Raw genomic sequence first — 56,230 nt, forward strand, 5'->3', positions numbered from 1 at the left:
CTTGGGATGTCTTCACAAACTCCGAATGATCACGTGGTGGCCGTCTTCATGCCACCTCAACGCCCAAGATCGCGAAGTGTCACTGGAGTACTAGGTGTACTCAGCCCGTGAAACCTTGACGAAGGCGGCCGGACCTGCACCGAGCGGATTCGGCCGCCTTCATGATGCCCGCAGACGCCGCGTCCCCGTGCGCCGGGCCCTTCGGCATTACAGAAGGTCAGGCCAGGGATCTTCGAGGTTTGGCGGCCTGTGACACGTTGGTCGACGGCACCCCAAGATCGCCGCGGCCTACGGTGATCTTCGCGGGGGCGGACCTGGCGGCGCTGCGGGCGCTGAACGAGGCGGGAGATGAGGTGAAGGCGGGTGGCCGGTGCTCGACGGCGTCGGGCGGGTGGGGGAGAATGTGAGCCCTGCAGGTGGCGTTCAGGAAGAAGTCCCCGGTGTGCCATGAGTCTGGATCCGGCCCGTTCGGCGGGTGAGCGCGCAGACAGCCTGCTGCGGGTCGCGGTCGGCGCGGCGCGCTGGATCAGGACCGCGGCCGCCGGTGACGGCCGCTGGCTGGCCAACCCCGACGCGAGCGGCAGGTCGGCGCTGGCGCCCGAGCCGGCCTCCCTGTACGCCGGCGCCCCCGGCATCGTGCTGTTCTTCCTGGAGCTGGCGGCCGCCACCGGCGAGGAGGAGTACCTCCGGGACGCCCGGGCGGGTTGCCGCTACCTGGCCTCGGCCTGGCGCGCGGTGGCGGACGTGACCTACCACCACGGCCTGAGCGGCATCGCGGTGGCGTTGTGCCAGGCCGGGTGGGTGCTGGGGGACGGGGTGGGGGAGGAGGCGGCCGCGGCGGCGATGGACCGGGTGGCGCGCTCGGCGCGGCGGCTGGACGGCGGCGCGGGCTGGTCGGGTGATCCGGAGCTGCGCGGCGACGGGGGTGTGGCGCTGGCGTTGCTGCGGGTGGCGGCGATGCTGGGCGTGAGCGGCTATGAGGAGCTGGCGGCGGAGGCGGGGTCGCGGGCGGCGCGGCTGGCGGTGCCGGGGCATCGGTTCGGCGACTGCCCGGGGCTGCCGCCCGACGCGGTCACGCCGGGGTTCCTGGCCGGCACGGCGGGGACGGCGTACCTGCTGGCGCGCCTGTACGGGGTGACGCGGGAGGAGCGGTTCCTGGCGGCGGCGCGCCGGGGCGCGGGGTTCGTGCGTGCGGTGAGCGTGGTGAACGGCGGGTCGGCGCTGGTGCCGCATCACCTGCCGCAGGGGCGGGGGCTGCACTATCTCGGGTTCTGCTCGGGTTCGGCCGGGGTGGCGCGGATGTTCTTCGAGCTGTACCGGGTGGCGGGCGATCCCGGTGATCTGGACTGGGCCGAGCTGCTGGCCGCGGGGGTGATGGCCAGCGGGGTGCCGCGGCGCAGGGTGGCGGGGTTGTGGGACACCGCCTGTCAGTGCTGCGGGCTGGCGGGGCTGGTGGAGCTGTTCGTGGGATTGTGGGCGGGCACGGGGCGGCGGGCGTATCTGGATTTCGCCGAGCTGCTGGGCGCGGATCTGGCGGGGCGGGCCGGCGGTGACGGTGGCGGGGGTTTGCGCTGGTACCAGGCCTACCGGCGGCTGCGTCCCGGGGAGGTGAGCGCCGACACCGGCTACATGGCGGGGGCGGCGGGGATCGGCGCGGCGTTGCTGCATCTGGAGGCGGCGTTGCGCGGTGGGCGGGCACGGCGGGTGGTGCTGCTGCCGGACAATCCGTTCCCGGAGATCCCGGCGCCGGCGGGCACGGCGGACGCGTAGGCCTGCGGCGGGGTTTGCGCGCGAGCGCGCGTGAGGAGTAAGCTCGAATGCTCCACAATTGACACGAGCTCCACAGCCCTCCCGATAGGAGTATACCACTCGATGGCTAATCGTCAAGATGGTCGCGCGGAAGCCCTTGACAGTGAGCAGAGGCATGTGTCGTGGCTGTACGGCCTGCTCGACCTCGCCAGGGAGCGGGCCCAGACGGCGCTGCGCGAGGTGTACGGCCGGCGCGGCGGCACCCGGCAGGCGATGGTCGAGCGCGAGACGCTGGCTTCGGAGCAGGCGCGGCGGCTGGCGCAGCTGAACGCGGTCGAGCGGGGCCTGTGTTTCGGCCGCGTCGACGACGGCTCGGGCCACAGCGTCTACATCGGCAGGACCGGTCTGCGTGACGAGCGGCACGAGGCGGTGCTGATCGACTGGCGGGCGCCGGCGGCGCGGCCGTTCTACGTGGCCACGGCCACCGATCCGCGTGGGCTGGTGCGCCGCAGGCACCTGCATCTGAGGGACCGCGTGGTGGTCGGCATCGACGACGAGGTGTTCGATCTCGATGGGATGAGCGAGGGTGACCGGCGCACGCTGGTGGGCGAGGCGGCGCTGCTGGCGGCGCTGCGACGGGGCCGTACGGGCCGGATGGGCGACGTGGTGGCCACCATCCAGACCGAGCAGGACCGGGTGATCCGCGCCGATCTGCAGGGGGCGCTGGTGGTGCAGGGCGGTCCGGGCACCGGCAAGACGGTGGCGGCGCTGCACCGGGCGGCGTACCTGCTCTACACCCACCGCGGCACGCTCGAGCGGCGCGGCGTGCTGGTGGTGGGCCCCAACGCGATGTTCCTGCGCTACATCGGGCAGGTGCTGCCGTCGCTGGGGGAGACGCAGGTGGTGATGACGACGGTCGGGGAGATGTTCCCGGGCGTGCGGGCGGTGGCGGCCGACGCGCCGGCGGCGGCGGTGGTCAAGGGCGACGTGCGGATGGCCGGGGTCGTGGCCCGAGCGCTGGAGCTGCGCCAGCGGGTGCCGGAGGGCGATCTGGTGGTGGAGCTGGACGGGCTGAACCTGCGGGTGCCGCACGACGTGTGCGCGCGGCTGCGTGACCGGGCGCGCGCGGTGCGGCTGCCGCACAACATGGCCCGCAAGCTGTACGTCACCGAGATGCTCAAGGAGCTGACCAGGGCGGAGGCGCGGGCGCTGGAGGAGTCGCTGCACGTGGAGGAGCTGGCGGACGTCGATCCCGAGCTGGCCGAGCCTCTCGGACTGCAGGACGACCTGGACGAGCTGGACCTGGAGCTGGGCTCGCAGCGGTTGTGGGGCGAGCCGGAGGTCCGGCGGGCGATCGACGATCTGTGGCCGGAGCTGACGCCGCGGCGGCTGGTCGGCGAGTTGCTGTCCTCGCCGGAGACGCTGTGGTCGGTGGCGCCGCCGGGCCTGCGGTGGCGCGAGCTGGTGCGTCCGGCGGGCGCCCCGTGGACGGTGGGGGACGTGCCGCTGCTGGACGAGGCGGCCGAGTTGCTGGGCGAGGACGACTCGGCGCGGCGGGCGACGGCCCGGCAGGCGCGCGAGGAGGAGGCCGGGCGGCTGCTGTACGCCGACGAGGTGCTGCGCACGACAGGCGTGCTGGAAGAGGGCATCTTCGATCGGGCCGACGTGCTGGCCGAGCGGCACGCCGACGACGGGATGGAGCTGACCACGGCTGATCGGGCGGCGGCCGACCGGACCTGGGCGTACGGTCACGTGATCGTGGACGAGGCGCAGGAGCTGTCGGCGATGGCCTGGCGGATGCTCATGCGGCGGGTGCCGGCCAAGTCGCTGACGGTGGTGGGCGACGTGGCGCAGACGGGGTCGGCGGCGGGGGCCCGTTCGTGGGGCGAGGTGCTGGACCCGCACCTGCGGGGCCGGTGGCGGGTGGAGCACCTGATGGTCAACTACCGGACGCCGGTGGAGATCATGGAGGTGGCGGCGGACGTGCTGCGGGCCTTCGATCCCGGGCAGGAGCCGCCGGAGTCGGTGCGGTCGGGCGAGTCGCGGCCGCGAGCGGTGCGAGTGCCGGTGGCGGGGCTGCCGGCGCTGGTGGCGGCGGAGCTGGCCGAGATCGGCGAGGGCCGGGTGGGCGTGGTGACCTCGGACGCGCGGCACGCGGAGGCGGCGCGGCTGTTCCCGGGCGGGGATCTGGACGCGCCGGTGGCGGTGCTGACGGTGGGGCAGGCCAAGGGGCTGGAGTTCGACGCGGTCGTGGTGGTGGATCCGGCGGGGATCCTGGCGCAGTCGCCCATGGGCGGGAGGGATCTGTACGTGGCGGTGACGCGGGCGACGCGGCGGCTGACGGTGGCTTACGAGGGTGAGCTGCCGGAGGTGCTGTCCCGCCTGGCTTAGAAATCTACAATGTAAAGGCGCCGGGTTGATGAAGTACAACCATTCGCTACAACAACACCTTCGACCAGACCATGTCCGGCGGCGGCGCCTTCGGTGAGGAGGCGGTCACTACTGGTCGAGTTTGTCGGCGACGGCGCGGATGGCGCGCATGACCTGCTCGAGGGTCCGCAGGGTCTCGGTGTCGAGGTGGTCCATGATGCGGCGCAGGTGTTCCAGACCGGCGTTGTTGAGGTCTTCGACGAGGGCGGCGCCGGCAGGGGTGAGGCGGACGCGGCGTACGCGGCGGTCGTGGGGGTCTTCGTGGCGGCTGACGAGGCCTTGAGCGATGAGCCGGTCGACGATGCCGGTGACGGTGCCGAGTCCGACGCCGAGTCCGGCGGCGAGTTCCTGGCCGGAGGCGGAGCCGGTGGCGGACAGCAGCATGACGACCTTGAGCTGGCGCATGGTGAGGTTGGAGGTGAAGAGGGGGGATTGGTGTTGGGCGAACAGTCGTCCCAGGCCACGCTGGGTTTCGGTGATTTGCCGGATCAGGTCTTCGCGTTCGTCGTTCACACTCACCTCTCGCTTCCTGAGAAGGTTATCAGGAATGCTTGAGCGGTCTAAATATTCGCGTGAGGCGAAGTGTTAGTCTGGGGCGAACTCTTGGAGGGGAGCCTATGACCGCTTTCGCTAGGTTGAGTCTGGCCAACCGCAGTCTTGTGATCTTGATATCGCTCCTTTTGAGCGGGTTCGGCGTGTTCGCGATTCCGCAGTTGAAGCAGCAGTTGCTGCCGTCACTGTCGTTCCCCGGCGCGTTCGTGGTCGCGTCGTATCCCGGCGCGTCGCCGGACATCGTCGAGGAACAGGTCACCAAGCCGATCGAGGATTCCTTCCAGGGGCTCGCCGGGATGGAGGAGATGACCTCCACCTCGGCGGAGGGGATGGCGCAGATCCAGGTGGCCTTCGCGTACGGCACCGATATCGACGAGTCGCTGAACAAGATGCAGCAGGCGGTCAGCCGGGTCACACTGCCCGACGGCGTGGAGCCGACGGTGTCGGCGGGCAACACCGACGACATCCCGGTCATGGTGCTGGCGGTGGGCGACGGCGGCGACGCGCGGGCGATGGCCGACAAGCTGAACCGGATCATGGTTCCGGAGCTGCAGGGCATCGAGGGCGTGCGCGAGGCGAACGTCACCGGCACCCGCGAGGAAGTCGTCACGATCGAGCCGGACGAGGACAAGATGGAGGACAAGGGGGTGTCGGCCTCGCAGATCTCCAGTGTGCTGCAGGCGAACGGCACCCCGATCCCGGCCGGCACGCTCGACACTGACGACAAGGTGCTGACGGTGCAGGTCGGCACGCGGGTCGACACCGTGGAGAAGCTGAAGAACCTCTATCTGACGCCGGCCCAGCCGCAGCAGAGCCAGGCCCAGGCGCAGCCGGGCCAGGGTCAGGCGCAGCCGGGTCAAGGTCAGGCGCAGCCGGCGCAGGGCCAGGCGCAGGCCCAGCCGGGGCAGGGCGGGTTGCCGCAGCAGGCGGCCGAGCCGAAGCCGCTCAAGCCGGTGAAGCTGGGCGACGTCGCCAAGATCACGCGAGGGCTGGCCGTGGCGACGACGATCACCCGTACGGATGGTGAGTCGAGCCTGGGCGTGTCGGTGACGATGGCGCCCGACGGGAACGCGGTGACGATCTCGCACGAGATCAGGCAGAAGCTGCCGGAGCTGACCAAGGCGCTGGGCGACTCGTCGGAGACGGCGGTGGCGGTGGTGTTCGACCAGGCGCCGTACGTGGAGCAGTCGATCGAGAGCCTGACCACGGAGGGCCTGCTGGGGCTGGCGTTCGCGGTGCTGGTGATCCTGGTGTTCCTGCTGTCGGTGCGCTCGACGCTGGTGACGGCGGTGTCGATCCCGCTGTCGGTGGTGATCGCGCTGATCGTGTTGTGGGTGGGCGACTATTCGCTGAACATGCTGACGCTGGGCGCGTTGACGATCGCGGTGGGCCGGGTCGTGGACGACTCGATCGTGGTGCTGGAGAACATCAAGCGGCATCTCGGCTACGGCGAGGCGAAACTTCAGGCGATCTTGACGGCGGTGCGTGAGGTGTCGGGGGCGGTGACGGCCTCGACGCTGACCACGGTGGCGGTGTTCGCGCCGATCGCGATCGTCGGCGGCATGGTGGGCGAGCTGTTCGGGCCGTTCTCGATCACGGTTGCGGTGGCGTTGATGGCGTCGCTGGTGGTGTCGCTGACGGTGGTGCCGGTGCTGGCGTTCTGGTTCCTGAAGGCGCCGTCGCTGACGCCGGAGCAGGCGCGCAAGCAGCGTGAGAAGGCCGAGGCCAAGGAACTGCGCTCGCCGTTGCAGCGGCTCTACCTGCCGGTGCTGCGGTTCGCGACGCGCTTCAAGCTGGTGACGGTGCTCATCGGGGTGGCCGTGATGGTCGGCACGTTCGGGCTGGCCGGCGGGTTGCGGACGAACTTCCTGGACTCCTCCGGGCAGAACACGATCTCCTTGAGCCAGCGGATGCCGGTCGGTACGGACCTGGAGACCACCGACAAGGCCGCCAAGCAGGTCGAGGGCGTGCTGGCGGGCATGGACCAGGTGAAGACGTACCAGGTGAACGTCGGCGGCGGCGGCAACGCCTTCGGTCCGCCCGGCGGGGGCGGTCGCGGCGCGGACCGGGCGTCGTACTCGATCGCGCTGAAGGACGGCGCCGACACCCCGAAGGTCGAGCAGGAGCTGCGGGACAAGATCGCGGGCCTGTCCGGTGCCGGTGAGGTCACCGTGGGCCAGAGTGGGGGCGGGTTCAACTCCGACACCATCGACGTGATCGTGCGCGCGCCCGACACCGAGACGCTGCGCGCCGCGGCCGATCAGGTGACGAAGGCGATGGGCGAGGTGTCCGGGCTGCGGGACGTGGCCTCGAACCTGGAGGACAGCGCGCCGCGGATCGAGGTGGTCGTCGACCGTGAGGAGGCGGCTGAGCGAGGGCTGTCGGAGGCGCAGATCGGGCAGGCGGTGGCGCAGGCGTTCCGGGGCGCGCCGCTGGGCCAGATGACGCTGGACGGCCGCACCAGTGATCTGGTGCTGCGCGAGGGCGAGGCGCCGGAGAGCGTCAAGAAGGTCGAGGACCTCAAGCTCGCCACCGCTACGGGCACGGTGAAGCTGAAGACCGTGGCCGACGTCAAGGAGGTGGCCGGGCCGACGCAGATCACCCGGATCGACGGCGAGCGGTCGGCGACGGTCTCGGTCAAGGCGGCCGACGCCGGTGACCTGGGGGCGGTGACGCAGGCGCTGACGGCCAAGCTGAACGGGCTGCAGCTGTCCTCGGGTGCCACGTACGAGGTCGGCGGTGCGTCGGCCGACCAGACCGAGGCGTTCTCCGACCTCGGGATCGCGATGCTGGCGGCGATCGCGATCGTGTTCCTGATCATGGTGGCGACGTTCCGCAGCTTCATGCAGCCGGTGATCTTGCTGGTGTCGATTCCGTTCGCGGCGACGGGTGCGATCGGGTTGCTGGTGGCGACGGACACGGCGCTGGGGGTGCCGGCGCTGATCGGCATGCTGATGTTGATCGGGATCGTGGTGACGAACGCGATCGTGCTGATCGACCTGATCAACCAGTACCGCGAGCAGGGCATGGGCGTGGTCGAGGCGGTGATCGAGGGCGGCCGGCGCAGGTTGCGGCCGATCCTGATGACGGCGGTGGCCACGATCTGCGCGCTGACGCCGATGGCGATGGGGGTGACCGGGTCGGGCGGGTTCATCTCGCAGCCGCTGGCGATCGTGGTGATCGGCGGGCTGATCTCCAGCACGCTGCTGACTCTGGTGCTGGTTCCGACGCTGTACACGGTGGTGGAACGGGCGAAGGAGCGGATGCGGCGCCGTCCCGCCGAGCCCAAGGTGGAGGCGAAGGTTCTGACGCCGACCCCGTGAACGGCTCCTGGCCATCGCCCCGCGAGGAGACTCCCCGCGGGGCGATGGCGGTGTGACCGGTGTGACCACGGCCTAGGAGCGGCCGTGACGGCTGTTACTCAGTGCCAGCCGTTGTCGTCGTCCCACCACTTGCACCACACTCTGCGCCACTCGCCGTGCTTCTTGCAGTACTTGCACCCGTGGCGCCAGCGGCAGCGCGCGCTCTGCGAGAGGACGCTCGGGCCGGCTGTGGTGACGCAGGGCGCGCCGGTGCCGGCGGTGGCCGGCTGTGTGATCGACCCGCTGACGACGAGCGTGGACGCCGCCAGGGCGGCGGCGATCAGGAGTCGCTTGAACATTCGAGATCACTCCATTGCCTGTGATCGGCCCCAGGCCGGGGGCCTGGGGTGACGGAGCGTCGCTCTTGGGTTCCCGGGAGACGCCACGACGGCGCTTGGAACACATCCACCGTAGGCACGGCGGTTCGGAGGGGTCGCCAGAAAGGAAGCAAAGCCTCATTTATGGCATATCGGTATACACAACGCAAATATGCACATTTCCGCAGAAATGCTGCTAAAAGGGGTGTTGGGTGATGGGGGTCGCCGTGCGTGAGCGGGCTGCGGCTTGGCACTCTTGACCGTTCTGTGAATGCGCGAGAGACATTGACCCGGTGGGCGTTCAATCGCGCGCCAGAGCTGCGGCAAATAGCAGGCAAGGCCCTATTACCAGGCTTTCTGTGGAGCCACGATTACCAGGCTCCCCATGGGGTAGCGGCCCGCGATCTCCTCACCCACCGCAAGCGAGCGGTCGCCCGCCGTCCTCATGCGTCGAGGGACCCTCGGCCCGGCCCAGAACGCCTATAGCTCCGGCGAGCCGCCACTCAGTTGATCAGTGGGTACGGCGGCGCGGTGCCACGACCTCGGTGACCTTGGCGATGGCCTCAGCGCCGGGCTTGACGTAACGCATGGCGGTGCGGGGATTCTTGTGCCGGGTCTTGCCCATGATGAGCTGCAGCGGCACCTCGACCTCGCCGAGGGGGCGGCGGCGCTGTGGCGCAACCCGCCGCTACCGCAGCTGACTGCTGGGACGACGGCACGGGGACGATCAGGCAGGGAGGGCCCTGTGAGGCGATCTTGAATCATCTGCCGGCGTTCCGCTGGAAGGCGGCGAGCATTCATCGCCGTAAGTGCCGTGTCCAACATGGTTGTGACGTCTGTCATCGGCAGTGGCAGGACCGAACGGTCACTGACCGCGGCCACGTGTCGGCGACGCCGCGGTCGACGACCATGCTGGTGCTGCCGGTTATGGTGGCGGCATGGGTTGCTTCGCCGCTATGAACATCCGCGCCGCCGTTTAGCGGCGGTATCGCGGTTGTCGTGAACTACCTGCCCATCGACAAGGGCGTCCAACGCTCCCGGATCGCACACCGCCAGGCAACCGCACCGCACACGACATTTCCGATGAGCGAGGAGGACATCGACACATGGCGGAAGCAGTTCCAGGAACCAGATGCCGCCGAACTCGGCGGCGGCGACATCCCCGGTCCGCCACCGGGGTGGCTGGGCTGGCCGGAGTGGGCCGCGGACCGATGGCCCTCGCTTGCACACGGCAATGTCTCCGAGGCGCGGAGGCGACATCGGCCAGCGGCCGAGTGACGGATCCGTCGGGCACCGGCAAGAGCGTGTAATTGGCCGAACCACCTGCGTCGTCGGATGGTCGGCGCCCAGCACCCGCTCACAATCGGCCAGCGTCTACTCGAACAGCGGGATGGCCCGGCCCAGATCCAGGTAGGTACTACTCGGCAGCCAGGCTCTGCGTGCCGACCACCGCCAGCAGCTCCAGCTTCTCGGCGTCCTCGGTGTCCGGCTCGGCCGAGTAGCCGAGGATGCGCAGGCCACTGCCGTCCATCCGGAGCACGTTGCAGTCCAGGGTCAGCAGGCCCACCTGCGGATGCTCGATCGTCTTGCGTGAGACCTCCAGACTGCCGACGACACCCGCCTCCCACAGCTCGGCGAACCGCTCGCTGCCCGCGCGCAACTCGGTGATCAGTCGCCGCAGTTGACGGTCGGCGGGATACCTTGCGGCGGCGGACCGCAGCTCGGACACCATGCCGATCTCCAAGGCGCGCTGTTCCTCGTGTGTGTGCCGGATCCGGATGGACGATCCCAGGAACACCCCCCACGCCCCGTTGCGTTCGAGGCCGCGTGCGCCGGACGTGTCGCCCATCAGCGCCTGGTACATCGGGTTGGCCATCAGCAGCGTCAAGGCGGCGTCGGTGACCGCGACCGGTGTGTCCACCAGCCGGTCCAGCAGCCGCAGGACGCTGGGCGGGATGTACGACGGCACCACCTCGGGGCCTGGGAGCACCAGCCCGGCCAGCCCGAACAGATACGCCCGCTCGTCTCCCGTGAGCCGCAGCGCCCGTGCCAGGGCCTCGACGACCTGATCGGAAGGGTTGGTCGCCCGGCCCTGTTCGAGGCGGGTGACGTAGTCGACCGAGATCCCGGCCAGCAGGGCCAGCTCCTCACGCCGCAGCCCGGCCGCCCGCCGCTGTCCGCCGAGGGGTAGCCCGGCCGTGGTGGGGGAGATGCGGTCGCGCCAGCGCCGCAAAGCATGTCCGAGTTCGGTCGCGGTCATACCGTCAGTGAACACCGTCGGCCGGGCGGGTGCCTGGTACTGGCAGTCCCAGGAAGAAGGGTCTCCTGGCTGTCCGCCGGGCCGGGCAGGAGTGTGGCGGCATGACGACAACACTGATCACCGGAGCAAACAAGGGGCTGGGCTTCGAGACCGCCCGCCGCCTCATCGCCGCAGGTCACATCGTCTACGTGGGCGCCCGCGACGCCGAGCGCGGCCGCCGTGCCGCCGACGAGCTCGGCGCCCGTTTCGTCCACCTCGACGTCACCGACGACGACTCCGTCCAAGCCGCCGCAAAGACCGTCGAGGCGGACGGCGGGCTCGACGTGCTGGTCAACAACGCCGGCATCGAGGTCCGGGGCGAGGACAACAGCGTGGCTGGCGCTGCGGATGTCACCGCTGACCAGATGCGGACCGTCTTCGACACGAACGTTCTGGGCATCGTCCGCGTCACCCACGCCTTCCTCCCGCTGCTGCGACGCTCGGCCGCGCCGGTCGTGGTCAACCTCAGCAGCGGCCTCGGCTCCATCGGCTACGCCTCCGACCCGGCCCACCCGGCCCACCGCTATCCGGGAATGACCTACGCGGCCTCGAAGGCCACGGTCAACATGATCACCGCGCACTACGCGAAGGCCTTCCCGGCCATGCGTATCAACGCCGTGGCGCCCGGTTTCACGAAGACGGATCTCAACGGCCACACGGGCATGCTCTCCGTCGAGGAAGGCGCCGAGATCATCGTGCGCATGGCGCGGGTGGGCCCCGACGGCCCGACCGGCGGCTACTTCGGCGCCCAGGGCACGCTGCCCTGGTGAGGCCACAGCGGCACGAGCCGGGGCGGCATGCGTCCCGGCCAATCCCTGGTCAGCTCGCGTGACCGGCCCAGCAGCCCATCGAAATCGGTGGCATCACTGCCTTGTCCACGTCGGCCCTTCCGAGACTATGGAGACGATCATGAGTCTGCCCCGCCGAAACCTGCTGACCGGGACGGCCGCCGCCGCGGCCGCAGCCACCCTGAGCGCATCACCGGCGACCGCGGCGCCCGGAGGAAGCCGACGCACCGGGTCGACGGGCCTGGCGAGAGAGACGGGCAGCGGCCGCATCCTGATCCGCAACGGTCACGTCATCGACACCGAGCCCCAGCCGGTCGCCCACGCCCGCACCGACGTCCTGATCGAGAGGGGCCGGATCGTCACTGTCGGGCGCAAGCTCCGCTCCAACGGCGCCATGGTCATCGACGCCACCGACCACATCGTGCTCCCGGGCTTCGTCGACACTCACCGGCACATGTGGCACTCGGCGCTGCGCAGCGCGGCCGTGGACGTCGACCTCGACGTCTACTTCCGCCTTCTGGGGCAGGTCGGCCCGAACTTCCGGCCGCAGGATGTGCACATCGCGACCCTGGCCGGCGCGCTGGAGTGCCTCGACTCGGGCATCACCACCCAGCTGGACTTCGCGCACATCGCGTATTCGCCCGAGCTCGCCGACGCTGCCGTCGACGCTTTGAAGGCGGCGGGGCTGCGCGCGGTCTTCGGCTACGGCACCCCGGTCAACGTCACCGGGGGCGGGAAGCTCGCCGATGTCCGCCGGATCCGCGAGCGCCTGGCCGACGACAACGCGCTCGTCACCATGGCGTACGCCCCGCTCGGCCCCTTGTCCACCCCGATGGAGACGGTGGCCAAGGACTGGCGCATAGCCGACGAGCTGGACCTGCCGCTGACGATCCACCTCGCCAGCACCCCCGTCAACGAACAGCCGATCTTCGCCCTGCGCGACGCCGGACTGCTCCGCAAGAAGACCCTCTACGTCCACGGCAATGGGATCGGCGACGACGAGCTGAAGCTGATCGCCGACTCGGGTGCCACCGCCTCGGCCACGCCCGGCGACGAGGCCGGCCGCCTGCGGCGCGCCGGTATCACCACAGGCATCGGCGTCGACACCGTCGCCTTCGCCCCCGGTGACATGTTCTCCACGATGCGGGCAGCGCACCTCGCCGGCCAGATCGCGGAGGACCCCCGGATGACCGCCAAGGACGTCCTGCGGATGGCCACCCTGGACGGTGCCGCCGCGATGGGGCTGGCCGACCGTACCGGCTCGCTGCGCCCTGGCAAGCAGGCCGACATCATCACGCTCCGCCTGGACGACCTCAACATGCTCACCGCCGAGCGTGACCCCATCGGCGCCGTGGTCACGGCGGCGCAGCCGCACAACGTGGACACAGTCCTCGTGGCAGGGAGGGTCGTGAAGCTCGCGGGCCGGCTGGTCCACGCCGATCTCCGCCGTACCGCCCGGACCCTGCGCGCCGCCGCGGCCCGCTTCGCGACCAGGTCCTGATCGCCACGAAGTTCGGGTGGCGCATCGAGGACGGCCGGTCGGTGGGGCTCGACATCCGCCCGGGGCAGATCAGGCGGGTCGCCGAGTCGTCACTGCGTCGGCTGGGGGTTGACGTGCCGCGCTTGCCCGTCCCGCCACGCCGCGACGATCTGATCGGAGATCTCGACGAACGCCGCCTCACCCAGCCCCAGGGAACGAGCGGTGTCCAGCCCCAGCGGCCCAGGGTCGGCCTTCAACTCGGCCAGCACGTGCGGCCGCCCCGGCAACTCCTCCAACCGAGCACACACGATCGGGCCGAGCCGCGCCCTCACCTGCTCGGCGAAGGCATCCTCGAAACGGCGGCACCCGGAATTGACGACCCGCTCCACCTGACCACTGGTCGGCGGTTCGATACTCGTGCTCCGGCACCGCTCCCGCACCGCTTCGGCCAGGCGATCACGGTTCGTCTCGACCGGGCACACCTCATCGGCCGGCCACTGGGCCAGCCGCTCCTCATCGTCCTCGGTCGCCGCGCGAGTGCCGAACCTCTTGCGGATCTGCGCCCGGTGACGCTCGATGGTCCGGCCCCGCCAGGAGTACTTCGCCAAAAGCCCCGGCTCGGCCTTCACCAGCGACGCCACGTACTCCACCGCAGCCGCCGGGATCTCCTCCGGATAGGCGGGAAACCGACCTTCGATCTCGTAGAACTTCAAGATCAAGGCGAAACCGAGTCTGCCGCCTCCGCCTTTTCCCCGACCAGGTCCCCATCGCCCTCCACCAGGATCCACGCACTGATCAGCTCATCGTGTTCCCAGTCGGTACGCACGTCGGAGTTCCTCCCAGGCCGATGCCATCAACGGGCCCGATCACCATCGAGAAGCCCGAGCGGGTTACCGGAAGGTATGCACCACCTGAGACAACTACCCACTGAAATCGATAGCTGACTGTTCGAATATCGCCCACATGGTCTCAGGGCCGGGGTGGCGGCTCGCCGTAGCCATAGGAGGTCCAGGCCGGCCCGTAGGAGTGCCAGGCGGGTGAATACACTTGTCGAACGTGACTTCCAAGCCGCGTATCCCCGATGTCCTGGCCGCCCGCTATGCCTCGCCCGAGCTGACCCGTCTGTGGTCGCCCGAGTACAAGATCGTCGCTGAGCGGCGGTTGTGGCTGGCGGTGCTGCGGGCGCAGGCCGAGCTGGGGGTCGCCGTCCCGCAAGAGGCGGTCGCCGACTACGACAAGGTGGTCGAGCAGGTCGATCTGGAGTCGATCGCGGCGCGCGAGCGCGTCACCCGGCACGACGTCAAGGCGCGCATCGAGGAGTTCAACGCGCTGGCCGGGCACGAGCAGGTGCACAAGGGCATGACCTCGCGCGACCTGACGGAGAACGTCGAGCAGCTGCAGATCCGCGACAGCCTGCTGCTGGTGCGCGACCGGGTGGTGGCGCTGCTGGCGCGGCTGGCGACGCTGGCCGAGGAGCACGAGGCCACGGTGGTGGCGGGGCGTTCGCACAACGTGGCGGCGCAGGCCACGACGCTGGGCAAGCGGTTCGCGTCGGCGGCCGACGAGCTGCTGGCGGCCTACCGGCGGCTGGAGGAGCTGATCGGCCGCTATCCGCTGCGCGGGATCAAGGGCCCGGTCGGGACCGCTCAGGACATGCTGGACCTGCTGGGCGGCGACCGGGGCAAGCTGGCCGAGCTGGAGGGCCGGGTGGCCGCCCATCTGGGGTTCGCCCGCCGCTTGACCAGCGTGGGGCAGGTCTATCCGCGGTCGCTGGACTTCGAGGTGGTCACGACGCTGGTGCAGCTGGCGGCGGCGCCGTCGTCGCTGGCCAAGACGATCCGGCTGATGGCCGGGCACGAGCTGGTGACCGAGGGGTTCCAGGAGGGCCAGGTCGGCTCGTCGGCGATGCCGCACAAGATGAACACCCGCTCCTGCGAGCGCGTCAATGGCCTGGCCGTGGTGTTGCGCGGCTACGCCTCGATGGTCGGGGAGCTGGCGGGCGATCAGTGGAACGAGGGGGATGTGTCGTGTTCGGTGGTGCGCCGGGTGGCGCTGCCGGATGCGTTCTTCGCCTTCGACGGGCTGGTGGAGACGATGCTGACGGTGCTGGACGAGTTCGGCGCCTACCCGGCGGTGATCGCCGCGGAGCTGGGCCGTTACCTGCCGTTCCTGGCCACGACGAAGATGCTGATGGCGGCGGTGCGGGCGGGGATGGGCCGCGAGCAGGCGCATGAGCTGATCAAGGAGCACGCGGTGGCGGCGGCGCTGGCGATGCGCTCGCGCGGCGTCGGCAACGAGCTGGTGGAGCTGCTGGCCGGCGATGAGCGCTTCCCGCTGGACCGGGCGGGGCTGGAGGCGTTGCTGGCCGACCGGGTGTCGTTCACGGGGGCGGCGGCCGATCAGGTGGAGGCGGTCTCGCAGCAGGTGGGCGAGGTCGTGGCGGCGCATCCGGAGGCGGCGGCGTACCGTCCTGGCGCGATCTTGTGATGCGCGAGCCGCGCATGTGACCACCACCTGATCGGCTGGTGGGCCGTCGCGGGAAATTGGGGTGAGGTTCCGGCGGCGCTGGTGCAGAGTTGACGGCGTGATGTCCAATTTTGTACCTGGTATTGAGTTGTCGCGAGCCTTCTACCACGAGGTCGTGGCCCCGTTGGTGCCGCGGGTTCCGCACAGTGCCGCGTTGATCGGGCCCGGGTCGGAGGTGCTGGCGTTCGACACCGCGCGCTCGGCCGATCATGACTGGGGGCCGCGGGTGCTGGTGTTCGTGGCGGCCGGCGAGGTGGCCGAGGTGGAGGCGAAGGTGACGGCGGGGTTGCCGGAGCGGTTCCAGGGGCTGCCGACGGTGTTCGGCTACCACGGCGAGGTGCGGCCCGGGGTGGCGGTGACCGAGCTGGGCGGCTGGCTGGTGGAGCGGCTGGGGTTCGACCCGCGGGCGGGGGTGTCGCTGCTGGACTGGCTGTCGGTGCCGTGGCAGCGCCTGGCCGAGGTGACGGGCGGTGAGGTGTTCCACGACGGCACGGGCGGGCTGGAGGCGGCCAGGGCGGCTCTCAAGTGGTATCCGCAGGACGTGTGGCGGTATGTGCTGGCCTGCCAGTGGCGGCGCATCGCTGAGGACGAGCCGTTCCCGGGCCGGTGCGCCGAGGTGGGCGACGAGCTGGGTTCGGCCGTGCTGGGGGCGCGGATGGCCCGGGAGGTGATGCGGCTGGCGCTGTTGCTGCGGCGCCGCTATCCGCCGTACGCCAAATGGCTGGGCAGCGCGCTGGCGCGCTTGCCGGGCTCGGCGGAGCTGGGGGAGTGCCTGGGGTCGGCGGTGGGGGCGCGGTCATGGCGGGCGCGGGAGGAGGGGTTGTCGGCGGCGTACGGGCGGCTGGCGGCGCTGCAGAACCGGGTGGCGCTGGCCGAGCGGCTGGATGAGGGGGTGCGGGGGTTTTTCGACCGGCCGTTCCAGGTGATCGGCGGGGACCGGTTCGCAGAGGCGCTGATGGCGTCGGTGGCCGATCCGGTGGTCAGGGGGTTGCCGGTGGCGGGGTGTGTGGATCAGCTGTCGGATTCGACGCATCTGCTGACGGTCCCGGGGCGGGCGCGGGCGGTGACGGCTGCCGCGCTGGGCCTCACCGCCTGAGTTGATCTACTTTGTAAAGGCCGTGAGTTCAGACGCGATTTCTTCGACCCTTATACGCCAGGCAGCGACGGCCGAGGCGCCGCCGGTGTGGGTGACGATGAGGCGTGCGCCCTGGCCGGTGCCTTCGGCGAGTTCCCAGCGGACCGTGCCGCCCGGGGTGGGGTATTCGAGGAGTTTGGCGGTCTCGGTGCGGGTGACGGGGCCGGCTTCGACGCCGGTGGTGGTGAAGGGGGCGGGCGGGGTGTGGCCGGGGGTGGCCTGGTCGCCGCCGAGGTGCTGCCAGACGTCGTCGGCGGGGCGGGTGAGCTGGCGTTCGAGGCGGAGGTCGTCGCCGTCGACGGTGGCGGGGTCGAGGCCGAGGATGTGGATGTAGTCGTCGTGGAGGCGGGCCATGGCGGCGGGGTCGTGGTGGAAGGTCCGGCCGTCGAGGTGGGCGAGCATGGCGAGGATGCAGGTGTGCCAGCCGCTGGTGAAGCTGGCGGCGCCGTGGCGGTCGGTGAAGGTGTGGGTGAAGGTGAGCAGTGTGCCGTGGGGGCCGTCGGGCTGGAGTTCCCAGAGGAGGTGGTCGTCGCCCCAGGTGTGGGCGAAGACGTGGGGTGGGTCGTTGTGGGTGATGTGGCCGTCGGGGCCGAAGCCGTAGGTGATGTGGTCGCCGTCGATGGTGACGTCGGCGGGGAACCAGGCGGCGAGGTGCTGGGGCTGGGTGATGGCGCGCCAGACTTTTGCGGGTGGGTGGGGGAGGCGGCGTTGCATGCGGACGGTGGTGCGGCCGTCGGGGTGGAGGGTGAGGGTTTCGTTCATTGGTCGTCGTCCATGGTGTCGAGGTGGGTGGCGAGTTTGTCGAGGCTGTGGTTCCAGAGTTTGCGGTAGGGGGTGAGCCAGGCGTCGATTTCGGCGAGGGGGGCGGGGCGGAGTTCGTAGAAGCGGCGTTGGGCGTCTTTGCGGACGGTGACGAGTCCGGCTTCGCGGAGGGCGCGCAGGTGTTTGGAGGTGCCGGGTTGGGTGAGGCCGAGGTGGGCGGTGAGTTCGGCGACGTGGCGGGGGCGTTCGAGGAGGAGGTCGAGGATGTGGCGTCGGGCGGGTTCTGTCAGCACGTCGAAGCGCATGCCGGTGAATATACCGGACTGCGTATATGCCTTCAAGGGCATGTATCGGGGGCCCGCGCAGTTGCACGAGTGCACCAGGACCCCGGGCACGTGTCCCGGTGTGCCCCATCAGGCGTCGCGCAACTCCGGGTCGGTGTCCGGGCCCAGGGTGGCGCCTTGTTCGAATCCGGCGTCGAAGCCCGCTTGTCCCAGTACCGCCTGCAGCGCCGCGGTGATCCGGTCCACGTCACCGCGCTCGGCCGCCGGCAGCGGCGCGCCCACCGAGGTGCGGGCCGCGGACGCCGCGCCGAGCAGGTGCGCGGCCCGCACGGGGTGACCGGCGAGGGCCCGCGCCCCGGCGAGCCCCTCCAAGGCCAGGGCGAGCGCCCGCGGATCGCCGGTGTCCTGGGCCGCGGCCAGCCCTTCCAGGTGCAGCGCCAGCGCCGTCTCCGCATCTCCGCGCAGCTCTGCGACGAAGCCGAGCTCGGCCAGGATCAGCGCCGATCCGTACTCCGCGTCGAACTGCCGATTCCACTCCAGCCAGCGGCGTAGGTACGACTCGGCTCGGTCGAGCCGTCCCTGCCGGCGCGCCCCCAGGGCGAGCCCGATCTCGGCGAACTCCTCGGCCGGCTTGTCTCCCTGCTCGACGGCAAGGCGTCGGGCCTGCTCGTGGAACTCCTCGGCCCTGGCGTGGTCGCCGGTCAACAGGGTGATCCTGCCGAGCTCGGACCAGCGCATCGAGGCGTCGGTCCACAGCCCCAGATCCTCGGCTATCGTCAGCCCCTCCTGGTGCAGGCGAGCGGCCTGCGGATAGTCGCCCTGGATCTCCGCGAGCCGCCCTAGCACGGCTGTCGCCTGCAGCTGTCCCCACCGGTCGCCGGCCTCGTGGAAGAGCTCGAGACTCTCCTCTCCCTCGCGCCGGGAGGCTTCCAGATCGCCGCGCACGTACGTCTGCATGCCCCGGGTGCTGAGTCCGGCGGCGAGTGCCCAGCGGTCGCCGCGCGCACGGGAGTCGGTCAGCACCCGGTTCAGCAACTCCTCGCCCACCGCGAAGTCACCGAACCGGGTGACCGCGAAAGCGAGCAGCCAGCCCGCTCTGGTCCGTTCGTGCGGGTCGCGGATGCCCTCGTAGACCTCGAGGACGGCCCGGCTGCGGCGTGCCGGTCCGTCCGGCGCGCCGGATAGCAGGCTCATCCCGGTTTGCCAGGCCACGGTCCCCGACCGGTGCGGCACCCGACGGGCCGCGGGGTCGGCCGTGCCCTCACCGCATCCGGGGGGATCCTCCGGCAGGGCGAGGGCCAGGGTGAGGTAGCGCTTGGCCTCGGTGAGGCGGCCGCGCAGGAACCAATACCAGGCCATCGCGTGGACAAGCCGGCGCATCAGGCGACCGTCGCCGTCCGCGGCGGCGCTGTCCAGTGTGCTGCGGATGTTGGCGGTCTCGGCGTCCAGGCGCCGCAGCCAGTGCTGCTGGTCGGCGCCGCGGAGAAACGAGTCGGCTTGCTCGGCGAAGTCCACGTAATAGTGTGTGTGGGCGCGCCGTACCCGCTCGTACTCGGTTTCCCGCAGCCGGTCCAGGAGGTATGCCGAGACCGTCTCGAGCAGCCGGTACCGGGTGCCGTCGGCCTCGTGGGCGACCAGCACGAGGGAGCGGTCGACCAGACGGGTCAGCAAGTCCAGGACCTCGGCGGGCTTCACACCGGCACCGGCGCAGACGGCCTCGGCGGCCTCCAGGGTGCAGCCATCGGAGTGGACGGCGAGTCGGCGCAGCACCGCCTGCTCGGCTGCGGTGAGCAGTTCCCAGCTCCAGTCGATCATCGCGCGCAAGGTCTGCTGCCGCGCCGGGGCCCCTCGACGGCCGCCGGTGAGCAGCCGGAACCGGTCGTCAAGACGCCTGGCCAGCTCACGCACGCCAAGGACGCGTACCCGGGTCGATGCCAGTTCCAGGGCCAGCGGAATCCCGTCGAGCCGGCGGCAGATGGAGGCGACCGCACGAGCGTTGTCGTCGGAGAGGGCGAAGCCGGGCGAGGCCGCCACAGCACGTTCGAGGAACAACTGCACCGCGCTCGATGTACGCAGCACCGCCTGGTCGGCCGAGTCCGCGGGCAGATCAAGCGGTGATACCGGCCACACGTGCTCGCCCAAGATGCCCAGTGGTTCCTGGCTGGTGGCGAGAATCCGTACGTCCGGGGCGTCCCGCAGCAGCGCCTGGGCCAGGCTCGCGGCGGCCTCGATGACGTGCTCGCAGTTGTCCAGGACCAGCAGCAGGCGCTGGGGGCGGAGCGCGTCGGACAGGCGGTCGAGCAGCGTGCGTGGCCGTCTGCCCGGCAGCGGGCCAGGACTGGCGTCGTCTCGGACTCCCAGCGTCGCGGCCACCACTTCGGCCAGTTCATCGCCCGTGAGCGCGGCACCGGTCTCGGTGAAGGCGTGCGCGGCCAGTTCCACCAGCCAGACACCGTCTGTGTAGGAACGGGTCAGGCCGGAGGCCACCTCTACCGCCAGGCGCGTCTTGCCGACCCCGCCGGGCCCCGTCAACGTCACCAGGCGGCCCGCTGTGATCAGGGCGCGAACCTCCTCCAAAGAGTCCGACCGCCCGATCAGGCCGGTGGCCGGGGTGGGCAGGTTGGTGTGGCGGCGTGGGGCGGGCGCGGGTGCCGGGATGGCCTGCAGGGCCGGGTCCTGCTGCAGGATCTCCCGTTGCAGGGCGGCCAGTTCAGTACCCGGCTCAAGGCCCAGTTCCTCCTCCAGGCGGCGGCGGAGATCCTGATAGCTGTCCAGGGCCTCGCTGGCCCGGCCCGCGCCGTACAGGGCCCGCATATGGGCCGCGCGCAGCCGCTCCCGGAGCGGGTGGCGGTTCGTCAAGTCGCCGAGCTCCCCGGCGAGAAGACCGTGGTCGCCCAGCTCGAGGCGGGCCTCGGCCTGTTCTTCGTGGGCCAGCAGGCGCTGCTCCTCCAAGCGCGTGATGGCCGCGCGCGCGAAGTCCTCGTCGATGAAGTCGGCGAAGGCGGGGCCGCGCCACAACGCGAGCGCCTCGGTGAGCAGTTCGGCACGCTGGCGGGGGTCGGCGGCGGCACGGGCGCGTGCGGTGAGCGCGGTGAACCGGCTCGCGTCCACGGCCTCGTCCGCCACTTCGAGGACGTAGCCGAGGGCCCGGTGCACCACGAGGCCTTGTTCCCCGGGCTGTCCCCCGGACTGGGCAAGCACCCGCCGCAGCCGCGACACCAGGGTCTGCAGGGCGCCCGTGGGGTTCGCCGGCGGTGCGTCGCCCCACAGTTGGTGTGCGAGCCGGTCGGCGGAGACCACCTGCCCCGGAGCCGTCAGCAGGGCGGCGAGCAGTGAGCGGACTTTCGACTCCGGTACCGCCACGAGTTCACCGTCCGCCGACCAGACGGCAAGTGGACCCAGCACCCCGAAACGCATGGAAACACCGTACGGCCACGTGGTCATTGCCTGGTGTGTCAGCGCATCGCAAGCAGACCGACAGAAGACCGCGAGTCCGGGCCCGCACTCTGTGTGTGCCGGTCGGAACCGGCGCATCACACGCATCTCGCACGCTGTTTGAGCAGGGAGTCAATGATGAGCAAGTTCGCAGGCAAGAAGGCCGTCGTCACGGGCGGTACCCACGGAATGGGCCTGGCCATTGTCAAGGCGCTCCTGGACGGCGGGGCCGAGGTCGTCCTCACGGGCCGCAACGAGATGAAGATCGAACAGGCGCGCACGGAGCTGAAGCCGGACGCCGCGCTCGTCGTACGCTCCGACGCGGCGAGCATGGCCGACATCCGCGCCCTCGCCGACACCGTGCAGGACGAGCTCGGCCGGATCGACTACCTGTTCGTCAATCACGGCATCGCCGAGGTGCAGACGCTCGAGGAGGTCACCGAGGACTCCTGGGACCGGCACTTCGCCGTCAATGCCAAAGGCGCCTTCTTCACGGTGCAGAGTCTGTCACCGCTGATCAACGACGGCGGGGCGATCGTCTTCACCACCGTCGCCAACGACCTGATCTTCCCCGGGCTGAGCGCCTACTCCGGCTCCAAGGAAGCGGTGCGCGCGATCTCCCACGTCCTGGCGGCCGAGTTCCTGCCTCGCAAGATCCGTGTCAACTCCGTCGCCCCGGGCTACATCAAGACCCCGACCATGGGCGTCGCCGGACTGACCGAGGAAGAACGTCGCGAGTTCGAGAGGCAGGGAAGCGAGACCACTCCGCTGAGGCGCAACGGCACCGTCGAGGAGGTCGCCGCGGCCGCGCTCTTCCTGGCCGCCGACGCGACCTTCACCACCAATGTCGAATTCCCGGTCGACGGCGGGTTCGCCCAGGGCCTCGGCAGCGCGCACTGAGGCGAGCACCGCTTGCCCGGCAGCCGTCCCGCCCGTGTGCGGGGCGGCTTGCCGAGGGGCGGACGCAGATCTTTCCATGCCTGTTCAACGGAAGAGTCGCACAGATGATCACACGACCCTCCACCGCTCAGCGGTACGCGGCTTCGCGCATCGGACGCCGCTTCGTACCCACGACGTCAGGTGCGACCGCCCAGGGCATCACCGCGGGAGGCCACTGATGTGGGACGACGCCGCCGACAGCCCCGATCCCTCGGTCGCCGAACATGTCCGCCGCTACCTGGCCACGGACGGCCGTGACGGTTACCTGGAAGGAGGGGTGACCAACCTCGTTCTCACCGTCAAGGGCAGGAAGTCGGGCCGGTGGCTGCGCACGGGGCTGTTCTTCGGCGAGGACGACGGCCGCTACGTTCTGATCGCGTCCGGCTCGGCCGTGACGCACACGCACCCCGCGTGGTACCTCAACGTGGTGGCCGACCCGGAGGTCGGCGTGCAGATCCTCGGCGAGCGGTTCACCGCCCGAGCGCGTACCGCCGAAGGGCCGGAGCGGGAGCGGCTCTGGCGCATGATGAGCGAGCTCGCGCCGGTCTACCGGACTTATGAGGCCAGGAGCCGCAGGCGGATTCCCGTGGTCGTTCTGGAGCGCATGTGACCGAGCCGGGCCGGCGGCACCCGCGCGGGCCGGCTCATCGGCGGCGGGCGTTGGCGTGGATGGCCTGGCGTAGGTAGCCGGCCAGGCCGGGGGCCAGGGCGTCGAAGGTGGCGGTGAAGCGGGGGTCGTCGACGTACAGGTCGCCGAGGCCGCGGTGGATGTCGTGGGTGCAGTCGTAGAACCAGCGGGTGATGTGGCCGCGGTGGCGTTCGGCGAGGTTCATGGCGTGCTCGCCGTCGGCGGGCAGGCCGGCTTTGTAGGCGGCGATGAGGTCGTCGCTGATGGTGGCGGCTTCGGCTTTGAGTTCGAGCCAGTCGGCTTTGGTGTAGGAGGCGACGCGGCGGCGGCTTTCGGCGTATTCGCGGGTGCCGCCCCAGCGGCGTGCGACTTCGGCGTCGTGGTCTTCGGGCCGGAAGTCGCCGAAGATCTCGAAGCGTTCTTCGGGGGTGAGGGTGAGGCCGGCGGTGCGGGCCTGCATGGCGCGTTCGACGGCGGCGATGACCTTGTCGAGGTGCTGGGCGCGGTGGGTGAGGAGTTCGTGCTGGCGGCGCAGGTGGGTGAGCTCGTCGGTGGCCGGTTCGTCGAGGATGACGGCGATCTCCTCAAGGGGGAAGCCGAGTTCGCGGTACAGGAGGATGTGCTGCAGGCGGACGAGGTCGGCGTCGGTGTAGCGGCGGTAGCCGGCGTGGGTGCGCTGGCCGGGGGTGAGCAGGCCGATCTCGTCGTAGTGGTGCAGGGTGCGTACGGTGATGCCGGCGAGCCTGGCGACCTGCCCTACGGAGAAGCTCATGGTCTCTACGATGCACTCTGACGTGGCGTGAGGGTCAAGCTGGACTCTCCCCTTGCGGGAGGGGCCATGCTGGGGGCGTGGAAGAGGATCTGCTGCCGATCGGGCAGTTCGCGCGGCTGGGCCGGTTGAGTGTCAAGCAGTTGCGGCACTACGACGAGCTGGGGTTGTTGCGGCCGGCCTATGTGGACGCGGAGACGGGTTACCGGTATTACCGGGCGTCGCAGGCTCGGGCGGCGTTGTCGATCGGGTTGCTGCGGTCGCTGGATGTGCCGTTGCCGGTGGTGGCCGAGGTGCTGTCGGGTGCTTCGGGGGCGCTGGAGGCGGTACGGGACGGGCTGGAGGCCGAGCTGGCGCGGCGGCGGCGGACGCTGGCGTCGCTGGAGCGGGTGATGGCCGGAGGGTTGCCGTCGGCTCAGGTCCGGGTGGTGGCCGAGCCGTCGTGCCGGGTGGCGGTGGTGCGGGAGCGGGCGGCGGGTCCGGAGGACATCGGGCGGGCCACGTCGGCGGCTGTGGGGCGGCTGGTGGGTGGTTGGCGCGGCGGCGTGGATGCGGGGGGCGTGGTTGCCGGCGGTCCGGTGGCGCCGGTGCGGCTGGTCGGGTTGTTCCCGGCGGATCTGGGCGAGGTGTTCGATGTGGCCGTCGCCTTGGTGCTGGGCGAGGGTGAGTGGGAGGTGGGCGGGGGAGCGGTGGTCGAGGTGCTGCCGGGTGGCCGGTTCGCGTGCGCCACCCATGTCGGCCCGTACGACCAGATTTCTCTGACCGCGCATGCCGTGCTGGCCTGGTGTGCCGAGCGGCGTCGTCCGGTGCGCGGCCCGATTCGCGAGGTGTATGTGTCGGATCCGGCCGTCACTTCGCCTGACCAGCTGGTTACTCACGTGATGATCTGTTTGGAGGAGGAGTCATGAGCGCGGTTGTGGCCACGTACGGTCCGGTGACCTGCCTGAGCGTCTCGGGGATGGGGGAGCCGGGTGGTGTGGAGCACTCTGCGGCGATCCGGGCCCTGTACGCCGTCGCCTCGGGCATGGGTGGTCCTGCGGGCCCGCTGGAGGGTTTGTGGTGGGTGGAGGACGAGCGGCACGGGCTGGAGGTGCCGAGGGAGTTGTGGCGGTGGCATCTGCTGCTGCCGGCGGCGCGGGTGGCGCAGGCGGGCGCGCTGGAGCGGGCGCGGGAGGCGGCGCGGTCGTCGGGGGCTGCGGTGGATCGGGTGCGGGTGGTGACGTTCACCGAGGGTGAGTGCGTGGAGGTGGTGCACGCGGGTCCGTTCAGTGAGGAGTATGTGTCGCTGAAGGTGATGGAGGAGTTCATGGCCGAGCGGGGGCTGGTGGCGAACGGGCCGCATCACGAGGTGTATCTGACGGCGCTGGATGATCCGGAGCCGCGGACGGTGTTGCGGCAGCCGGTGCGGCCGGCGGGCCGGTGAGGTGAGGGGCAGGGGCCGTCCCGGGGTGGGGCGGCCCCTGCCTACGTATCCCGACATAGGTACATATATGGGGATTTCTCACCTCTGTCGGGGGGTGGTGGTGGAGGCATGCTGATGGGGTGACCTCGCGAGGGGCGGGGGAGCGAAACGATCGAGAGGTCGCAGTCATGTGCCAGCATCTGCCTCCATGTCCGTCAGCGGACGCCGTCGGCCGCGAGGCCGCGCGCCTGGTGGCCTACCACCCCGAGCAGGGATGGGGCCTGCTGTGCAACGGGGTGGTCTTCTTCGATGACACCGGTGAGCTGCTGCCGGACGGGCGCAGTGTCGTCCCGTCGCCGGTCTTGATGGCCGCGGCGGCGGCGTGAGCCCCGCCGGGCTGCCGATCGGCGAGCCCGCGCACGTGCTCGCGTCCGGCCGGGGCATGGCGGTGTGGTTCGGGTTGCCGGTGCCGGCCGCCGTGGATGCGTGAGTTTCCCCTGCTCACGCGCTCAGGCGAGTCTGCCGGCCCGGTAGCCGGCCGCCCGGGCCCGGCGTGGACTCCCCCTCGAGGTCCGCGCCGGGCCGCTTCGTGCCGGGTCAAGGCCGGTTCGCGGCACGACCATGCGAGAGAAAAATCTTCCTGTGGGTTTTTGACGCGAACTGCCCTAGATAACGGGCTGGACATAACCTGGGGTCGAGGACGAGGTAGCGGCGCAATGGTGACCCGCCGGCCACGTCGCGCGAGGCCCAATGACCATGGTGACGACCAGTGCCTCCCGGGGGCAGCCGAGCGGCAGCCTGCCGGCCGAGGCGACGAGCTTCGTAGGGCGTCGGCACGAGGTGGCCGAGGTCAGGCAACTGCTGTCCGCCTCCAGGGCGGTCACGCTGACCGGCCCGGGCGGGGTGGGCAAGACCCGGCTGGCGCTGCGGGTCGGCCACGAGGTGCGGCGCGCCTTCCGCGACGGCGTCTGGCTGGTGGAGCTGGAGGCGCTGGAAAGTCCCGGCATGCTGGCCGAGGCGGTGGCCGAGGCCCTGCAGATCCGCGATCACAGCGCCGCGCCGCCGTTGAAGGTGGTGGCCGACCACTTGCGCGACAAGCAGGCGCTGGTGATCTTCGACAACTGCGAGCACCTGGTCGGCGAATGCGCGGTGCTGGCCGACATGCTTTTGCGTGCGGCCCCGGAGGTGCGCATTCTGGCCACCAGCCGCCATGTGCTCGGCATCGCCGGCGAGCACGCGGTCCCGGTGCCGACCCTGCCGCTGCCCGATGGTGCGGCGGGGCGGCCGCCGCTGGAGACGTTCGCGCAGTGGGACGCGGTGCGGCTGTTCACCGAGCGGGCTCGCGCGGTGTTGCCGTCGTTCGCCGTCACCGAGGACAACCGCGAGGTCGTCGACGGCATCATCCGCCGGTTGGACGGCCTGCCGCTGGGCATCGAGCTGGCCGCGGTGCGGCTGCGCGCCTTGTCGCCCCAGCAGCTCCTGGAGCGGCTGGACGACCGTTTCCGCCTGCTGACCGGTGGGTCGCGGGCGGTGCTGCCGCGCCATCAGACGCTGCGCGACCTGATCGACTGGAGTCACGCCCTATGTTCGGAGGAGGAACGGCTGCTATGGCATCGCGCCTCGGTGTTCGCCGGGAGTCTGGACCTGGAGGCGGCCGAGACGGTCTGCTCCGGGACCGGCATCGAGGTCGAGGACGTCCTCGACCTGGTGATCGGCCTGGTGGACAAGTCCGTGCTGATTCGAGAAGACCATCCGGACGGCGTCCGCTACCGGATGCTGGATACGCTGCGCCACTACGGCCGCGAGCGGCTGTCGGCCGGCGGGGAGGAGTCGGAGCTGCGGCGGCGGCATCGCGGTTATTACCGCGACCTGGCCGCCCGAGCCCGTGCGGAGATGTTCGGGCCCGCACAGGTGGCATGGTTCAACCGGCTGGAGCTGGAGCACGCCAATCTGCGCACCGCGCTGGAGGGGTGCTTTGCGACGCCGGACGGCGTCCGGGCCGGGCTGAGCATGGCCACCGATCTGCTGTATCACTGGATCACCAGTTATTACCTGGGTGAGGGCCGGGGCTGGCTGGAGCGGGGGCTGGCCGCCGGCACCTCACCGGACGACGTACGCGGCCGCGCGTTGTGGGCCGACGCCTGGCTGGCGATCATCCAGGCGGACGTCCCGGCGGCGGCCGCCCGGCTGGCCGACTGCCGGCGCATCGGTGACAGGCTCGCCGATGAGTCGATGCTCGGTTACGCGGATGTGTTCTCCGGCATGATCGCCATGGGGGAGGGGCGCGGTGAGGATGCGCTCGCCTGTCACGAGCAGGCTCTGGCCCGGCACCGCCGTTCGGGGGATCCGGCGGGGCTGGCGCTGTCGCTCATCCGGCTCTCGCTCGCCCGCTCCTTCCTGGGCCGGTCGGGGCCGGCCATCGCCGCGGCCGAGGAGTGCCTGGCGGTGTGCGACGCCCACGGGGAGGGCTGGCACAGGGCGTACTCGATGATGGCGCTGGGAGTGGAGGTGTGGCGGCAGGGGGACCTGCCGCGGGCCACGGAGCTGGAGCGGCACAGCCTCGCCTTCAACCGCTCGCTCGGCGACTGCATCGGGGTGGGGATCACGATCGAGGTGCTGGCCTGCATCGCCGCCGAGCAGGGCCAGTGGGAGCGGGCCGCGCTGCTGCTGGGCGTGCTGCGGACGGTGTGGGCGTGTGCGGGGGAGCCGCTGTCGGGGTACGGGCACCTGGCCGGCGCGCTGCATCGGGGCCTGCAGGACCGCCGTGACGAGTGGGAGGCGCGTACCCGGGAGGCGCTGGGGGAGGCGGCCTTCGCCGCGGCCGTCAGGCGTGGTGCCCGCCTGCCGTATGAGGAGGCGCTGGCCTACGCGCTGCAGGAGGAGCAGCCCGGCCAGGAGGTCGAGGAGGAGGAGCCCGCGCCGCTGACCCGGCGTGAGCGGGAGATCGCCCGGCTGGTCGCTCAGGGGTTGACGAACAAGGAGATCGCGGCGTCGCTGGTGATCGCTCAGCGGACGGCGGAGGGCCACATCGAGCACATCATGACCAAGCTGGGTTTCCACTCCCGGACCCAGATCGCGGCCTGGGTGCGTGAGCAGGCCCGCGGTGACGACGAGCCGCCCTTGTCCTGAGGGCTGTGGTGCGGTGTCAGTACGGCAGCCGCCGCCCGGACGGGGTCCGCAGGTCGAGGTCGTGGTGGCCGGTGCGGGGTTTCTTGGCGGGGCGGATCTGTATCCTGCGCACGGTGGGTGTCTCCCTTCGGTCGGCGTTCATGCCTGGGGCTCGATGCGGAGCTCGAACCACACGGCGTCGCCCGCGGTGCCCCAGCAGCACGCCAGGTGCTCCAGCTGGGCGTGGTCGCGGCCGCCCGGACCCTCGTGGGGGTGGGGGCGCTGCTCTTCGACCTCGCAGCGCAGCAGGCCGTCCTCGGCCGTCAGCGTGAGCTTGATCTTCGCGGCGCCGTGGCGTACGGCGTCGTCGATGAGCTGTCCGGCCAGGTGCCGGGCCGTGCCGGCTTGCGCGTCGAGCTGCCAGGCCGTCAGCCGGGCGGCGGTGAGCCGGCGTGCGGTGGGCACGGCGGAGGGCCGCGCCGACAGCGTCCACGTCACCGTGCGTTCCTCGCCTGTCCATCCGGTGCGGACGGCCAGGTCATGTCCCATGGCCAAGAGCCCGTTCCAGGACGGGAAGCGCCACGCGGACGGCAGGTCGCCTTGCGTTGGTTGGGTCTGACACATGGCTCCCACGTCGATCCTTTCCCCCGGTTGCGTGAGCATGTGTCCAGCATGTGTGACGCCCCTCACCGAGGTAACCGGGACAAACCCCCATTTCGGTACCTAGGTGGGATACGTACGTAGTGTCCGCCGCCCAGAAAAGGGAAAGGGCACACCCGGACATGCGCACGCTCATCGCGGGCAACATCGTCTCGCTCGACGGCTTCTTCACCGGGCCCGGTGGCGAGCTGGTCGCCCGCCGGGCTGACGGATCGGGCACCTGCGTCCTCGCACCCCCATCGCGGAGTGTTCGCCGCCCGTCAGGACGCCGGGAGGGCGGTCTTGAGGTGGGCGCCGGTCAGCGACCCGGGCGCCGACAGCAGACCTGCAGGAGGCCCCTCGTACAGCACCCGCCCTCCGTGCTTGCCGCCCCCGGGCCCAAGGTCGATCACCCAGTCGGCGCGTTTGATCACCTCCGGGTCGTGCTCGATGACGATGACGGTGTTGCCGGCGTCCACGATGCGGTCCAGCAGGCCGGCCAGGGTATCGACGTCGGACATGTGCAGCCCGGTGGTCGGCTCGTCCAGGATGTAGACGGCGCCGGTCCTGGACAGCTCGCCGGCCAGTTTCATGCGCTGGCGTTCGCCGCCGGACAGCGAGCTGGTGGGCTGGCCGAGGGTGAGGTAGCCGAGCCCGACGTCCACGAGGGTGCGCACGCGCCCGGCCACCGCGGGCTCGGTGAAGAAGGCGGCGGCCTCCTCGGCGGTCAGCGCGAGCACGTCGACGATGGTGCGGCCGCGCAGCCGGTGGCGCAGGGCCTCGGGGTTGTAGCGGCTGCCGCCGCACATCTCGCACACCGAGGTGACCGGGTCCATGAACGCCAGGTCGGTGTGGATGATGCCGCGTCCCTCGCACTGGGGGCAGGCGCCGGTGGAGTTGAAGCTGAACAGGCCGGCGTCCACGCCGGCCGCGCGGGCGAACAAGCGGCGGATCGGGTCGAGGACGCCGAGGTAGGAGGCGGGGTTGGAGCGGGCCGACACGCCGGCCGCGGCCTGGTCGACGACGACGGCGCCGGGGTGCTGCGCGGTGAACACCTCCCCGATGAGGGTGGATTTGCCTGATCCGGCGACGCCGGTGACGCAGGTGAGGACACCGGTCGGCACGTCCACGGTGAGGTCGCGCAGGTTGTGCAGGCGGGCGCCGGTGATCGTGAGCCGGCCCGCGGGGCGGCGGACGGCGGTCTTGAGGGGGCTGCGGCGCCGCAGGTGGCGGCCGGTGAGGGTGCCCGAGCGGGTCAGTTCCGCGACCGTGCCCTGGAAGACGACGTGCCCGCCGTGCGTGCCGGCGCCGGGCCCGAGGTCGACGACGTGGTCGGCGACGGCGATGACGTCGGGGTCGTGCTCGACCACGAGCACCGTGTTGCCCTTGTCGCGCAGGGCCAGCAGCAGCTGGTTGAGGCGGCCGACGTCGCCGGGGTGCAGGCCGGCGCTGGGCTCGTCGAAGATGTAGGTCATGCCGGTCAGGCTCGAGCCCAGGTGGCGCACGGTCTTGAGCCGCTGCGCCTCGCCGCCGGAGACGGTGGAGGTCTCCCGGTCCAGGCTGAGGTAGCCGAGCCCGATCTGCTCCACCCGCCGCAGGGCCCGCACGGCGGCGTCGGCGACCGGGTTGCCCAGCCGCGACAGCACGGCGATGAGGTCGGTGATCTCCATGGCGGCGTGGTCGGCGATGGTGTGCGGGCCGATCCTGGTGGCCAGCGCGGCCTGGTTGAGCCGGGCGCCGTGGCACAGCGGGCACACGCCCTCGGCGACGAACTCCAGCACGGCGCGGCGGGTCTTGTCGGCCAGGCCGGACAGGTCGCGTTTGAGGTAGAGGCGGGTGAACCGGTCGGCGACGCCTTCGTAGGCGACGTTGTTGAGGGTGCCGTTCTTGCCGCGCACGCCGACGGTGAAGCCGCCGCCGTGCAGGAGCAGCTCGCGTTCGGCCGGGCTGTAGTCGCGTACGGGCTTGGCGGGGTCGAACGTGCCGGAGCGGGCGTAGATCTGCCACTGCCAGGTGCCGACGCCGAACAGCGGGAAGCGGATCGCGCCGTCGTCGAGGGACCTGTCCTCGTCGAGGAAGGCATCGAGGTCGAGGCGGACGGCGCGGCCGAGCCCGTCGCACTCGGGGCACATGCCGTGGGGGTCGTTGAAGGAGTAGGCGAAGGAATAGCCGGCGCTGGGGGTGCCGTAGCGGGAGAACAGGACCCGGATGATCGGCAGGATGTCGGTCATGGTGCCGACGGTGGAACGGGCGTTGCCGCCGACCGGCTTCTGGTCGACGACGATGGCGGCGCCGAGATTGTCGATGGCGTCGGCCTCGGGCTTTTCGTGTTTGGGCAGCCGGTTGCGGATGAACCAGGAGTAGGTCTCGTTCAGCTGGCGCTGGGATTCGGCCGCGACGGTGTCGAACACGACGGACGACTTGCCCGACCCGGACACGCCGGTGAAGACCACGAGTTTGTTCTTGGGGATGCGCAGGGACAGGTTCTTGAGGTTGTTCACCCGCGCCCCGCTGATCACGATGCTGTCGTCCATGCCGCCACGGTAGGGGAGCGGACCGACATTTTCCGTATGGTGTACGGCACGCTGTACGGCAGACCTCGGGGAGGGATTACAATACCGGTATTCCCATCCCCGGGGTATAGAGTGGGAGCCATGGTGCGACCTCCGCTGACCCCCCAGGAGCGGCTCCGCGGCGAGCAGCTCGGCCTCGTGCTGCGGCAGGCCCGCGGCGAACGCAGCATCGTCGAGGTCGCCGCCGCGGCCGGCATGTCCGCCGAGACCCTCCGCAAGATCGAGACCGGCCGGATCGCCACGCCCGCGTTCTTCACCATCGCGGCCCTGGCCGACGTGCTCGGCATCTCCCTCGACCACCTGGCCGCCCCACCTGACCGGGCCGCGGTCCCGCCGTCGTTCCGGGCGGCAGGGTGAGACGCGCGGCCGCTTCCGCCTGATCCCGCACGCCCGGCCCGGCCGGCAGCGAACCCCACCGAGGGCCGCCCGCCCTGACGCACCCGGGATTTCCGCTGCACGCGTCCACGCAGTGACATCGGCGCACGTGAATGTGCCGAATCCGGCCTACAGGCCATCCGGCTCACCGCCTCGCGGGGCGCTGCCTCAGCAGACCCGGGACGGCGCTCCCGCCCACCGGCTCAGACGAGAGTCAGCTGCGCCGCCTGCGGCTCGCCCCGCCGCGGCTCACCCGGGCCGCAGCCCATCCCGTACACCTGGCACAGCTGAGCGATCTGCCCGGTGATGCGACCCTCATAATCGGGCGACGGCAGCCCCGGACGGTCATACAGCTCCTCATAGCGGGCCACCAGCTGCGGATGCGCCTCCTGCAGCCACTCCACGTACCACCCGCGCGTGCCCGGAGGCAGCCGCAGCACCACCGGCTCCACCGCCCGCGCCCCCGCACCCGCGATCCGCCGCACCGTCGCCGCCAGCTGATCGGCCGCGTCACTCAGCAACGGCAGCACCGGCGCCATCAGCACCCGGCAGTCCACCCCCGCCTCCACCAGCGCCGAGACCAGCTCCAGCCGGGCCTGCGCCGTCGGCGCGCCCGGCTCGACCGCCCGCCGGATCCGCTCGTCGACGAACGCGATCGACACCGCCACCCGCGCCCCCGCCTGCGCCAGCAGCGCCGCGTCCCGCAACACCAGCGCGCCCTTGGTGTAGACGGTGAACGGCGCCCCCGCCTCCGCCAGCGCCCCGATCACCCCCGGCATCAGCCGGTAGGTCTCCTCCGCCGCCTGATAGCAGTCACCGCTGACCCCCACCGCCAGCTCCTCGCCGCCCCAGCGCGCCAGATCCGCCCGCAACCGCGTCACCGCGTTCGGCTTGACCACGATCCGCGTGTCGAAATCACGCCCGGCGTCCAACCCGAGCCGGCGATGCCCCGCGCGGGCGCCGCAGCCGCGGCAGGCATGGGCGCAGCCTCGGTAGGGGGAGACGGCCCACCGCTGGGCGATGCCCGCGGCCTGCGGCACCCGCTCGATCATCGTGCGGGCCTGCGTCTCGTAGAAGGCGCCGCGCACCACCGCCCGCCGCTCGATCAGCGGGCGCTCATCGGCGGCGTCAACAAGCGAAAGCGCGTCCCAACCCACACCCTCCAGTGGAACACGTATTCGACTCTGTTTTCAAGCAGTTCCGCCGACCCGGGGATCACGAACTCACATACCGATGCACCAACGCCGGCTCGCCCGCCGCGTTCAGCCACGCCGCCCGGCCGCTGCCCACCCTGCGCCAGCCCGACCGCTCATAGAACGCGATCGCCGCCGCACCCTCCGACGACACCTCCAGCTCCAGCGGCCCGCCCACCGCCGCACGCACCGCCGCCAGCAACCGCCCCGCCAGAGCGCCGCCACGCGCCGCCGGAACGACGAACAACCGGACCACCTCCACGCCCCGGGCCAGCCCCACATGCCCGGCCACGACGCCCCCCTCCACCGCGACCCACGCCCCCGTCAGACCCTGCGGGGTCAGCCACCCGCCGGGATCGCCCGGCCAGTCCACCGGGTAGCGGTCAGCGGCATGCACCAGGGCCAGCGCTTCCACACAGGCGTCCAGATCCTCACACACTCTCGGCCGGATGAGCATCCGGCCACCCTAACGCCCACGCCGCACCCGCAACGCCCGGGGGAGAGGCACCCCTCGATAAACTGGCACACTCGTACCACTTTCACTCCTGGGGGACCCCATGGCCTGGCTCCTGCTCACCCTCGCCATCACCTCAGAGGTCCTGGCCACCACCGCACTCAAACTCAGCAACGGCCTCACCCACCTCGGCTGGACCCTCGCCGTCGCCGCCGGCTACATCACCTCCTTCGCCCTCCTGGCCCAAGCACTCAAACTCCAGCTCGACATGGGCACCGCCTACGCCATCTGGGCCGGCGCCGGCACCGCCGCCATCGCCCTCATCGGCGCCGCCTTCATGGGGGAGACCCTCACCCCCCTCAAGATCGGCGGTATCCTGCTCATCATCGGTGGCGTCGTCGTCCTCAACCTCGCAGGTGGCCAGTGAACCCGCACCACGACCTCCCGGACCCGCCCCACCACACCGCCACCCAATCCCGCGGCCGCCGCCGCCGCGCCACCCTCCTGGCCGCCGCCGTCGCCCTGCTCACCGAAGGCGGATTCGCCTGCGTCACCCACCGCGCCGTCGCCCACCGAGCCCGCCTGCCGCTGGCCGCCACCACCTACTACTTCGCCTCCCGCGACCAGCTGCTCGCCGAAGCCTTCGCCCAGCTCGTCGAAACCGAACTGGCCACCACCCGCACCTGGCTCACCGGCCACGACCTCACCGCCCTGCCCGACCGCATCGCCACCGCCGACCGCGCCCGCCAGCTCGGCCTGTGGGAGCTGTACGTCCACGCCGGCCGCGACCCCGTCCTGCAGCAGATCGCCCGCCGCTGGACCGACGGCTGCATCGGCATCCTCGCCGACACCCTCCACCTGCCCGCCACCGACCTGCGCGTCCGCCTCGTCTACACCACCCTCTCCACCCTCTGGCTCGAACACGTCGTCGAACAACGCCCCCTCGACGAAGCCCGCCCCCTCCTCACCCTCGCCGTCGAAAACGCGTTGCGGGCCCCATAAGCCGTCCCTACACTTCCTGCGTGCTCCAGCCTCATCGGTGGCGTCGTCGTCCTCAACCTCGCAGGTGGCCAGTGAACCCGCACCACGACCTCCCGGACCCGCCCCACCACACCGCCACCCAATCCCGCGGCCGCCGCCGCCGCGCCACCCTCCTGGCCGCCGCCGTCGCCCTGCTCACCGAAGGCGGATTCGCCTGCGTCACCCACCGCGCCGTCGCCCACCGAGCCCGCCTGCCGCTGGCCGCCACCACCTACTACTTCGCCTCCCGCGACCAGCTGCTCGCCGAAGCCTTCGCCCAGCTCGTCGAAACCGAACTGGCCACCACCCGCACCTGGCTCACCGGCCACGACCTCACCGCCCTGCCCGACCGCATCGCCACCGCCGACCGCGCCCGCCAGCTCGGCCTGTGGGAGCTGTACGTCCACGCCGGCCGCGACCCCGTCCTGCAGCAGATCGCCCGCCGCTGGACCGACGGCTGCATCGGCATCCTCGCCGACACCCTCCACCTGCCCGCCACCGACCTGCGCGTCCGCCTCGTCTACACCACCCTCTCCACCCTCTGGCTCGAACACGTCGTCGAACAACGCCCCCTCGACGAAGCCCGCCCCCTCCTCACCCTCGCCGTCGAAAACGCGTTGCGGGCCCCATAAGCCGTCCCTACACTTCCTGCGTGCTCCAGCCTCGCTACCCGATCACCACAGAACGCCTCGTCCTGCGCCCCTTCACCGCCGGCGACCTCGACGCCGTCAACGCCTACGAATCGCGCCCCGACGTCGCCCGCTACCTCTACTGGGAACCCCGCGACCGCGACACCTCCCGCACCTTCCTCGACACGAAGATCACGCGCACCGCGCTCCGCGACGAAGGCGACGCCCTCGACCTGGCCATCACCCTCCGCCACACCGGCAACCTCATCGGCTCGGCCCTGCTCATCTGGACCAGCCAGCAACACCGCCAAGGCGAAATCGGCTACATCCTCCACCCCGACCACCACGGCCACGGCTACGCCCCCGAAGCCGCCCGCGAAATGCTCCGCCTCGGCTTCGCCGGCCTCGGCCTGCACCGCATCACCGGCCGCCTCGACGCCCGCAACACCGCCTCAGCCCGCGTCCTGGAAAAACTCCGCATGCGCACGAAGCCACCCTGATCGACAACGAATACGTCAAAGGCGAATGGGCCAGCGAAGCCGTCTACGCCATCCTCGACCGCGAATGGGCCCCATGACCATCCACCACCTCGCCCTGGCCGCCGACTGGCACGCCGCCCAGCACGCGGGGGAGTACCGCATCTCCACCCTCGGCCGCACCCTCGAGCAAGAAGGCTTCATCCACTGCAGCCGCGACCCCGCCCAGCTCCGCGACGTCCACACCCGCTACTACCGTGACGTGACCGAGGCGCTGCTCGTCCTCGACATCGACCCCACCGGCCTCGACGTCCGCACCGAGAACGGCTACCCCCACCTGTACGGGCCCCTGCCCGTCACCGCGGTCACCGCCGCCCGGCCCTACACCCGCTGACCCCGGCACGCCGGCAGGGGACAGCCCTCACAATGGTCGGCATGGACACCCGAACAGCCGCCCGGCGCTTCGCCGACACCTGGCAACACGGCTGGACCCGCCACGACGCCGACGCCATCACCGCCCTCTACCGCGACGACGCCGTCCACACCAGCATGCCGTTCCGCCCTCCGCACCACGGCAAACAGGCCATCGCCGACTACATCACCTGGTCGTTCACCGGCGAGACGCAGCCCGATGTCACCTTCGCCACCCCGATCGTCGACGCCGACCAGGCCGCCATCGAGTTCCGCGTCCACGCCCTCGACAACGGCCGCCCCATCACCCTGGCCGGCTGCGTCTTCGCCCGCTTCGACACCAATGGACTCGCCGTGGAGACCCGCGACTACTGGCACACCATCGACGGCCACCAATAACCCCGGGCAAACCGGGGGAGAAGGGTCAGCGCACCACCCGCAGCGGCAGCCCACCAGGCCGTCCACCGGCCACGGCCGCCTGCCTGGCCACCGGAGCAGGCTCCGGACGCGACCCCGCAGGCTCAGGACCAACCGCCGGCTGCGGACGCGCCATCTGCTGCGTCTGCTCCGCCGCCTCAGCACGCCGCTCGGCGCAACCGCCCGAGCAGTACCCGTTGGTCACGATCAGCCGCCCCCGCAGGGCCGTGTAGGCCTCCTTGCCAGAAGCAGGCAGAACACCCTGACACACCGGGCATAACACCGACTGGGTCCCCATGTGCTGTTCCTCTCGCGGCGCGAATAGCAGGGAGCTCCACCCTAAAACCACAAACCCGACAAAAGACAGCGAATCAACACAACGTCAAGCCTGCCGTCAACCCGCGACAGGCCTGCCGTTGCCGCGAACCGGCCGCCCCGGAAGGTGTGAAAGCGCCGGTCAACACGCGAATCCCGGCTCCGGGACACCCTTCAGGAAGGCTGCGGATCGGCCGGAAGCGCCGAGAAAAAATTTCCCACCAGACCCGCCGGCCTCAGCCGTCCAGGGGAGCCGCCCCCTGTCCGAACATGCACTACTTGACATAATGTTCATTATCAAGCAATCAGGCACGGTCCGCATGAACCCCGAACTCCAGGGAAGACGCACCACCATGCCCGCCCTGGAGATCGCGACCCCGAGCCTCATCGCGCTCACGGCCGTCATCACCGCAGCCATCATCTGGCTCATCATCCTCGCCGCGCGCCTCACCGAACGGCCGCGCAACCGCCCGAACCCCAGCATCGACCTCGTCGACCAAGCCCGCGAACTCAAGGCCCTCGGCCAGATCCAGGAAGCCGTCTTCCTCGTCCGCGGTGAAACCGGCATGAGCCAGCGCGCCGCGGCGCGCTTCGTCAACCGGCTGTGACCGGCCGGCGACGCGCCCGCGGGCCGGCCCTTCCCTCTGCCGGACGGGTGTGGTGCCGGGCACCAGGCAACCTGACAGAAGTGTGCAATACCGGCATTTAACGCCATACCGGACAGAAGCTGGATTATCTAGGGGGCGCTCACGGCTCTCATCAACGTATGTAACAACTGTGTCACTTGCCCCTCATGCCTCGTTACGTCAGGCTTATCTTCGGTTCCTCAGCGACATGAGGGAACGATGGCATGGCGTACAGGCTCATGGTGCGGCCGCCGGGTGGATCGCGGACCTGGACGGTGGTGGATGCCGCCTACCGCACCGTGTCGCCGGTGGAAGAGTGGCTCGAGGCACACCGGCTGCTGTGGTCGCCCAACACCGTGCGCGGCTATGCCACCGCGTTGGCGCAGTGGTGGACGTTTCTCGAACAGCGTGATGAAGCTGAGCGCTGGAACCACCTGGGCGTGCCGGCCGTGTCTGCTTTCGTATCCTGGCTGCATGAGGGCCGCCCGCAAGCCACGGTGCTGAGCCGGGAGCACATTGAGCCCCCCGCCATGAGCACGCTCGAGGCGCGGTTGACTGCGCTGCTCTCCTTTTACCGCTGGCAGCACTTGGTACACGACGTCGTGGTGGCTGAACGGTTGCTGAAGGGTCCACCGCGGCGGGTCCCGGCGTACGGGATGCTGGCGCATCTGGCTCAGCACCGTCCCACGCAGCCATCCTCGCTGGTCCGCATCCGGCGTAGCAGGGCTAAGGATCGGCCGCCGGTCCTTTTGCCGCAGGAGGTGCAGGCGATCCTTGATGGCTGTGCCGTCTTCGATGCCGGGGCCGGGGAATGGCGGGGCAATCTGCGTGACCGCATGTTGTTCGCGCTGCTGGCCGAGACCGGGATGAGGCTCGGTGAAGCGCTCGGCATGCGGATCAGTGACTTCGTCATGGGCCGCGGCGGGACCCCGTATATCGATGTCGTGCCGCGACCAGACAATCCCAACGAGGCACGGGTCAAGTTGCTCAAGCCGCGGCGTGTCTACGTCGGCGCGGACCTGGAGCGGCTGTTCGCCGACTATCTCACTCACCTGGCCTGCCGGGCCGCTCAGCTCGGTATCGCGATCAGCGCCGGTGACATGTTGTTCGTCAACCTTGATCGGCCGCCGTTCCTGGCGCCACTGCAGCAAGGCACCGTCTATGACAAGGTGGACGCGCTCAAGACGAAGGGCTACGGACCGCCAGAGTGGACGCCTCATTGGTTGCGGCACACGCATGCGACGGCGCTCCTGCTGGCCGGTGTCGCAGAATGGGTGGTCTCGCGGCGCCTGGGGCATGCTCACGTGCAGACCACGCTGGATCTGTACGGGTGGGTGACCGAAGACGAGGCGTTGCGGGCGGCAGCCAATTGGAAGACCTACACCACTGCCTGGCAGGTTTCTGATGACTGATGACTTCCTGGCCTTGGTCCCTGCTGATGGGACTGAGTCGATGTCCGATCCGTACCGGCGGTTGGAGAGTGACCTGCCCGTTGAGTGGCGAGGTCCGCTGATCGGGCCGGGGATCGAGAACTGGGTCGCACGCAGCAACGGTGGCCGCAAGATCGATCTAGCCGGGGTCCCGGAGCGGCTGGGTCTGGAGCTGGCGTGGATGGCGTACTGGCAATACCGCGACGGCGCGGAGGTGATGAGCTACCACATCAATCAGCTGGCCCGCATGCTCGCCTGGGTAGCCCAGTACGGCCCGACGCAGCTCCCATCGTCCTGGGTCGACTGGCCGGAAGAGGAGTTTCGGCGCTTTTTCTGCCGGTTTCGCGAGGCGACAACGGGACGGCCGGCGCCGGCCTCGGCTCTGAGGCTTATACCGTCCTGCCTGCGTTACGCGCAGCTGGCCCTGGCCGCCCGGCTGCACGAGGGCCCGTGGTGGATGCTGGATCGCTGGCATCCGCGCTGCGACCCGCGCATTCCGTTGCGCGAGCGAGAACCGCTGCGCGGTGATGGTTGTATTCCGGGTGATGCGCAGATCCCTTGGGTCCGGCAGGCGGTCAAGTGGGTGCTGGGGACGCTGCTGGAGTCCGGCGCAATGACATGGTCTACTCTGCTGACCGCCCGTATGCCTGCTCTGTTGCGGCTGGACTGCTGGCTGCGCACTCTGCCCGATCCGGCGGTGGTGGCCACCGACCTCGGTCAGGCGTCGAGCCTGACGGCGGAGTTTCGCCGATGGGACAGTGTTCCCGCCAACCGGGTGCGTTCTGGCCGGGCACCCCGGACTGACCGCGTCGCGCCCGTCAAGGTCAACACGGATCTGTTCGCTATCGCCGAGCTCATGTCATTCCTCGTGGATCACCGCCAGGAGGCCCTGTCGGTGCTCGGGCCGACACCCTGGGAGCGGCTCGATCCTGCCCAACCAGCGGCCTGGAGGGATCAGGCGCACCGTCACATGGCCCGGCCGCCTGTTCTGGATGATGGCAAATACGTCGATGATCATGCGCTGGCGCAGATCACGGCGTACCTGCCGGTGCTGAGCGCTTCTCGCGAGGAGCTGGTCCCCGTTTCCTGTCAGGGACGTCACGACACGCTGCGGGGGCGTGATGAGCCTCAGGTCATGCGGATGCTGCTGCTGCAAATCCTTACCGGCCGGCGGGCCAGCGAGATCCTGCGCTGTGATTTCGACTGCCTGTCACCCGCCACCGATCGGGCTGTGCAGGCTGCCGAAGGAGAACAGATCGCTCGGTTTTGTTACGCCCAGAGTAAGATCGGTAAAGCGCCGGACACCATCTTGGTGGATGCTGAGGTGGTCGCGGTGATTCATGAGCAGCAGCAGTGGGTTCGCGAGCGTTTCGGTGGGCCTACGCGCTATCTGTTTCCCAAGCGCAAGGCCAATGCCGACGGCCATAAAGCTTTCCCGCGGGGCTCCTATGCCGAGGCGCTGCTTGTCTTCAGCGACCTGGCGCAGATCACCGATAGTGCCGGGCGGCCGGTCCAGCTCAGCCACACGCACCGTTTCCGGCATACGCGCCTGACCCGGCTGGCCGAGCTTGGGCTGCCCGTACACGTTTTGCAGCGTTACGCCGGGCACTCGAGCCCGGAGATGTCGATGCATTACATAGCTCGCCGCGACGAACATGCCGAGCAGGCGTTCGTCGCGACTCGTAAGTTCAAGGCCGACGGTAGCCTGATCGCGTTCACCCGGGAAGATCATGACGGCTTGCAGCTGTTCAATCGCGCCGACCGGTTTTTGCCCAATGGATTTTGCCTGCTGCCGCCGCTGCAGCTGTGCGACAAGGGCAACGCCTGTCTGACATGCGGGGTGTTCGTCACCGACGACAGCCACACCGCGGCGCTGGAGCGGCAATTGGCCGAGACGAGCGCGCTCATCGAGCGGACCACGTCCGCGTTCGAAGCCCGGCATGGTGTGCCGATGCCGGCCGACAACGTGTGGCTGGCTCAGCGTACCGCCGAACGTGATGCCCTGCTCAAGCTGCTGGCCGCGATGGCAGCCGCTCCCGGGCGTGCTGTTCAGGGCGCCGGTGCGCCGACCGCGGCCGGGCCGGTGCCGGTCGAGATCGATACCACCCGCTACCGCAGGGAGCCGCGATGACGTTCCCGGCGCAGCCGAACCCGGATCAGACAACGGATCAGACAACGGATCGGGCGGCTGAGCGGCGGCAGCAGCGTATCGATGCGCTCACCGCCGCCGCCCGGCGCAAGTCGGCGGCCAAGGCCGCGGCTGCAGAGGCTGCGATCAAATACCTGGTGAAGAAGGGTGAACCGGTGACGTTCCAGGCGGTGCAGCGCCGGGCGGGGGTATCGCATTCGTTCCTGTACAGCCATCCGGAGCTGCGGCGGCGGATCGAGCACTTGCGCCAGCAGCAGGTGCCGCGTGGTGGCGGGGTTGTCGAGCCAGGGTCGGCTGAAGGTCGGGCCGGTGATGATCGTGACAGTGTGGTGTTCGCACTGACGGCGGAGATTGCCCGGCTTAAGCGTTTGCACCGGCAGGAGATGGCTGAGTTGCGTGCGGCGCTGGAGGCGGCGCACGGGGAGAATCTGGTGCTGCGGCGGGAGCTAGGGTTTCGTGGCGGAACGGGCTTGGATTCCCGGTAAGTAATGTTTGTGACGACATGAGCCAAACAGAACAGAATCCACCTTCTGTTCTGTTTGGCTTGTTTGTTGACCTTTCGCCTCCTTTTCATGTCGCACCAGATGCCCTGTCTCATCAGTTGAACTGGCGTAATCGCAACAATCTCGGCGTCGATCCGGCCGATTCTCGATCGACCTGAGAGTTGCTGAACGGCATGGTCTGGTTTGGGGCTGATTCTTGTCTCACTAGGGTTGGCGGTTCTCAGCTGATCAGCGACGTTGTCGACCGGCGCGGCGGAGATGCTCGGCACCGCTGACCTGAGGGAAAGGACGAGGCGGTGGCGGGCATAAGCCGGAAACGGCACCGGTGAGGAGATTCCGGTTCGCTTCGTCTCACCACACCTGCTGCACCCCAACTCACGACATGATCCACTGACGTGATTTCTGAGACCGGGCATGTGTGTGGCAAGGCGGGCAGGATCGGATGCGCGATGGAGGGTTACTCGCGCGCGACCCTTCGCAGCCCGTGCGTGGGCGTCCACCACTCGACGACGAGCATTGTGGCCTCGTCGTTGAGGTGGGTGTGCACGACTTCGGTGATGTCGGCGTGGAAGCGGTCGCCGTCCGGTCCCCCGGTGTTTGGTCCGGCGGCGATCGCCCTTCCGGAGATCTTCGCCTCGCCCGGCCATTGCGCCTCGGAGCCGAACGCGCGCGCAAGGGCGCGGATCTCCGCCGGGATCCACGTCTCGCCCTGCACAGCTGCCTGTTCGACCTTCTGCCACGCCGTCATAGGTCCAGGATCGCACCGAGGACCGCGGGCGGGATACGCACACGGGGCGCTCCCCCGGCCTCCCGCCGCCGACATCCACGGAACCCTGCGCAATCGTCCCGCACATTCCAATGAGCGGGCGTTTCGCGTCCCGGCCGGGCCCATCTGGGCCGGCCCCGGCCAAAGGTCACTCCGGGTCGAACATGCCGGGTTCGCCGGCCGCTGCGGCCGTCTCCAGTCGCGCCGCGGTCCTGTCGTAGCGAAGACTGAAAGAAGAGGGCGGACCGGACTTCAGCGGGTTCTGCCCCTCCCCCGCCCTTGCACCGTCGGCCGGGAGCGGATCAGTCCCCTGCGCGTTCCCCCGCTCCCCCGGACTGGCCGCCCACCGGCGTCAGGTCCTTCTGCAGCAGCCGTGTCTGCCGCTGGACGCATCGATACGGGTCCAGCGCCTCGGCCAACTTCTCGGTATACCAGGTCCCCCTGGGGGCGGCATTTACTCATTCGATCACGCTGCCGAGCAGCTGCCGCTGCGCGACCTGCAGCATGGGCTCGGCTGGCGATGTACAGGCTAGCCATCTCCTACGGCAGGCGCTACGTATGCTGCTCCCGGTCGTCTGTTGCCTCGCGCGGCCAACCGCATGTTATCCACTCCGACGCTGGTCAGGCTGGCAGCGGCCGGCTGAGACGTGGAGACCTTCCGTAAGCTGCTGAGATGACGACCACACACCGCCCCGACGAGTCGGGCGGGTTGTCCCTTGAGACGGAAAAGCGAGCACTTCTCGATCACCTCGCCGCCGTTCTTGACGGCATGACCGGTGAGGAGGCCCGCGCAGCTGTTGATCGTTTCGCCGGAGCAGGCACCGCGCACGCGGTCGTCGCGGAACGACGCCGCCAGGCCGACGAAGCACGGCGCATGCTCCAGCGCATCATTGACGAGCGATACCGCGACGATCCGGAAGCCGCCGCGGCCGCTGCCGCCCTCGTCGGCCGACTTATCGCGCGGGTCAAAGCCGAAGATGCGGCTGCCGCCCCGGTACAGGCCGCCGAAGCCTCCCCTTCCGCTCACGACCAGCGTCCACGACCCTGACTGGGGCGTGGTCATCTGGTCAAAGCTGATGGACCTCGATCCTGGCCCGATGGCCGAGGAGCGATGTCGCCGAACTCCCCACGAAGTTCTGCACCGGGCCATCAGCGTGACCGAAGCGGCACGCTCACCGCGCCACGAGAAGCGGCCCAACCCCGCGTAACCGGTCGCGGCCGGGACGCCGATCCCCGGCGCCCTGTGCGCACACGGCAAGTTCCGTGCTCGGTAGGAGCATGAATTTTGGCGGTTTGCGGGAATTGGGCGGCAAGGCGGCGAAGCCCCTGCGTTCGACGGAGCTGGCTCACGGCGCTGCAGAGGCGCCGCTGGTCACGATGTTGGCAGCAGAGCCGTGGTGAGCGCTCGATGTCATGAGCAGAGTGAAGACCTCACGTGGCGGGAGTTCAGCGTCCACGGGCACGTCTTCATCGAGCAGCCAGTCCAGCGCGGCGGCCAGGATGTGTGGCGGGACGGCAGGGCCTCTGCTATGCACCACACGCCACGGTGAGGGGGGCGAGGCGTCAAGGGTCCAGAGGGGATGGCCGCCCTCACCGCCGCGTGAGATCAAGATGCCGATGTCCTGCCAGAAGGCCACCAGGTCGGCCATGGTGTCCACGGGCGGGTCGTCGCAGGCCTCGACCAGGGTGGCGAATCCGGCCTGCCAGCGCTCCCAACCTGTCTGGTCATCGTCCAGGTGGCGGCGCAGCATCTGGACGGGTGGGTACTCATCCAGTGCAGGGTCCTGACCGGCAGCGGGCAGGGCAACGCCGGGAGGCCGGACGCCGTCCCAGATGCTGGACTCCAGCCACTGCTCGGGGCTGGACCAGCGGTGCGGCGTCTGGGCGGCGGCAAGCTCGGCCAGGCGCGTTGTGGTGGCGCGAGGGCAGTCCATCAGGGTGCTGATGATCTCCGCGGCACGCGGGCACAGTGCTGGCCAGCCGGTGTCGTACAGGGCGAGCATGGCCTGCTCTTCCTCTCCGGGTTTCAGCCCGGTGTCGCCATCCAGGGCAAGGACGCGGCGTGCGCGGCTCGGTGGGGCAGGAAGTTCCAGTCTGTGGGGCAGGCAGCCGTAGCGTTGGGTCCAGGTGTCGGCCAACGCCTGGCGTTGGTCGTCGAGCGCGTCCTGGATGGCGTGCATGCGTCGATCTTGTGCTGCGCGCAGTTCGTCGCGCTGCTGGCGTTCCATGGGCGTTAGGTGGACGGCGCAGTGCGCCGAGCCGATGCCTCGGACGATGGTCTTGGCGCACCGCTCCTTCTTGGTCGTGGTGCCGGCGCACTGGGCGTCGGGGTCGGGGTCGGCGCGGAAGGCGGCCTGCACGTCGTGGGTGATCTGCGGATCGATGTGCGGCCGGGGCGGGATCACCTCGGCGCACACCTCGGCGGGGTCACTGCCGGCCTCGCGGGCCTGGGCGAAGATGGAGCGGGCGCGGGGTGGGCCGCTCCCCCAGGCTGGAGCCAGCGGCAGCCGGGCCTCCATGACGGCGGTGGCGTGCGCGGCGTTGAGCAGCATGTCGCTGGCCTCGCATTGGATCTGGAGCTCTTCGCTCAGGTTGAGCCGCATGCCGTTGATCAGCTGCAAGATCTTGCGGATCTCCCAGGACAGTCGGGCGGCCTGGATGAGCAGCCAGGCAGGTGAGATGCCACCATGGCGATCGCGGCGTGGCGGGGTGATGAGGCGGACCGGGTAGGGGCGGGCCTGCGTCGAACGGATCATGCGGCCTTCTCCAGGGGCGGTGACAATGACGGCGTATCCGGTGGTGCGGCTGCATGCTTGCACGTTACGGCGGCGCACCGAGGGGCGCCTACTGCTATTTGTACCAACGTTGGTACAGATCTTTGGTGATCATGCACGTCACCGTGGGTGAGTGCCTGATCCGATCACGCCACGCCTCGCTGAGCTGCGCCGACAGTTCGGCCTGCGCCTGCGTGAACTCCGCGAAAGGCATGGCCTCACCCAAGAGCGACTGGGCGAACTGGCCGACGTCGACCGCAAGACGATCAACCGCATCGAAAACGGCATGTACAGCCCGCACCTGGACAAGGTGTTCCAGATCGCCGACGCGTTGAGCGTGCCGACCAGAGATCTCTTCGAATGGGATGCCGTCGGCCGCAGCTGAGAGCGCGGCGCATCTCATCTACATCGCGCCGTGCATCGGCGCGCCAGGCAGGCGCCCGTACTCAGCCGAACCGCCGCCGTCCGGTCGCACTCCTCAAAACCTAGGTCATCCTGCCGTTCGTCCTGTAGGGCCTGGCTGATGGGCGCGAGCCGGTGCAGCAGATCGGTGAGCGCGGTGGCAAGCGGCCTTGTCCCCATGCACGCCGCATATCTGCCATCCGGCCTTGCCTGCCAGGACCTTCGTCCCTGGGCCGGGAGTTCATTTCCTGCGAAAACAGGTAGGCGAGACGATGCGGCGCTCCGGCCGATCGGGAGGACCTGGGATCAGGGAGGAAGACGTGGTGATACCCACACGCTCCGGACTGTCGTCTGTGGAGGCGGCGGTGCGCCTGGAGCGGGATGGGCCCAACCTGCTCCCGCAGAAGCCGCCCGTTCCGCTGTGGCGCCGGGTCGCCGCCCAGCTTCGCGATCCGCTGATCATCGTCCTGCTCGTCGCGGCGGCGTTGACCGTTGCCACGGGCGACTGGACCGACACGGCCGTGATCATGCTCGTGATCATCGTCAACACCTCTGTCGGGGTCGTGCAGGAGGTGCGCGCCGACCGGGCCATCACGGCGTTGTCACAGCTCACGGCCCCGACGGCGCGCGTGATCCGCGACGGCTCCCAGACAGAGATTCCGGCGGCCGACGTCGTCGTGAGCGACCTGCTGGTCCTGGCCGAAGGCGACATCGTCGTAGCCGACGCCACGATGGTGGAATCGGCGGCATTGCTCGTCGACGAGTCGTCTTTGACGGGAGAATCGGTGCCGGTGGACAAAACCGTCGGCGATCCGGTCTCCGCGGGCACCGTCGTGGTACGGGGGCGTGGCCGGGCGCTGGTCACTGCCGTGGGGGTGGCGAGCGCGAGCGGGCGGATCGCGTCCATGATGGTCAAGGGAGCCGGGCTAACGCCGTTGCAGCGCCGCCTGGTGGGTCTCGGGCGGTTGCTGGCGGGCGTCGCGGTGGCGCTGTCCGCGCTGGTGCTGGCGCTCGGACTGGTTCGCGGGCAACCGGTCGAGTTGATGGTGGTGACCGCGATCAGCCTGGTGGTCGCGGCCGTGCCCGAGTCCCTGCCCGCGGTCGTGACTCTGAGCCTGGCCTTGGGAGCTCGCCGGATGGCAGCCCGCAACGCTCTCGTACGCAGGCTGCCCGCCGTGGAGACGCTGGGCGCGGTGACCGTGCTCGCCACCGACAAGACCGGGACTCTCACCGAGGGCCGAATGGTCACCCGGCATGTCTGGACTCCCACCGGGGAGGCCGCGATCACCGGCTCCGGATACGCACCCGACGGCGAAATCGTGCGCGGCGACTCCCTCGACAGCACGAGCCTCACCGACCTGCTGCTGGCGACCGTGCTGTGCAACGACGCCAGACTGTCACCGCCCCAGGACCTCGACGGGGAGTGGACGGCGCTGGGAGATCCCACCGAGGCGGCCCTGCTCGCCGCCGCGGCCAAGCTCGGCCTGGATCGCAAACAGCTCCAAGAGCGCTTTCCACGGGTGGCCGAACGTCCTTTCGACAGTGAACGCAAGAGGATGAGCACCGTGCATCGCCTGCCCGGCGGACATGCGCGGGTGATCTGTAAAGGCGCGCCCGAAGTGCTGCTCCACCCACCTGCCCTGGCCGACGATCCGGCGCTGCTGACTCGCGCCGCCGAGCGCGCCGAGCAACTCGCCCAGGCGGGATACCGCGTCCTCGCCGTCGCGAGCCTCGATCTGGACACCGTTCCGGAAACAGCGCCGGAGAGCGGGTTGTCGTTGCTCGGACTGGTCGCGATCCTGGACCCGCCGCGTGCCGCGGCGGTCGCCTCGATCGCCGCCTGCAAACAAGCCGGCATCAGGCCGCTCCTCATCACCGGCGATCATCCCGGGACCGCTCGTGCCATCGCCACCGATCTGGGCATCATCGCCACCGGTGCTCCGGTCGTGGACCTCCGGGATCCCGGGACGCCCGACCGTGCCGAGATCAGCGTGTACGCCCGGGCCGCCCCCGGGCAGAAGCTCGAGATCATCCAGGATCTGCGAACTCGTGGCGAGACCCTCGCGATGATCGGTGACGGCGTCAATGACGGCCCGGCACTACGCCGCGCCGACATCGGCGTCGCCATGGGCAAACGCGGCACCGAAGTCGCCCGCCAGGCGGCCGACCTTGTGCTCGCCGATGACAACCTGGACACCGTCGTCGCGGCCGTTGAGGAGGGCCGCCGGGTTTACGCCAACATCCGCCGGTTCCTCATCTACGGCCTGTCCGGCGGAGCAGCCGAGATCGCGGTGATGTTGCTGGGGCCGTTCGCCGGCCTCGCGCTCCCCCTGCTTCCCGCCCAGATCCTCTGGATCAACCTGCTCACGCATGGGCTGCCCGGTGTGGCCCTCGGCGGCGAGCCGGCCCGGCCTGGAGCCATGGCGAGCCCACCGCGGCCGCCCAGCCAGAGCATCCTGGGCGCGGGGCTGTGGCAGCGCATAATCCGGATCGCCGTCGTCCTCACCGCTGTCACCCTCGGCGTGGCCATCTGGGCCCACCAGACCGGACGACCATGGCAGAGCATGGCCTTCTTCGCCCTCGGCGCCACCCAGCTCGGCGTCGCGCTCGGCTCTCGTACGCGGCCCGGCTCGCTGGCCAATCCCCTTCTGCTGTTCGCCGTCGCCGGTGCGCTCGTCCTGCAGCTGGCCGGACTGTACCTGCCGCCGCTCCAGGAGCTGCTCGGCACCGAACCGCTGGCCCTGGGCGACCTGCTGATCGTCACCGCGCTGTCGGTCCTCGGTTACGCCGCCGTCCGCCTCGACCGGATCCTGCACCCGTCCGCTCGCGGTGGCCCATCCAACCCCCGGACAACGCCGCCCATGCACACTGATCCTCCACCACGGTGATCGACAGCGAGCGCGATCGTCGGCGTTGTCCTTGCCCTCATACCTTTGCCCTGGTCAACAACAGTCCCAGAGGACTTTGGGAAGTCAACGGGCGGGACCTTCGGCCCTACTGCGACCATCGGGGACCCCGCCAGCATGGAGCGACCAGATAAGACGGTCTGCGCCCCTACGGCAGGACCCGACTGGAGGCGGAGATGAACAGGAAGCTTGGCCATCCGGGCCTGTGCACAAGGCCCGTCGAGCTTTTCGAGCAGGCGGGAAACGACACGGCGAAGGTCACGGTCTGTGGAGAGGTCGACGTCGCGACGGCGCCGCCGCTGGAGGAACTGCTCATCGATACGATGAACCGCCCGAGTCCGATCATCGAGGTCGACCTGGGCAACGTGTCGTTCATGGACGCGTCAGGACTTACAGCGCTCATCCGGGCCGACGACAAGGCCCGACACGTCGGCGGACGGCTGTACCTGTCCCATGTCCCCGAACGCGTCGCCCGCCTCCTCAAGATCTTCGATCTGGATCGCCGATTCTCCATCCTCGCTTGATCACGTGTGAGCGCACCCCCGAATGTCGCGATCAAGAACAAGGATGCGCCGACGAGAGGGGGCCGCGGGTCAGGAGGCGGGCTTTAGCTCTTCCAAAGCCTCACGAAGGTAACCCGGGAAGGCCCACACATCGGGGACCCGCTCTCTGCAGGCGATGATTCCGACGTCGAGGCGGCCGTTGTAGGAGAAGGCCGTGATGTTCAGGGCGCCGCTCACGTCGGTGATCACGGACACCGGGTAGTGCGCGAGCAGCTCAACTCCTGCGATCCTCAGCGGAAACTGCGGGCCGGGAATGTTGGAGATGATCACGTTGATGGGCGGCGCGGTCCTGCCTACCAGCTCGAACACAGCGCGGTCAGCCACGCCGTTCAGCGCGGCGGGCAGGCTTTCGCTCAGCTCCCGCAACCAGCCCGCCGGTGCCAGCGCGAAGCGTTCCTTGATCTGCCGCATCGCCTCGCTCACGAGTTCCAGCCTGCGGCGAGCGTCGGCCACCTGGGTGGCCAGCTGTGTGATCATTATGGTGACCTGATTGCCGTCATTGGCTCCTGTCCGCCCACGCAGGGAGAACGGCACGCCCGCGACCAGGGGAACGTCCGGCAACGCCCCGTGCGCCATCAGCCAGCGGCGCAACGCGGAGGCTGCCAGCGTCATCACGACATCGTTCACCGTCACGCCAAAGGCGTTCTTGACCCGTTTGATCTCATACAACGGCAGGTCGGCGAACGCATAGCGGCGATGTGACGAGACTGGACCGCTCAGCGGGGTGTAGGGAGCGGCGAAATCCGGCAGTTCAGGCGAGGGTCCGCGCTGCAGCAGCCGCGACAAGGGACCCGCGCCGGGCAGCCGGGAAACGCCGGGGAGCTGGTCCAGCACCGGCAGGACCTCGCCCGCGAACCTCAGCAGATGCGCGGGGTTCGCGGCGAGGTGCCAGGCGCTCCTGGCCAGCATGTGCCACAGCTCCGGAGGGGGTTCCGGCTCGCATGCGACCGCTCCAGGGCCGGGGTCCATGAGCGCGGCAAGCACCTCGGCCCCGGTCAGCCCGTCGACGGCGGCGTGGTGGAGCTTGGTGTAGATGCCGCACCGGCCTCCGGCAAGGCCGTGAATCAGGTACATCTCCCACAGCGGACGGGAGCGGTCCAACAGCCGCTCGTGCAGGCGGGCCACCTGCTCGCCCAACTGCGCATTATCGCCGGGAGCCGGCAGGGCGAGCTCCCGGACGTGATACTCCAGGTCGACCTCACCGTCGTCGGCCCAGTACGGGTGGTCGAGGCCGAGGGGCACGTGGACCAGGCGTTGCCGTAGCTGCGGCACCCCGGCCATGCGCTCGGACAGCCTGAGCAGGATGCTCTCTTTGGACAGGTCCGTTTCGAGGACTGCCAGTCCGCCGATGTTCGCGACGTTGGTGGCGGTCTCGAAGTTGAGAAACTGCGCGTCCAGCGCGCTGAGCTGCCGCATGTTTCGATGGTCGCTGTCACACGGGCGAGGAGATCAGAGCAGATCTTCCCTTTCACCGAGGACTTTCGTCTCTTTCTCCATTATCCGACGCTCCACCAGTGGCTGAGGAGGCCGGGTCGGCTGGTGCGCGCCACGTGCCGACGCCCGATGAGGCGGGCCCACACGCTCGGAGTCGTCGATCGCGAGCTCCCGTGCACTACGCGACGATACGGCCGGCCTCGTCAGTTCCGTACCACTGCCACGGTGCAGCGGGCGTGGTGCAGCACACCGTGCCCGACCGAGCCGAGCAGCGCCGAGCGGATGCCTCCCCGCCCGTGCGAGCCGACGACTACCAGCGCGGCCTGCGCCGAAGCGGCCACCAGGGCATCGACCGGATGTGCGCGCCGCACGTCCTCGATCACCTCTACACCCGGATGCGCCTGCCGGAACCGGGCGACCCTGGCGGTAGCGGCTTGTCTGTGCGCCGCGGTGATGTCGTCGGGGTCGTAGTTGATCTGTGGGGCGTACAGCTGTACCGGCGGCTGCCAGGCGTGGATTGCGCGCAGCGGGCTGCCGCGTAGCTCGGCCTGCTGGAAGGCGAACTCCAGCGCGGGCTCGCACTCCGGTGCGTCGTCAAGGCCGACCACTACCTCGCCGCGTGCGGACCCCTGCTCGGGTCGCACCACGACGACCGGGCAGTGCGCTTTACCGGCCACGTTCATGCTCGCGGAGCCGAGCAGAGCGCCCGTAAACCCGCCCAGCCCTCGGCTGCCGATGACGATCTCAGTCGCGGCTTTTGCCTGCTCGCGCAGCACCGGCGCCGCAGCACCCTCGACGATCTCGGTCGACACCTCGATGTGCGGCTGGCACTCGCGCGCCAGCTCGGCCGCCTCGCTCACCATCGTCTGCGCCATGTGAAGGAGCGTGTCCTGGTCGAGAGAGGCGTGGATCGTCCAGTACCGGTACGGATCGCGATTGAGGGCGTGCACAATGCGCAACGGCTCGCGCATCCGCATGGCGTCATCTGCCGCCCACGCCACAGCGGCACGCGCCGCCGCCGATCCGTCAACACCTGCGATGATCATGTCGAACCTCCTTTCTCCCATCGCACCGTGTACAGCCACGCCGCCCCAGAGCCGTAGGTCCCTCACGGACAGGACCAAAGGCCGACCGGGTCCTGAACCAGACGGTCCCCCACGGGTGGCTTCCGGCGCGGCATCATGGCGCCATGGCTACCGCCGTTGAGCACGTCGTCACCCGGGTTCCCGTGTTCTCTCCCGAGGTCACTGCGGGGCAGGCGCGCGAGCGCATGCTGGGCGAACGGTTCGACAGCGCTTCCGACCTCGTGGTCCTGGACGCGCGAGGCCGCCTGGTCGGCATGATCGACGTCGAGCGTCTGCTCGCGGCCTCGCACGGCACTCCACTCTCGGAGCTGGCGGACCGGGACCCTCCCATCGCTCTGCCCGGCGTGGACCAGGAGGTGGCGGCTTGGCACGCCGTCCAGCACGGGGAGAGCAGCCTGGCCGTGGTCGGCGAGGACGGCCGCTTCCACGGTCTGGTGCCCAGGCGCCGACTGCTGCGCGTCCTGCTGGAGGAGCACGACGAGGACATGGCCCGACTTAGCGGCAGCCTCAGGGCCAGGACCGCCGCCGAGGAGTCCGTCCGACGCCGGTTCCTGCACCGCATCCCGTGGCTGCTGATCGGGCTGGCCGGCGCGATGCTGTCGGCGGGCATCGTCGGCTCCTTCGAGGAGCGCCTGTCCGCCAACGTCACTCTGGCGTTCTTCCTCCCCGGTGTGGTCTACCTGGCCGACGCCGTAGGCACTCAGACCGAGGCGGTGGTGGTGCGCGGGCTGTCGGTGGGGGTCTCCGTCCGCCGGCTCGCCCGAGGAGAGGCGATCACCGGGCTGATCATCGGACTTACGATGGCCGCTGCCTTCCTGCCCTTCGCCCTGTTGTACGGCGACACCGGGGTGGCCATGACGGCCGCCATCGCCCTGTTCGCCGCCTGCTCCGTGGCCTCGGCGCTGGCCATGGGCCTGCCGTGGCTGCTCAGTCGCCTCGGCCGCGATCCGGCCTTCGGTTCCGGACCTTTGGCGACCGTCATCCAGGACCTCGTCTCCATCACGGTCTACCTGCTCACGGCGATGGCTTTCACGTGACAAGGCGGGCGGTGGCCCCGGACCGTCACCACAGTGCTCCGGTCGGTGTGCATCATCACCCCCTCTACGACGTCAGCTCCAGGTAGGTGCAGCTTGTCCGCGCGATTCCGGTCGCACGGTGCCCCAGCAGATATTCGGCCTCGTCCCCGAGCAGCTGCTTCAGTTCCATCCCCAGCTCCTTATCGTTTGGGTGGGCGGCACTCGCGCGCTCGCCGCTGGAACGGGCGCTCCCGCAGCTCGGCCTCGCCCTGGACGAAACGGAATATGCGGCGGCGGTCCAGGGCCGCCGCCGTACCGGGTGAGGAGCCGACGCTCATCGCCCTGGCCCCGAAGAGAGGCGCGCGCGGCCGGACGAGGCCAGAGCCTCACGCCTGAGTTCGAGGCCGCACCACGGCGATCGGACAGGTCAGGTGATGCAGCACCGCGTGGCTGACCGAGCCGAGCACCGCACAGGCGAAGCCTCCCAGGCCACGCGAGCCCACCACGACGAGGTCGGCCGTGCCGCCTGCCTTGATGAGGACGCTGGCCGGGTGGCCGATCACCTGCTCGCTGGTGATCTCGACATCCGGGTTCTTCTCGCGCCAGGGCACCACGCGCTCGGACGCCGCGCGGATGTCCCCCTCGTAGGCCTCCTCCAGCAAGCTGCTGAATGCGGCCGCATACGGCGAGAAGACCGGCGTCTGCCAGGCGAAGACGACGTGCAGCGGAACCTCGCGAGCCCGGGCCTGCTCGACGGCGTACTGCATGGCAGTCTCGGAATGCGCCGAGCCGTCATATCCGACCACCACCCGCCCGTGCCTCGTCGAAGAAGGCCCACGGACGATCACTGCCGGACCGGCGGCGTGCCCGGCGACGCCCAGGCTGACGGAGCCGACCACCATCCCTTCGAACCCGCCGAGTCCTCGGCTGCCCAGCACCACGCTGTCCGCGGACGCCGACTCGGCGATCAGGACGTCGATCACGTTCCCAGGCAGCAACTCCGTGGTGACCTCGACGTCGCGCGCCAGGTCCCGTACCCGATCGGCGGCCGCGGCGAGCGTCCCGGTGCAGAATTCCGTCCCGAGTTCACCGAGCCACTGCTCGCACACGTGTACGATCCGCAGCCCCAGTCCTCTGCGCTGGGCGTCTGCGGCGGCCCATTCCACGGCCGCCGTCGCCGGTGCGGATCCGTCCACTCCGACCACGATGTGTCTGGCCATCACGCACCTCCTCTGCTCTTACCTCAAGTCTCGCGCGCCGACCACCTGCTGCTCACTGGGACTAGGGCCTGTACGGAGTTGAGATCAGAGGGATTGCCTGCGGTGCGGTCGGCGATCCTGGTAGGGCATCGGGCATGGCGCGTGGAGACCTCACCGACGAGGAATGGTCCTTGATCGAGCCTCACTTGCCGTTGGGCGAGCGAGGCCCGATCCCCGATCTGCGACTGCTGTTCAATGCTGTGATGTGGCGGTTTCGGACCGGCAGCCCGTGGCGGGACCTGCCGACCGAGTACGGGCCATGGTCTACTGCCTACGACCGGTTCCGCTCCTGGGCGCTGAACGGCGTGTTCGAGCAGCTCATGCAGGCGATGATCGCCGAGGCCGCAGCCCGCGGGCAGGCCGACCTCGACCTGGTCAGCGTCGACTCCACCACCGCCCGCGCCCACCATCATGCCGCCGGGATGGTCTTGGACGGCGAGCTGAGCGCAGCGCTGGAACAAGCCGCCGAGCGGGAAAAGGGGCTGCGCCAAAGGGGCAAAACGCCCGGGATGACGACGGGGAGAGACGAAGGCGGCTACGACGCCGGCACCGGTTCCGGCTGAAGGCGGCCAACCTGGGTCGCTCGCGGGGTGGGCTGACCAGCAAGGTCCATCTGTCGGCCGACTGTCGATGCCGTCCGCTGTCCTTCGTCCTGACTCCCGGCCAGGCCGGAGACAGCCCGCAGTTTCGCGCCGTGCTGGAGCGCATCAAGATCCGCCTGCCGATCGGCCGTCCGCGCACCAGGCCGGGCGCGGTGGCTGCCGACAAGGCCTACTCCTCTCGCGGCAACCGCGCCTACCTGCGCCGACGTCGGATCAAGGCGGTCATCCCCGAGAAGGCCGACCAGGCGGCCAACCGCAAGAAGCGCGGCTCTCGCGGCGGCCGGCCGGTCACCCATGATCCCGATCTCTACAAGCAGCGCAACGCGGCCGAACGCTGCATCAACCGGATGAAGGAGTGGCGTGGGCTGGCCTTCCGGTTCGACAAGACGCCCGATAGCTATCTGGCCGGCCTGCACCTACGCGGAGCCGTCTTATGGATCCGAAGCCTCCGGCCAGCCTAGAGATCCGAACTCCGTACAGGCTCTAGTGCCAGCTTGTACGGAACGCGTCGGCGATCCAGCCCGCCGCCGCCGTGAACAAGCCCATCCCGGCCACCACCGCACCCGCGCACAGCATCAGCACCAGTACCACCGCCAGCGGATGATCCACCCACGGCGGGCAGCGGCCATCCGGGATCTGGATGAACCGGTCAAGCAGGTCGGCTGCCGAGACCACCGTGGGCGGCCTGGCCCACCGACCGGCAACCGGACAACGACGACGACAGCGCGTGCCACGCGTCGGGATCCGATTCGCCGGCACGCGTGGCAGCGGCACGCTGAGGGGCAGACAACGAGGCTCCGGTATACGAGGAGTGGTGAGAGACCCGCGTCCTACCGAAGCCTCGTTGTGTTGATCAAGCCGACACGCCGCACCTACCGCCTGCGGGGTCAGCCACCCATTCCCAGGGACGATCCTGAAGCGACCTGGCGGCGGATCGGTCCCAGTCGCTTCGCAGCAGCACGCACACCGCGTACGGTGCGTCGTCCTGCTCTGCTTCAACCCCGTCAACCATGCCGCGGCTGCGAATTTCGCCCGCGTACCGCATGCCGATGCGCTCCATGACGGCACGCGAGCGCACGTTGTGACGCACGGTGCACGACACCACGGCTTGCACCTCGAGGACGTCGAATGCGAACGCCAGCCCTGCCCGGCCGATCTCAGAGGCGTAGCCGCGTCCCCACCACTCGTGCCGTAGCGCCCATCCGATCTCGAGCCAGTTCGCGTGCGCGATGAACGGGCGGCGACTCTCATGCGCGACGCGCACCCACGGCTCCGCCGGAAGGAACGTGTAGATCTGACCCCAGTCCTCGTCGACCGGTGTGCGCGACAATCCACCGCGACCGACGACCTCGCCACTCACCCGGTCGTACGCGATCCACTTGTGGACGCCATGCAAACGCCACGAGTCCCCGATTGACTTTGCCCACCGCTGCATCCGCTCCAGGCTCGGCTTCTCGTTGCCGTACCACGGCCACACCTCGTCGTCGGCATGCACACGCCACAGGTCAGCAGCGTTAGCGGGACCGGCCGGTTCAAGGCGCAGCCGCATCGTGAACCGGGAGCTACCGGCGCCTGCCCGTGGCGTTTCTTCCACGCGGCACAGCGTCCCACGATCCAACCAGCCAGCTCAACGGCTTATATGAGCAGGCCATTCACCATCCTCCGCAGCCAGATCATGATCTTGAACCGGCCGTGCGCCTACCTGCGCCGACGCCGCATCAAGGCCGTCATCCCCGAGAAGAGCGACCAGGCGGCCCACCGCAAAAGGCGCGGCTCCCGCGGCGGCCGCCCGATCAGTCATGATGCAGATCTCTACTCATCGGTGAGGCCTCCACGCGCCATGGCGATGGCCTACCAGGATCGGAATCCGAAGCGCAGGCGATCCGTCTGATCTCAACTCCGTACAGGCCCTAGGTCCCATATGCGAGGGACGTTGGTCCTGCCCGTGAGCGCTGTTGGGCTTGGCCTTGGGTGTCGGAAGGCCCTGCCCTCGCCGGCCGGGCCGGTTCAGGCTGGGAGATGAGGACCGCCATCAGTGGTCTTGGAACCAGGGGGTCGAGATGAGACGGTCAGTAATCGCGGGGATCGCCGCCGGGTCGGTGTTGGCCACCGCCACGGTGACCGGCGTCGCCGTCGCCGCGGGCAACGCCCAGCCACCGCACGCCACCAGGTGGCAGCAGCAGAGCTACGGACATGACTTCGGCCCGATGAGCAGGATGTGGCCGATGGGCCGGATGCACCCCACTAG

At 69.8% G+C, this 56,230-nt stretch carries 52 protein-coding genes and 1 pseudogene (1 of these 53 cut by a window edge); 31 read left to right on the forward strand and 22 right to left on the reverse strand.

The features are described 5' to 3' along the window. Positions 1-447: 447 nt before the first annotated feature. Both ACIBX3_RS50535 and ACIBX3_RS50540 read left to right on the forward strand, forming a co-directional pair. The gene (locus ACIBX3_RS50535) at positions 448-1,770 is read left to right on the forward strand and encodes a lanthionine synthetase LanC family protein (protein ID WP_397127899.1); all 1,323 of its coding nucleotides are present in this window, start codon (positions 448-450) and stop codon (positions 1,768-1,770) included. 102 nt (positions 1,771-1,872) lie between these two features. Next, a complete protein-coding gene (locus tag ACIBX3_RS50540) occupies positions 1,873-4,140 on the forward strand; it encodes a HelD family protein (protein WP_397127900.1) in 2,268 nt (755 codons plus the stop codon). A 108-nt stretch (positions 4,141-4,248) separates the two neighbouring features. Here ACIBX3_RS50540 and ACIBX3_RS50545 read toward each other — a convergent pair whose 3' ends face one another. After that, positions 4,249-4,698: a MarR family winged helix-turn-helix transcriptional regulator gene (locus ACIBX3_RS50545; protein ID WP_397127901.1), complete on the reverse strand. Its 450-nt coding sequence runs from the start codon at positions 4,696-4,698 to the stop codon at positions 4,249-4,251. A 32-nt stretch (positions 4,699-4,730) separates the two neighbouring features. Here ACIBX3_RS50545 and ACIBX3_RS50550 point away from each other — a divergent pair, with 32 nt between their 5' ends. Continuing rightward, entirely contained in the window at positions 4,731-8,054 is a 3,324-nt protein-coding gene (locus tag ACIBX3_RS50550; protein ID WP_397127902.1) for an efflux RND transporter permease subunit, read from the forward strand. Between the two features lie 98 nt (positions 8,055-8,152). Here the strand turns inward: ACIBX3_RS50550 and ACIBX3_RS50555 are convergent, their stop codons facing one another. Next, a complete protein-coding gene (locus ACIBX3_RS50555) occupies positions 8,153-8,392 on the reverse strand; it encodes a hypothetical protein (protein WP_397127903.1) in 240 nt (79 codons plus the stop codon). A gap of 529 nt (positions 8,393-8,921) precedes the next feature. Continuing rightward, positions 8,922-9,053 carry a hypothetical protein gene (locus ACIBX3_RS50560; RefSeq protein WP_397127904.1) on the reverse strand — a complete coding sequence of 44 codons (132 nt, stop codon included), beginning with the start codon at positions 9,051-9,053 and terminating at the stop codon, positions 8,922-8,924. A 356-nt stretch (positions 9,054-9,409) separates the two neighbouring features. On the opposite strand from ACIBX3_RS50560, the gene ACIBX3_RS50565 reads away from it, so the two are divergent. Continuing rightward, positions 9,410-9,688, forward strand: a complete 279-nt coding sequence (locus ACIBX3_RS50565; RefSeq protein WP_397127905.1) for a hypothetical protein — start codon at positions 9,410-9,412, stop codon at positions 9,686-9,688. A 139-nt stretch (positions 9,689-9,827) separates the two neighbouring features. Here the strand turns inward: ACIBX3_RS50565 and ACIBX3_RS50570 are convergent, their stop codons facing one another. Continuing rightward, positions 9,828-10,670: a helix-turn-helix transcriptional regulator gene (locus ACIBX3_RS50570; protein ID WP_397127906.1), complete on the reverse strand. Its 843-nt coding sequence runs from the start codon at positions 10,668-10,670 to the stop codon at positions 9,828-9,830. A gap of 101 nt (positions 10,671-10,771) precedes the next feature. On the opposite strand from ACIBX3_RS50570, the gene ACIBX3_RS50575 reads away from it, so the two are divergent. Together ACIBX3_RS50575 and ACIBX3_RS50580 are read left to right on the forward strand one after the other, a co-directional pair. After that, positions 10,772-11,479, forward strand: a complete 708-nt coding sequence (locus ACIBX3_RS50575; protein WP_397127907.1) for an SDR family NAD(P)-dependent oxidoreductase — start codon at positions 10,772-10,774, stop codon at positions 11,477-11,479. Between the two features lie 139 nt (positions 11,480-11,618). Further along, positions 11,619-12,998 (forward strand): amidohydrolase family protein, encoded by a 1,380-nt coding sequence (locus tag ACIBX3_RS50580; protein ID WP_397127908.1) that lies wholly within the window; start codon positions 11,619-11,621, stop codon positions 12,996-12,998. A gap of 89 nt (positions 12,999-13,087) precedes the next feature. On the opposite strand, the gene ACIBX3_RS50585 is transcribed toward ACIBX3_RS50580, so the two are convergent. Further along, entirely contained in the window at positions 13,088-13,765 is a 678-nt protein-coding gene (locus ACIBX3_RS50585; protein WP_397127909.1) for a DUF4158 domain-containing protein, read from the reverse strand. A gap of 268 nt (positions 13,766-14,033) precedes the next feature. On the opposite strand from ACIBX3_RS50585, the gene purB reads away from it, so the two are divergent. After that, positions 14,034-15,464, forward strand: coding sequence for an adenylosuccinate lyase (gene purB / locus ACIBX3_RS50590; protein ID WP_397127910.1), 1,431 nt, complete (start codon positions 14,034-14,036; stop codon positions 15,462-15,464). Positions 15,465-15,618: 154 nt separating this feature from the next. Then, entirely contained in the window at positions 15,619-16,599 is a 981-nt protein-coding gene (locus ACIBX3_RS50595) for a DUF4037 domain-containing protein (protein ID WP_397127911.1), read from the forward strand. A gap of 6 nt (positions 16,600-16,605) precedes the next feature. Here the strand turns inward: ACIBX3_RS50595 and ACIBX3_RS50600 are convergent, their stop codons facing one another. The 3 genes from ACIBX3_RS50600 to ACIBX3_RS50610 form a co-directional block, all read right to left on the reverse strand. Beyond that, positions 16,606-17,400, reverse strand: coding sequence for an SRPBCC domain-containing protein (locus ACIBX3_RS50600; RefSeq protein ID WP_397127912.1), 795 nt, complete (start codon positions 17,398-17,400; stop codon positions 16,606-16,608). Then, positions 17,397-17,705 carry an ArsR/SmtB family transcription factor gene (locus ACIBX3_RS50605; protein WP_397127913.1) on the reverse strand — a complete coding sequence of 103 codons (309 nt, stop codon included), beginning with the start codon at positions 17,703-17,705 and terminating at the stop codon, positions 17,397-17,399. Before ACIBX3_RS50605 ends, ACIBX3_RS50600 begins: the two co-directional genes overlap by 4 nt. A gap of 108 nt (positions 17,706-17,813) precedes the next feature. Continuing rightward, positions 17,814-21,101, reverse strand: coding sequence for an AfsR/SARP family transcriptional regulator (locus ACIBX3_RS50610; RefSeq protein ID WP_397127914.1), 3,288 nt, complete (start codon positions 21,099-21,101; stop codon positions 17,814-17,816). Between the two features lie 156 nt (positions 21,102-21,257). Between ACIBX3_RS50610 and ACIBX3_RS50615 the strand changes: the two genes are divergently transcribed. Beyond that, on the forward strand, positions 21,258-22,019 hold the full coding sequence (locus ACIBX3_RS50615) for an SDR family oxidoreductase (RefSeq protein WP_397127915.1): 762 nt from the start codon (positions 21,258-21,260) through the stop codon (positions 22,017-22,019). A 217-nt stretch (positions 22,020-22,236) separates the two neighbouring features. Beyond that, positions 22,237-22,668 (forward strand): nitroreductase/quinone reductase family protein, encoded by a 432-nt coding sequence (locus ACIBX3_RS50620; RefSeq protein ID WP_397127916.1) that lies wholly within the window; start codon positions 22,237-22,239, stop codon positions 22,666-22,668. 34 nt (positions 22,669-22,702) lie between these two features. Here ACIBX3_RS50620 and ACIBX3_RS50625 read toward each other — a convergent pair whose 3' ends face one another. Next, entirely contained in the window at positions 22,703-23,458 is a 756-nt protein-coding gene (locus ACIBX3_RS50625; RefSeq protein WP_397127918.1) for a MerR family transcriptional regulator, read from the reverse strand. 77 nt (positions 23,459-23,535) lie between these two features. On the opposite strand from ACIBX3_RS50625, the gene ACIBX3_RS50630 reads away from it, so the two are divergent. From ACIBX3_RS50630 to ACIBX3_RS50645, 4 genes are all read left to right on the forward strand, one after another. Continuing rightward, on the forward strand, positions 23,536-24,363 hold the full coding sequence (locus tag ACIBX3_RS50630; protein ID WP_397127919.1) for a MerR family transcriptional regulator: 828 nt from the start codon (positions 23,536-23,538) through the stop codon (positions 24,361-24,363). After that, entirely contained in the window at positions 24,360-24,878 is a 519-nt protein-coding gene (locus tag ACIBX3_RS50635) for a hypothetical protein (protein WP_397127920.1), read from the forward strand. Before ACIBX3_RS50630 ends, ACIBX3_RS50635 begins: the two co-directional genes overlap by 4 nt. Before the next feature lie 167 nt (positions 24,879-25,045). Next, positions 25,046-25,243: a DUF5999 family protein gene (locus ACIBX3_RS50640; protein ID WP_397127921.1), complete on the forward strand. Its 198-nt coding sequence runs from the start codon at positions 25,046-25,048 to the stop codon at positions 25,241-25,243. Positions 25,244-25,607: 364 nt separating this feature from the next. After that, the gene (locus ACIBX3_RS50645) at positions 25,608-27,986 is read left to right on the forward strand and encodes an ATP-binding protein (protein WP_397127922.1); all 2,379 of its coding nucleotides are present in this window, start codon (positions 25,608-25,610) and stop codon (positions 27,984-27,986) included. Positions 27,987-28,124: 138 nt separating this feature from the next. Here the strand turns inward: ACIBX3_RS50645 and ACIBX3_RS50650 are convergent, their stop codons facing one another. Both ACIBX3_RS50650 and ACIBX3_RS50655 read right to left on the reverse strand, forming a co-directional pair. Next, complete coding sequence (locus tag ACIBX3_RS50650) at positions 28,125-28,514, reverse strand: hypothetical protein (RefSeq protein WP_397127923.1); 390 nt, start codon at positions 28,512-28,514, stop codon at positions 28,125-28,127. Positions 28,515-28,885: 371 nt separating this feature from the next. Further along, positions 28,886-31,138, reverse strand: coding sequence for an ATP-binding cassette domain-containing protein (locus ACIBX3_RS50655; protein ID WP_397127924.1), 2,253 nt, complete (start codon positions 31,136-31,138; stop codon positions 28,886-28,888). A gap of 120 nt (positions 31,139-31,258) precedes the next feature. Here ACIBX3_RS50655 and ACIBX3_RS50660 point away from each other — a divergent pair, with 120 nt between their 5' ends. Beyond that, the gene (locus tag ACIBX3_RS50660; RefSeq protein WP_397127925.1) at positions 31,259-31,534 is read left to right on the forward strand and encodes a helix-turn-helix domain-containing protein; all 276 of its coding nucleotides are present in this window, start codon (positions 31,259-31,261) and stop codon (positions 31,532-31,534) included. 221 nt (positions 31,535-31,755) lie between these two features. Here ACIBX3_RS50660 and ACIBX3_RS50665 read toward each other — a convergent pair whose 3' ends face one another. Beyond that, entirely contained in the window at positions 31,756-32,709 is a 954-nt protein-coding gene (locus ACIBX3_RS50665; RefSeq protein ID WP_397127926.1) for a radical SAM protein, read from the reverse strand. Between the two features lie 58 nt (positions 32,710-32,767). Further along, positions 32,768-33,202 carry a GNAT family N-acetyltransferase gene (locus ACIBX3_RS50670; RefSeq protein WP_397127927.1) on the reverse strand — a complete coding sequence of 145 codons (435 nt, stop codon included), beginning with the start codon at positions 33,200-33,202 and terminating at the stop codon, positions 32,768-32,770. 100 nt (positions 33,203-33,302) lie between these two features. Between ACIBX3_RS50670 and ACIBX3_RS50675 the strand changes: the two genes are divergently transcribed. The 6 genes from ACIBX3_RS50675 (at position 33,303) to ACIBX3_RS50700 (ending at position 36,134) form a co-directional block, all read left to right on the forward strand. Then, on the forward strand, positions 33,303-33,626 hold the full coding sequence (locus ACIBX3_RS50675) for a DMT family transporter (RefSeq protein WP_397127928.1): 324 nt from the start codon (positions 33,303-33,305) through the stop codon (positions 33,624-33,626). Beyond that, entirely contained in the window at positions 33,623-34,201 is a 579-nt protein-coding gene (locus tag ACIBX3_RS50680; RefSeq protein ID WP_397127929.1) for a TetR/AcrR family transcriptional regulator, read from the forward strand. The genes ACIBX3_RS50675 and ACIBX3_RS50680 overlap by 4 nt, the downstream gene beginning before the upstream one ends. A gap of 71 nt (positions 34,202-34,272) precedes the next feature. Further along, positions 34,273-34,851: a TetR/AcrR family transcriptional regulator gene (locus ACIBX3_RS50685; protein ID WP_397127929.1), complete on the forward strand. Its 579-nt coding sequence runs from the start codon at positions 34,273-34,275 to the stop codon at positions 34,849-34,851. A 20-nt stretch (positions 34,852-34,871) separates the two neighbouring features. Beyond that, on the forward strand, positions 34,872-35,348 hold the full coding sequence (locus tag ACIBX3_RS50690) for a GNAT family N-acetyltransferase (protein ID WP_397127930.1): 477 nt from the start codon (positions 34,872-34,874) through the stop codon (positions 35,346-35,348). Positions 35,349-35,421: 73 nt separating this feature from the next. Then, entirely contained in the window at positions 35,422-35,718 is a 297-nt protein-coding gene (locus ACIBX3_RS50695; protein WP_397127931.1) for a DUF952 domain-containing protein, read from the forward strand. A gap of 41 nt (positions 35,719-35,759) precedes the next feature. Then, complete coding sequence (locus ACIBX3_RS50700) at positions 35,760-36,134, forward strand: nuclear transport factor 2 family protein (protein ID WP_397127932.1); 375 nt, start codon at positions 35,760-35,762, stop codon at positions 36,132-36,134. 25 nt (positions 36,135-36,159) lie between these two features. Here ACIBX3_RS50700 and ACIBX3_RS50705 read toward each other — a convergent pair whose 3' ends face one another. Continuing rightward, positions 36,160-36,450 carry a hypothetical protein gene (locus ACIBX3_RS50705; protein ID WP_397127934.1) on the reverse strand — a complete coding sequence of 97 codons (291 nt, stop codon included), beginning with the start codon at positions 36,448-36,450 and terminating at the stop codon, positions 36,160-36,162. 370 nt (positions 36,451-36,820) lie between these two features. Here ACIBX3_RS50705 and ACIBX3_RS50710 point away from each other — a divergent pair, with 370 nt between their 5' ends. The 4 genes from ACIBX3_RS50710 (at position 36,821) to ACIBX3_RS50725 (ending at position 41,157) form a co-directional block, all read left to right on the forward strand. Further along, the gene (locus ACIBX3_RS50710; protein WP_397127935.1) at positions 36,821-37,075 is read left to right on the forward strand and encodes a hypothetical protein; all 255 of its coding nucleotides are present in this window, start codon (positions 36,821-36,823) and stop codon (positions 37,073-37,075) included. 242 nt (positions 37,076-37,317) lie between these two features. Continuing rightward, on the forward strand, positions 37,318-38,505 hold the full coding sequence (locus tag ACIBX3_RS50715; RefSeq protein WP_397127937.1) for a tyrosine-type recombinase/integrase: 1,188 nt from the start codon (positions 37,318-37,320) through the stop codon (positions 38,503-38,505). Further along, positions 38,498-40,654 carry a tyrosine-type recombinase/integrase gene (locus tag ACIBX3_RS50720; protein ID WP_397127939.1) on the forward strand — a complete coding sequence of 719 codons (2,157 nt, stop codon included), beginning with the start codon at positions 38,498-38,500 and terminating at the stop codon, positions 40,652-40,654. The genes ACIBX3_RS50715 and ACIBX3_RS50720 overlap by 8 nt, the downstream gene beginning before the upstream one ends. Beyond that, a complete protein-coding gene (locus tag ACIBX3_RS50725) occupies positions 40,651-41,157 on the forward strand; it encodes a DUF6262 family protein (RefSeq protein ID WP_397127941.1) in 507 nt (168 codons plus the stop codon). The genes ACIBX3_RS50720 and ACIBX3_RS50725 overlap by 4 nt, the downstream gene beginning before the upstream one ends. Positions 41,158-41,632: 475 nt before the next feature. Here ACIBX3_RS50725 and ACIBX3_RS50730 read toward each other — a convergent pair whose 3' ends face one another. The 3 genes from ACIBX3_RS50730 to ACIBX3_RS50740 form a co-directional block, all read right to left on the reverse strand. Continuing rightward, the gene (locus ACIBX3_RS50730) at positions 41,633-41,923 is read right to left on the reverse strand and encodes a hypothetical protein (RefSeq protein WP_397127943.1); all 291 of its coding nucleotides are present in this window, start codon (positions 41,921-41,923) and stop codon (positions 41,633-41,635) included. Positions 41,924-42,470: 547 nt separating this feature from the next. After that, positions 42,471-43,004, reverse strand: coding sequence for a hypothetical protein (locus tag ACIBX3_RS50735; RefSeq protein WP_397127944.1), 534 nt, complete (start codon positions 43,002-43,004; stop codon positions 42,471-42,473). Between the two features lie 283 nt (positions 43,005-43,287). After that, positions 43,288-44,697, reverse strand: coding sequence for a hypothetical protein (locus ACIBX3_RS50740; RefSeq protein WP_397127945.1), 1,410 nt, complete (start codon positions 44,695-44,697; stop codon positions 43,288-43,290). A gap of 151 nt (positions 44,698-44,848) precedes the next feature. Here ACIBX3_RS50740 and ACIBX3_RS50745 point away from each other — a divergent pair, with 151 nt between their 5' ends. The 3 genes from ACIBX3_RS50745 to ACIBX3_RS50755 all read left to right on the forward strand — a co-directional run bounded on the left by ACIBX3_RS50745 (position 44,849) and on the right by ACIBX3_RS50755 (position 48,547). Continuing rightward, the gene (locus ACIBX3_RS50745; RefSeq protein ID WP_397127946.1) at positions 44,849-45,100 is read left to right on the forward strand and encodes a helix-turn-helix transcriptional regulator; all 252 of its coding nucleotides are present in this window, start codon (positions 44,849-44,851) and stop codon (positions 45,098-45,100) included. Positions 45,101-45,437: 337 nt separating this feature from the next. Continuing rightward, positions 45,438-48,005, forward strand: coding sequence for a cation-translocating P-type ATPase (locus ACIBX3_RS50750; RefSeq protein WP_397127947.1), 2,568 nt, complete (start codon positions 45,438-45,440; stop codon positions 48,003-48,005). Positions 48,006-48,199: 194 nt separating this feature from the next. Beyond that, positions 48,200-48,547, forward strand: a complete 348-nt coding sequence (locus ACIBX3_RS50755) for an STAS domain-containing protein (protein WP_397127949.1) — start codon at positions 48,200-48,202, stop codon at positions 48,545-48,547. Between the two features lie 69 nt (positions 48,548-48,616). On the opposite strand, the gene ACIBX3_RS50760 is transcribed toward ACIBX3_RS50755, so the two are convergent. Beyond that, positions 48,617-50,002: a wax ester/triacylglycerol synthase family O-acyltransferase gene (locus tag ACIBX3_RS50760; RefSeq protein WP_397127950.1), complete on the reverse strand. Its 1,386-nt coding sequence runs from the start codon at positions 50,000-50,002 to the stop codon at positions 48,617-48,619. A 221-nt stretch (positions 50,003-50,223) separates the two neighbouring features. Beyond that, a complete protein-coding gene (locus tag ACIBX3_RS50765) occupies positions 50,224-51,066 on the reverse strand; it encodes a universal stress protein (RefSeq protein ID WP_397127951.1) in 843 nt (280 codons plus the stop codon). Positions 51,067-51,209: 143 nt separating this feature from the next. Between ACIBX3_RS50765 and ACIBX3_RS50770 the strand changes: the two genes are divergently transcribed. Further along, positions 51,210-52,142 (forward strand): magnesium transporter, encoded by a 933-nt coding sequence (locus tag ACIBX3_RS50770; protein ID WP_397127952.1) that lies wholly within the window; start codon positions 51,210-51,212, stop codon positions 52,140-52,142. 365 nt (positions 52,143-52,507) lie between these two features. Here ACIBX3_RS50770 and ACIBX3_RS50775 read toward each other — a convergent pair whose 3' ends face one another. Then, positions 52,508-53,341: a universal stress protein gene (locus ACIBX3_RS50775; protein WP_397127953.1), complete on the reverse strand. Its 834-nt coding sequence runs from the start codon at positions 53,339-53,341 to the stop codon at positions 52,508-52,510. Positions 53,342-53,475: 134 nt separating this feature from the next. Between ACIBX3_RS50775 and ACIBX3_RS50780 the strand changes: the two are divergent. Further along, a pseudogene (locus ACIBX3_RS50780) lies at positions 53,476-54,443 on the forward strand (IS5 family transposase). A gap of 22 nt (positions 54,444-54,465) precedes the next feature. Here ACIBX3_RS50780 and ACIBX3_RS50785 read toward each other — a convergent pair. Beyond that, positions 54,466-54,657: a hypothetical protein gene (locus ACIBX3_RS50785; RefSeq protein ID WP_397127954.1), complete on the reverse strand. Its 192-nt coding sequence runs from the start codon at positions 54,655-54,657 to the stop codon at positions 54,466-54,468. Positions 54,658-54,835: 178 nt separating this feature from the next. After that, positions 54,836-55,576: a GNAT family N-acetyltransferase gene (locus tag ACIBX3_RS50790; RefSeq protein WP_397127955.1), complete on the reverse strand. Its 741-nt coding sequence runs from the start codon at positions 55,574-55,576 to the stop codon at positions 54,836-54,838. Between the two features lie 466 nt (positions 55,577-56,042). Between ACIBX3_RS50790 and ACIBX3_RS50795 the strand changes: the two genes are divergently transcribed. Further along, positions 56,043-56,230: the 5' portion of a DUF305 domain-containing protein gene (locus ACIBX3_RS50795; RefSeq protein WP_397127956.1), read on the forward strand. The gene runs 475 nt beyond the window's last position; the window shows 188 of its 663 coding nt (coding positions 1-188); it begins with the start codon at positions 56,043-56,045; the stop codon falls past the right edge of the window.

The sequence above is a fragment of the Nonomuraea sp. NPDC049480 genome, from assembly GCF_044465905.1.
Taxonomy (GTDB): Bacteria; Actinomycetota; Actinomycetes; order Streptosporangiales; family Streptosporangiaceae; genus Nonomuraea.

Coding starts and splice junctions, on each gene's coding strand:
- ACIBX3_RS50535 (WP_397127899.1), top strand. CDS start 448: ATGAGTCTGGATCCGGCCCGTTCGGCGGGTGAGCGCGCAGACAGCCTG.
- ACIBX3_RS50540 (WP_397127900.1), top strand. CDS start 1,873: ATGGCTAATCGTCAAGATGGTCGCGCGGAAGCCCTTGACAGTGAGCAG.
- ACIBX3_RS50555 (WP_397127903.1), bottom strand. CDS start 8,392: ATGTTCAAGCGACTCCTGATCGCCGCCGCCCTGGCGGCGTCCACGCTC.
- ACIBX3_RS50570 (WP_397127906.1), bottom strand. CDS start 10,670: ATGACCGCGACCGAACTCGGACATGCTTTGCGGCGCTGGCGCGACCGC.
- ACIBX3_RS50575 (WP_397127907.1), top strand. CDS start 10,772: ATGACGACAACACTGATCACCGGAGCAAACAAGGGGCTGGGCTTCGAG.
- ACIBX3_RS50580 (WP_397127908.1), top strand. CDS start 11,619: ATGAGTCTGCCCCGCCGAAACCTGCTGACCGGGACGGCCGCCGCCGCG.
- ACIBX3_RS50600 (WP_397127912.1), bottom strand. CDS start 17,400: ATGAACGAAACCCTCACCCTCCACCCCGACGGCCGCACCACCGTCCGC.
- ACIBX3_RS50605 (WP_397127913.1), bottom strand. CDS start 17,705: ATGCGCTTCGACGTGCTGACAGAACCCGCCCGACGCCACATCCTCGAC.
- ACIBX3_RS50610 (WP_397127914.1), bottom strand. CDS start 21,101: ATGCGTTTCGGGGTGCTGGGTCCACTTGCCGTCTGGTCGGCGGACGGT.
- ACIBX3_RS50615 (WP_397127915.1), top strand. CDS start 21,258: ATGAGCAAGTTCGCAGGCAAGAAGGCCGTCGTCACGGGCGGTACCCAC.
- ACIBX3_RS50620 (WP_397127916.1), top strand. CDS start 22,237: ATGTGGGACGACGCCGCCGACAGCCCCGATCCCTCGGTCGCCGAACAT.
- ACIBX3_RS50625 (WP_397127918.1), bottom strand. CDS start 23,458: ATGAGCTTCTCCGTAGGGCAGGTCGCCAGGCTCGCCGGCATCACCGTA.
- ACIBX3_RS50635 (WP_397127920.1), top strand. CDS start 24,360: ATGAGCGCGGTTGTGGCCACGTACGGTCCGGTGACCTGCCTGAGCGTC.
- ACIBX3_RS50640 (WP_397127921.1), top strand. CDS start 25,046: ATGTGCCAGCATCTGCCTCCATGTCCGTCAGCGGACGCCGTCGGCCGC.
- ACIBX3_RS50645 (WP_397127922.1), top strand. CDS start 25,608: ATGACCATGGTGACGACCAGTGCCTCCCGGGGGCAGCCGAGCGGCAGC.
- ACIBX3_RS50650 (WP_397127923.1), bottom strand. CDS start 28,514: ATGGGACATGACCTGGCCGTCCGCACCGGATGGACAGGCGAGGAACGC.
- ACIBX3_RS50655 (WP_397127924.1), bottom strand. CDS start 31,138: ATGGACGACAGCATCGTGATCAGCGGGGCGCGGGTGAACAACCTCAAG.
- ACIBX3_RS50660 (WP_397127925.1), top strand. CDS start 31,259: ATGGTGCGACCTCCGCTGACCCCCCAGGAGCGGCTCCGCGGCGAGCAG.
- ACIBX3_RS50670 (WP_397127927.1), bottom strand. CDS start 33,202: ATGCTCATCCGGCCGAGAGTGTGTGAGGATCTGGACGCCTGTGTGGAA.
- ACIBX3_RS50675 (WP_397127928.1), top strand. CDS start 33,303: ATGGCCTGGCTCCTGCTCACCCTCGCCATCACCTCAGAGGTCCTGGCC.
- ACIBX3_RS50695 (WP_397127931.1), top strand. CDS start 35,422: ATGACCATCCACCACCTCGCCCTGGCCGCCGACTGGCACGCCGCCCAG.
- ACIBX3_RS50700 (WP_397127932.1), top strand. CDS start 35,760: ATGGACACCCGAACAGCCGCCCGGCGCTTCGCCGACACCTGGCAACAC.
- ACIBX3_RS50705 (WP_397127934.1), bottom strand. CDS start 36,450: ATGGGGACCCAGTCGGTGTTATGCCCGGTGTGTCAGGGTGTTCTGCCT.
- ACIBX3_RS50710 (WP_397127935.1), top strand. CDS start 36,821: ATGCCCGCCCTGGAGATCGCGACCCCGAGCCTCATCGCGCTCACGGCC.
- ACIBX3_RS50715 (WP_397127937.1), top strand. CDS start 37,318: ATGGCGTACAGGCTCATGGTGCGGCCGCCGGGTGGATCGCGGACCTGG.
- ACIBX3_RS50720 (WP_397127939.1), top strand. CDS start 38,498: ATGACTGATGACTTCCTGGCCTTGGTCCCTGCTGATGGGACTGAGTCG.
- ACIBX3_RS50725 (WP_397127941.1), top strand. CDS start 40,651: ATGACGTTCCCGGCGCAGCCGAACCCGGATCAGACAACGGATCAGACA.
- ACIBX3_RS50730 (WP_397127943.1), bottom strand. CDS start 41,923: ATGACGGCGTGGCAGAAGGTCGAACAGGCAGCTGTGCAGGGCGAGACG.
- ACIBX3_RS50735 (WP_397127944.1), bottom strand. CDS start 43,004: ATGACCACGCCCCAGTCAGGGTCGTGGACGCTGGTCGTGAGCGGAAGG.
- ACIBX3_RS50740 (WP_397127945.1), bottom strand. CDS start 44,697: ATGATCCGTTCGACGCAGGCCCGCCCCTACCCGGTCCGCCTCATCACC.
- ACIBX3_RS50755 (WP_397127949.1), top strand. CDS start 48,200: ATGAACAGGAAGCTTGGCCATCCGGGCCTGTGCACAAGGCCCGTCGAG.
- ACIBX3_RS50760 (WP_397127950.1), bottom strand. CDS start 50,002: ATGCGGCAGCTCAGCGCGCTGGACGCGCAGTTTCTCAACTTCGAGACC.
- ACIBX3_RS50765 (WP_397127951.1), bottom strand. CDS start 51,066: ATGATCATCGCAGGTGTTGACGGATCGGCGGCGGCGCGTGCCGCTGTG.
- ACIBX3_RS50770 (WP_397127952.1), top strand. CDS start 51,210: ATGGCTACCGCCGTTGAGCACGTCGTCACCCGGGTTCCCGTGTTCTCT.
- ACIBX3_RS50775 (WP_397127953.1), bottom strand. CDS start 53,341: ATGGCCAGACACATCGTGGTCGGAGTGGACGGATCCGCACCGGCGACG.